Here is a 57,671-nt window from a genome sequence, read left to right as displayed (position 1 = left end):
AAAATCAGCCGGCCACGCACGCTGTTTATTTGTTGGGAAATACCGCCGGCGACGACGTTTCTGAAACCCATTTGCGGGCCCTGCGCCAGCAGCTGGAGCAACAGAAAGGTCCGTTTACCGTGGTTCACCTCGGAGATATTGCCAGCAACAAAGGCCTTAAAAAAGAGGCTGAAGCTCAAACCACCGCCCGGCTCGACCAGCTGATTGCCTTGGTGCAGGGTCTGCCCAACGGCCGCATCTACTTTGTGCCCGGCGACAAAGATTGGGACAACTCCGGCCCCGACGGCCTGAAGAAAGTGAAGCGCCTGGAAGCGTATATCGAGCAAAAGCTGCCCGGCCAAAATGCCTTTCTGCCCACCGGCGGCTGCCCCGGTCCCGAAATCATTGACGTGGCCCCCAACGTGCGGCTCGTGGCCATCAACTCCCCGTGGTGGACTCACCCCTACGACCGGCCCGAAGCGCCGGACACGGAGTGCAAGACCATGACCAAGGAGGAGTTCCGGGAGCAGCTGCAGGACGTGCTCGACGACACCAAGGGCAAAAACGTGCTGGTCGTGGGTCACCACCCGGTGGTAAGTAACGGCGTCTACGGCGGCCGGATTCCGCTGGGCCGCCATCTGTTTCCGTTCGACAACCCCGTCCCGTTGCCCGTATTTGGCTCAGTGTACGCCGCTTACCGCCAAAACGTGGGCACCCCGCGGGATATAGCCAACCCCGCCTACAGCGACCTGCGCAAGAACATGCTCAGTACGCTAAAGGAAAACCCCGGCGTAGTCTATGCCGCCGCCCACGACTACAGTCTGCAGCTTACTCGCTTTGAAGACAACTACCACGTGGTATCGGGCAGCTTTGCCGAAAAAGAGCACGTTGGCTCCAATTCCCGGGCCATGTACAACAAGGCGGAAGAAGGCTTCTCCCGCCTCGATTACTACGCCGACGGCACCGTCAAGTCCGCCTTCTTCACCTTCGCCAAGGACGGCGCTACTGCCCAGGAAAGCTACACTGCCACGCTGTTCCAATCGGCCTGCACCGAGCCCCGCCTGCCCAACGTGCCCGTCAATGCCTTTATTCCGGAGTGCCCCACGGCCCCCAAAGGCGTGGCCAACCAGAAGCCCGATGCTCCTTTTCAACCCACGGTGACATTGGCCCCCGGCCCGCAATACACGGCCGGGCCCGGCAAGCGGTTTTTCCTGGGGCCGCTGTACCGCTCTTCCTGGACGCAGCCGGTGGAAGTAAAAACCTTGGACCTGACCGCCGAGAAAGGCGGACTGCGCATCTTCGGCAAGGGCGGCGGCCGGCAGACGACTTCGGTTAAGCTCATTGCCGCCGACTCCTCGGAGTACGTGTTTCGCTCGGTAGATAAGGACGTGACCCGCATTCTGCCGCCCGAGCTGCGCAACTCCATTGCCGCCGATGTGCTGCGCGACATTACGCCCACGGCCCACCCCTACTCGGCCTTGGTTACGGGCTCCCTGCTCGACCAGACCGATATTCTGCACGCCCGGCCCCGGCTCTTTGTATTGCCCGACAACAACCAACTTGGCCCCTACCGGGCCGATTATGCTGGCCTGCTCGGTACGCTGGAAGACCGGCCCGTGGACCCCAAGCCCAACCTGCCCGGCTTTGGCGGGGCTGATGAAGTACGCCGCTCGTTTAGCTTTTTCCGCCAGCTCTATAAAGACCACGACAACCAGGTCGACGCTATGGCCCTGGGCAAAGCCCGCGCCTTCGACATGCTGGTGGCCGACTTTGGCAAGCACGAAGACAACTGGAAATGGGCCGGCTACAAGCAAGGCAAAAAAACCGTTTTCCGCCCCATTCCCCGCGACCGGGACCAAAGCTTTACCCTCTGGAACGGCTTGCTCACCTACATTGCCAACCGTGAATGGGCCGTGCCTAGCATTGAGGACTTCCAGGAAGAGTTCCACGACCTGGAAAGCCTGAACTGGCCCGCCCGCCACCTCGACCGGTTTTTGCTGCAGTCCATGACCCGAGAGCAGTGGCAGCAGGTGGCCAAGTATATGCAGGAAAAGATTACGCCCGCGGCCATCGACCAGGCCACGGCCCAGCTGCCCAAGGAAGTACAGCCGATTTCGGGCACCGACCTGAACCGCAAGCTCAAGGCCCGAATTCAGGAGTTGCCCAAGGCGTTGGACGAATACTACCTGATGCTGGCCAAGCGCGTCGACGTGGTAGGCTCCAACAAGGCCGAGGTATTCCAGGTAACCCGCCTCGACGACGGCAAGGTACGGGTGCAGATGTTCGACAAAGCCAAGGACTCCGACCAGGCCAACGGCGAGGCCCTGTTTGACCGCACCTTCGACCCCAAGGAAACCGACGAAGTAGCGCTCTACGGCCTCGACGGCAAGGACATTTTCACCGTGACGGGCTCGGCCCGCAAAAGCGTGCTGGTGCGCGTTATCGGCGGCGACGGCAAAGACCAGATTACGGACGAGTCCCGCGTGAGCGGGCTGCGCACCAAAACCAAGGTATACGACCTGGCCGATACCCAACTGAAGCTGGGCAAGGAAAGTGACAACCGCACTTCCGACAAGCTGACCGTGAACCGCTACGACCGCGAAGCCTTCGAATACGACGGCTACAACCCGCGTGCTACCCTGATTTATAACCAGAGCGACGGGTTCGGGGCCGGGGCTGGCTTCGACATCGTGCGCCAGGGTTTCCGCAAGCCCGATTATAAGAACCTCTACGGTTTCGACGTGCAGGGCTCGACCAACGGCAACTTCCAGGTAGCCGTGAATATGCGCCACCGCCACGCCATCAAGGACTGGGATATTGGAGCCCGCGCCGAATACGGCAACTACTTCCAGTTCTACAACTTCTTTGGCCTGGGCAACAACACGACCAAGGACGAAGGACTCTACGACGCCAACTTTTACAAGGCCCGCTACAAAGGCTACATCGGCAGCGTGTTTACTGAAAAGGTCTTCCTCAACCGCAGCATCTTCCGCTTTGGCCCGACCTACGAGCAGTACCAGTCCAACTTTACGGAAAACAGTTTGCTCGGCGAAAACAACACCCAGCAGCCCCTGCCCACCGACCGGCGCCCGAATACGGCTTTCCAGCGCCTGCTGGGTTTGAATGCCTTGCTCGACCTGGACCTGCGCGACCGGCAGACCTTCGCCCGACGGGGTTTCCGCCTGCGGGCCCAGCACGACAGCTACCACCAGCTCAACCGCACCGAGGGTAATTTTGGCCTCACCCAGCTGTTTGGCGAGTACTACGCCACGGCCCGCCTGGGCATTCCCGTCACGTTTGTGGTGAAAGGCGGCGGAGCCAAAAACTATGGCAACGACGACGAAATTCCGTTCTACAAGTTTACCAGCCTGGGGCAGCGCGAAAACCTGCGCGGCTACTACCGCAACCGTTTTACCGGTGACGCCAGCGCTTATATCAACACCGAAGTACGGCTGGCCCTGGGCCGGGTGCGCAACAACTTCCTTCCCTTCTCGTACGGCATTTTCGGTTTCTACGACCAGGGACGAGTCTACTTCAAAGGTAACTCACCCGGCGGCTGGCACGCCGGCTACGGCGGGGGCTTCTACATTGCCCCCGTCACCGACCAGCTGGCCCTGTCTATTTCCATTCAAAACTCCGAGGAGCAAACGGCCCTGTTACAGTTTGGCGTCGGCTTCCGGATCGATCAATAGTTAAGTTGTCCATACTAAGCCCGGTCTACTAAGGCCGGGCTTTTTTATGCCGTTTAGGTGCCTCTCCAATCAAAACCGCAGGATATGCCGTACTATTCGGCTAGCCTACTTTTGGCAAACCTGTATCTTTGGCCTCTCCTTTCACTCTCTTCTCTCCGCCGCATGAATTATCCGCTTCTGAAACTGGCTGCTATTGATATTGGGTCGAATGCTGTACGGTGTCAGATTTCAGCGGTGTTGCACTACGGCGACCGGTACCGGCTCAAGCGCGTCGAGTACGTACGCTACCCCCTGCGCCTGGGCGAAGACGTGTTTGCCACCGGCCGCATTTCCCCGGCCCGGGAAGACAAATTCGTCAAGTTTCTGCACGCCCTGAAGCTGCTGATGGAAGTGCACGACGTGGCTCATTACCTGGTGTGTGCTACCTCAGCCATGCGCACGGCCGCCAACGCGCCCGAAATCGTGGCCCGGGTGCAGAAAGAGCTCAACATGCCGATTCAGGTAATCGACGGGCAGGCGGAAGCGGCGTACATCAACCGCGTAATCGAGCACCTGCTCGAAGACAACAAGCACTACCTGCACATCGACGTGGGTGGGGGCAGCACCGAGTTTAATATCTACCACGACCGGCGCAAAGTGGCTTCGCAGTCGTTTGAGGTCGGCTCCATCCGGCGCATGCAGCAGGAAGAAAGCGGCGTATCGAGCGACGCGCTGAACGGCACCTGGCAGCGCATGGAAGACTGGGTCAAGGAAAACGGCCGCAAATACCACGTCACCCGCGCCATCGGCACCGGCGGCAACATCAACAAGCTCTACAGCCTGGCCCAGCCCTCGCTTGACAAGCCCGTCACGCGCCGTCGTATTGCCACCATTCTGAATAATCTGAGCAAGATGACGATGGATGAGCGCGTAAACGTGGCCATGCTCAACCCTGACCGCGCCGACGTCATCGTGCCCGCCGGCCAGATCTACCTCTCGGCTATGGAGTGGTCCAACATCACCCAGATGATTGTGCCCGATATCGGCCTCAAGGACGGCATGCTGCAAACCCTGTTCGAGCAGCACTTCGACGAAATCGACCCGCTCAACCAACACGCCGACCACTTGCCCCTGGCTACCGTGCCGAGCCGCACCAACGGCATGGAATAAACAAAAAGGCCCGTAGCGCTAGCGCTACGGGCCTTTTTGCTACATGTACTAGCGCACCAGTTCTCACGAATTGGCGAAGTCGGCTTTTTCGTCGGGCTCTCCTTCTACCAGAGCCTGCACAATGGAAACCTCCTGGGCTGCTTGCTCCGTCAGCTCGTCTTGCTCCTCTTCCTGGGCTTCGGCGCAGGCTTCCGCCAGTTCATTGGCTTCCTCTTCGGCCAGAGCCGCGGCATCGTCGGCCTCCTGCTGATTGCGGCGGGTTTGCTGAAAGAGCAGGTGCAGCAGGCCCTCGGGGTAGCGGCGGCCAGGCGCTCCTCGTCGCGGCGGTAGAAGTCGCGGTGCACGTTAACAATTAGCTCATTTTCAGCCGGCCGGTTGCGTACGTAGGCCCCGTCTTCGCGCATGAGGTAGGAATTCTGATTATCCAGCAGATTGAGCATCAGAATGCTGATGGCCTCACGCTTGAGCTGGGGGTTCATAATCAGGAACAGTGCCTCAATGCGCCGGTCGAAGGAGCGCACCATAATGTCGGCCGAGCCGGCGTACACCTTCGGATTACCGGCCTGGTGGAAGTAAAACAGGCGGGAGTGCTCCAGCAGGTCGCCCACAATGCTGCGCACCTCGATATTTTCGCTGAGCCCAGGGCGGCCCGGCCGCAGGCAGCAGATACCGCGCACTACGAAGCGAATCGGCACACCCGCTTTGGAAGCTTTGTAAAACTCGTCGATGAGTTCCTTGTCTTCCAGAGAGTTCATCTTCATTACGATGCCGCTGGGCAGGCCTTTCTTGGCATTGCGGACTTCCTCCCGAATCAGGTGAATAATCTGCTGGCGCATGTCTTTGGGCGCCGTAATCAGATATTCGTAGTCGTCGGGCTGGGAGTGCCCGGTAATTACGTTGAAGAATTCCGATACGTCGTGGCCGTACACGTCGTTGGTAGTGAGCAGGCTCACGTCGGTGTAAATCTTGCTGGTCTGCTCGTTGTAGTTGCCCGAGCCGATGTGCACGTAGCGCGTCACCTTCTCCCCTTCCTTGCGGATGATCATGAGCATCTTGGTGTGCGTCTTGTACTTGCTCACCCCGTAAATCACGAAGCAGCCGGCTTTTTCCAGGCGGGAGCCTTCCCGGATGTTGCGCTCCTCATCAAAGCGGGCCTTCACCTCAAACAGCACCGACACGTGTTTGCCGTTTTCAGCCGCCTTGAGCAGGGCCGCCGTCACGCGGGAGTCGTCAGCCAGGCGGTAGATGGTCTGCTTGATGCCCAGCACGTGCGGGTCCTCAGCGGCCTGCTCGAGCAGGCGCACCACCGGCTCAATGCTGTTATAGGGGTGATGCAGCAGTACGTCGTGGTGCTTGAGGAACTCAAACAGGTTTTCCTCGGCGCCGTCGGGCAAGCTCAGGGGCGTTACGGGGGCAGGCTGCCGCGTCGACTTACCGCGGAAGTTAGGGTGCTTCAGAATCTGCAACAGACCCTTCATGTCTATCAGGGAGTTGATGACGAACACGTTGCCGTTGTCAATCTTCCAGCGCTCCTTGAGCACGGCCATCATCACCGGGAAGCGTCGCTTTCAACTTCCAAACGAACCACCCGGCCCTTCTTGCGGGTTTTAAGGCCCACCTGAATTTCCTTGATGAAGTCTACATCAATATCATCCGACTCTTCCAGCGTAAAGTCGCCGTTTCGCGTAATCCGGAACAAGTCGGCCGACACGATTTCTACGTTGCGGAACAGCTTGGGCAAGTTGGCCCGCACGATTTCCTCAATCGGGACGAAGATGACTTTATCCTTGCGCGTAAGCTCAAAGAAGCGCGACAGGTTCTGCGGAATCTGCACGAAGGTGAGCCGCTCGTGGCCGTTGTCCATCACGCTGTCGGGGCCGGTGCGCGTCACCACGCCGAAGATGAGCATCTGGTTCATCATCAGCGGGAACCCGTGGTAGGAGTCGTACACCATCGGGGTGAGCAGCGGGAAGATGGTGTTCTTGAAGTAGCCATCGGCCTTCTTCAGTTCGAGCTCCGTCAGCTCACTCATGCGCAGAATATTGAAGCCCGCCTTCTCAAACTGGGGCTTCAGCTCATTCTGGTACGTCAGCGACTGGTCGTTGGTAAACCGGTGGGCAAAATCGAGCAGCTTGCGCCGAAACGGCAGCTCCCGCAGCCCGGAATAGTCAACGCGCTCCTTGCCGTAGTCGAGGTAGTTGTACAATGAGCCCACCCGAATCATGAAAAACTCGTCGAGGTTAGACGAGGTAATGGCCAGAAACCGAAGGCGGTCAAACAGGGTCCGGTTGGTATCCTTAGCCATATCCAGCACCCGATAGTTGAACCGCAGCCAGCTTAGGTCCCGGCTGATGTACTTGCTTTTGCGAATGAGGTCGGCGGATTTGAATAATTTCATGGCTAGGCGGTAATTCGGGCTAAGATACGCAGTTGAGTTGCGCAAAGGCGTATTTTGGGGTTAGGAAATAATGGCCGTGGCCTCGATTTCGACCAGCAGGCGGGCATCAATCAGGGCTTTCACCTCCACCATCGTCGCCGCGGGCCGGATAGTGGCGAAAAACTCCCCGTGGGCTTTTCCAATTTCCTCCCACTGGCTGATATCGGTGGTAAAGATGCGGGTCCGGACGACATCGTTTAGGGAAGCTCCAGCCGTCGTTAGGGTTTCGGCTATTTTCTCCAGGACCCGCCGGGTTTGCTCGTAGGCGGTGGTGCCCGTTACCGAGTCGCCATCCTGGGCCGTGGTGCCAGCCACTTCTACCACGTTTCCCACGCGCACGGCTCTGGAATAACCCACAATACTTTCCCAGGGTGCTCCGGAAGCAATGTTCTGCCGCATGCTGTGTTAATTTACACCTTGGTATTTTGTTAGGTATGCGCAATAAAAAAGCCCGCATAAAGCGGGCTTTTCTACTGTTGGCTGCCTACACGTCCAGTTTGGCGTATTTGGCGTTTTTCTCGATAAAGTCGCGGCGGGGCGCTACTTCGTCGCCCATCAGCATGGCGAACAGGTGGTCGGCTTCGGCGGCCGATTCCACGTCCACGCGCTTCAGGGAGCGGGTGTCGGGCTGCATGGTGGTCGTCCAGAGCTGCTCGGCGTTCATTTCGCCCAAGCCTTTGTAGCGCTGCACGTTCACCGTTTCGGGCTTGCCCCGGCCCATTTCCTCCTGGGCATCCATCCGCTCCTGCTCGGTCCAGCAGTAGCGCTCTTCCTTGCCGCGCTTCACCAGATACAGCGGCGGCAGGGCAATGTAGATGTAGCCTTTGTCGACCAGCTCGCGCATGTAGCGGAAGAAGAAGGTCAGAATTAGGGTCCGGATGTGGGAGCCGTCGATGTCGGCGTCGGTCATGATGATGACCTTGTGGTAGCGGAGCTTGTCCAGGTTCAACGACCGGGTGCTGCTGCCATCGTCCTCGTCGGTCTTCTTCTCGAAGCTCACGCCAAGGGCCGTAATCATGTTCCGGATTTCCTCGTTCTCGTAGATGCGGTGCTCCTGGGCTTTCTCCACGTTCAGGATTTTACCCCGCAGCGGCAGAATGGCCTGGAAAGCGCGGTTGCGGCCCTGCTTGGCAGTACCACCGGCCGAATCACCTTCCACCAGGTACAGCTCACAGATTTCGGGGTCCGATTCGGAGCAGTCAGCCAACTTGCCGGGCAGGGAGTTGGAGCCCAGCACGGTTTTGCGCTGCACCATCTCGCGGGCTTTGCGGGCCGCAATCCGGGCCCGGGCCGCCAGAATCACCTTTTCAATGATGATGCGGGCTTCCTTGGGGTTTTCCTCCAGGTACTGGTTCAGAATTTCACCTACAACCGTATTTACTGCGCCGCTCACGTCGGAGTTGCCCAGCTTGGTTTTGGTCTGGCCTTCAAATTGGGGCTCCTGCACCTTCACCGAAATAACGGCGGTGAGGCCTTCGCGGAAGTCGTCGCCCTGAATCTCCACCTTGGCTTTTTCCAGCATGCCCGACTTGTCGGCGTAGGCCTTCAGGGTACGGGTCAAGGCCGAGCGGAAACCGGCTACGTGCGTGCCACCCTCGATAGTGTTGATGTTGTTGACGTAGCTGAAGATGTGCTCCTGGTACGAATCGTTGTACTGCAAGGCCACTTCCACCGGCGTACCACCCTTCTCACTGATAACGTGAATCGGGTTGGGCATCAGCACCTGCCGGCCGCTGTCGAGATATTGCACGAACTCGCTCAGGCCCCCTTCGGAGAAGAAAACTTCGCCCAGGAAGGAGTCGTCATCGTTTTTCTCCCGACGGTCGGTCAGGGTAATGCGGATGCCCTTGTTCAGGTAAGCCAGTTCCCGCAGGCGGTTGGCTACGGTTTCGTATTTGTAGACCGACTCAGTGAAAATCGTGTTGTCGGGCAGAAACTCTACCTGGGTACCGTGCTCCTCAGTGTCGCCGATTTCTTTCACCGGATACTGTGGCACACCGATTTTGTACTCCTGCTGGTAGATGTGGCCATTGCGGCGCACGGTTACCTTCAGGTCCTGGCTTAGCGCGTTCACGCAGCTCACGCCCACGCCGTGCAAGCCGCCGGATACTTTGTAGGAGTCCTTGTCGAACTTACCGCCGGCGTGCAGTACGGTCAAAACAACCTCCAGGGCCGAACGGCCTTCCTTCTGGTGGAAGTCCACGGGGATGCCGCGGCCGTTGTCCTTGACGGTAATCGAGTTATTTTCGTTGATGGTTACTTCAATCTGGTCGCAGTGACCGGCCAGGGCTTCGTCGATGGAGTTATCGACCACTTCCCACACCAGATGGTGGAGTCCTTTGATGCCCGTATCGCCGATATACATGGAGGGGCGCTTGCGCACGGCCTCAAGGCCTTCGAGTACCTGGATACTATCCGCGGAGTACTGATCGTCGGCTCTTTTCTCTTTCGTTTCGCTCATGTAAGACGCTATTATTTCAGCTTTCTACTAACATACAAAGATACCGATTTTATCCGGTTTTTGCCAGTTTTCGCGCTATTTAGCCGGGTGTAAAGCCAACTGTAAGAAGATGCCGCAGGATCATTGTTCTGAATGGAAAGACATTAAAAAAGCCCTCCCCAAATAATTGGGAAGGGCTTTTTTTTGGCTTATAAGAAAGACTACTCAATCACCAGCTTCTGCTGCGCCACACCGCTATCGGTACGCAGCTCCAGGGTGTAGAGGCCAGCCTTTTCCTTGCTCATGTCGACGGTAGCAACCTGCGAGGCAACGCTGGTAGCGTTCAGCTGCTGGTTCAGCACCTGACGGCCCAGGGCATCAAACACGCGAACGGTAGTGCCGGCCTTGATGCCCGAGCTCAGCTTCAGCTCAAATACGCCTGAAGTGCTGGGGTTGGGATATACCGACAGGCCCTTTTGCAGCTCCGAGTTCTTATTGGCAACGCCTAGGATGGTGGCAGAGGCTTTATATACACCACCAGCGCCGCTTCCATCAGTTTGCGCGCCAGCATAACCTGCTGTGCGGCTCGCGAAGTCTACCGTGGTGCGGTAGGTGCCGCGGTCAATGTCAATCCAGGTAGCACCATTGTCTCGGGAGTAAAAAGACCCTTGCGTAGCAAGAGTAGGCGTACCGGCTACGGTTGGGCCAACACTCACCAGCAGGTTGGTGCCGGGCACGTTGGTTACATCGTAACGGCCGAAGGTACCTGTGAACGTACGGGGCTGCCAGGTAGCACCGCCATCGGTTGTATAAATAACGTTGTTGCCAGTATGAGCAATACCGTTATTGGCATCGGTCATGGCAATGTGGCTAATACCACCCAAAAGGGTCGTAACTGGCGAAGCAGTCCAGGTCAGGCCACGGTCAGTCGACTTCAGAATACGCGCTGGCGCATTCTGGTTGGTAGAAGTCAAATGCTGGGTACCGGCCCAGATAGTGTTGCCAATAGCGGTGTAGGAACCTACCAGACCATATTCACCGGCATCGAGGGGAGCAGGCAAGTTGGAAGCTGGAACGCGCGTCCAGGTAGTGCCACCATTGCTGGTAGTCAGCACCTCGAAAGAACCGTTGGTAGGGTCACCAAGAGCTACACCATTATTGGCATCGAAGAAGTATACCCAGTTGGCAAACCCAGCGGGGCCTACAAACTGCGTCGAACTTGAGACTTTGGTCCAGGTGTTGCCCCGTCCGTGGTTTTTAGAATCTCACCGCCACCAGCGGCAACCGTGTTGAACTGGGTTACAAACGCCGTATTGCCATCAATGGCATGAAGGCCGCCGGCCTGAAAGGGGGACGTACCGTTTATGGAGTGAAACGTCCAGGTAGCTCCTCCGTTCGCGGTCTTAGAGAGGGTATTGGTAGTAGCTTCATCAGCATTTTCCTGGAGCAGCTGCCAGGCAACCTGGTCACTGACCGTATGCATCAGTACCGAAAAATATACGGGGGGCGTTTCAGGGTTCGCCGCCGTGTTCTGCAGTACCCACTGGGCCTGGGCCGAGAGGCCTACACTGCAAAAGAAAGCCAGGGGAGTAAGATTTTTTTCATTGGAAAAGAAAAGGTTAATGAAAGGGTAAAGACCAATAATGCTGCCTAAGGTGATACAGCGACTACGAAGATTCCAACATCTTCGCTGCCCAAGATAGACGTTTAAACGAAAAAAATCCATGCAGCCGCTTGCTTTAACCAAATTGCCGGAATATTCGAGCGTTTTAAAGGCAGCTAGCCAAGCTCCTTTCAGCTATTCAGGTGGATGGGTTTTATTATCTGCAGCCACTACAATTTACTTTCTAACTAAGCTTTTAGCTTGTAAACGGTCAGCATTTACCTTCCCGAAAGGTTAAAGCAATAATGAGGTTTAACCAAATCAACGGTAAGCCCAATCAGCTACATTAGATTTCTCACGGAGGATTTGTCAAGCGCGAATTCAGCTTGCTAGCTGGTTGCCTTCTAGGGTAAAACCCAGGAAGTGGCGCATGAAGGTGGGCGTGAGGAGCAGCGGCACCGACCCCATACACTTACCAGCCCTGCCCCTATAACCACAAAGCCCCGACGTTTCCAACGCCGGGGCTTTTTCCAGAAGCACTTAGCTTGGTCGCTCCAAAATCAATATTTATTTCTGCAATCGAGAAAATATATTTTGGCAGAGCCACTCTCCCAAGCCAGGCGTGCCAGAAGTGACGGCTAGAAAAGAAGAACTTTTTAGCACCTAGTCCTTTGGTGAGACAAGCGGCCTAGTTGCACGAACGACCGTATGGACCAAAAGCAAATGAGCCACCCAACCCGAAGGCTAAGTGACTCACCATCAATGCACCCCGTAAGAGATTCGAACTCCTGACCTACTGCTTAGAAGGCAGCCGCTCTATCCAACTGAGCTAACGAGGCAATTAAAAGCTTGAAAGTCAGGCAAAGGTAACGGAAGACTTTCTGCTTACAAAAAAAGGCCTTCTGAGCGAATCAGAAGGCCTTTATGTTTCAAACACTGAAACGGTTAACGTCGGGGTGGCAGGATTCGAACCTGCGGCCTCCTGCTCCCAAAGCAGGCGCGATACCGGGCTACGCTACACCCCGAAACAAACGGAGGTGCCCTCGGTGAGGAGAACAACCCGATGAAGGGAAACTTTCAGGCTTTTGGTGTTCCAAGGCCCTGAAAAACCTGTGGCGGAGAGAGGGGGATTCGAACCCCCGGTAGCCTTTAGAGCTACGGCAGTTTAGCAAACTACTGGTTTCAGCCACTCACCCATCTCTCCTAGACAAGTCCCTTATTGCTGTAAGGGTGTGCAAATATACGAGGAGAACGCAAAAACAAACCCTTCTGAGAAAAAAATCTTCATTTTCGGGCGTCTTGCGGCAATTGCCAGCAACCTATCTTTACGCCCTACCCCGGCCACGGGCCAGCGTTTCTGTATGAATCCTAACCAGTTGAGTTTAGAAGTAGCACGATGAATTGGGCCTATCCCCTTTCCTGGGCGGAGCTACTGGGAGCAATATTTTTTTTTATTTTGTACGTGGGGTACGCCCTGCGCACCCGCCGGCTGGCCGCTCCGCTCGAACAAAGAGGCTGGCACCTGGGCTGGAAGCTAGCCTTGCGCCTGCTGTATTTCCCCTGCTGCTGCTGGCCCTGCTGGGTCCGGCGTATGGTGTAACCCAGCAGCCGGTGCGCACGGCGGGCAAAGACGTCTGGCTGCTGGTGGACTTGTCGCGCTCCATGGATGCGGCCGACGTGGCTCCTACCCGGTTACAGAAAGTGAAGGCTGAGCTCAGCACTCTTATCAACCGATTCCAGGCCGACCGGCTCGGGCTGATTGTCTTTGCCGGTGACGCCGTAGTGCAATGCCCGCTGACTTACGACCAAAGCGCCCTGCAGCTCTTTGTAAATACGCTCCAGACAAATCTGGTTTCGGCCACGGGTACCGATTTGTCGCCGGCATTGGAGCTGGCCCTGGCCCGAATGAGTGCTACGCCCCAGGCAGCCGGCAGTCCGGCCCGCGTGACGGCCCTGGTGCTGGTGAGCGACGGTGAGGATTTCGGTGAAAACCTGGAGCCCACCCTGCGGGTACTGGCCCGCTCGGGTGCCCGACTCTATAGTATGGGCGTGGGCACGCTGGAAGGAGCGCGCCTGCCCCGCCCCACGGGAGCCGGCTACCTGCGGGATGCCCGCGGCCGGGAAGTCGTCAGCCGCCTGAACCCGGTGGCGCTGCGGCGCCTGGCGGAGCAAACCAACGGGCAGTATTTTGAACTAACGGACCGCCGCAATGAATTTCCGTTGTTGGTAAATGCCCTCAACCGGCTGGAAGGTCAGGCCGAGCAGGTACGCACGGTAGCCGTTGCCGACAACCGCTACCGTTACCCCTTGGCCCTGGCCTTGTTTCTACTGGCTCTCGACATCCTTCTTACCGTTAAAGTAATCCGCCCGTGAGGATCCTGCTTATAGTAGTGTTGCTGGCGCTGCCCAGTTGGGCTAGTCTGACCCGCATCCGGGACCGAAACCAAGCCGTGCAGCAGGCGGAAGCAGCCTATAGCCGGAAAGAATTTGCTCAGGCAGCCCAACTCTACCGCTACGCTATAGAGAAGCTCGGGGCTCAGGAAGAAGCTGTGCTCCTGAATGCGGGACATGCCTACGCCCGGGCTGGACAACCGGTGGCGGCCCGCACCTACTACGGGCGGCTGCTGACGAGCCCGGCGCCGGCGGTGCGCAGCATAGCCCGGCAGCAACTGGCTGTGCTGGCGGCCCAAAAGGGCGAATATGCCCAGGCCGTTGGATTGCTGCGCCAAGCGTTATTGGCGGACCCAGCCAATAAAAGTGCCCGCTACAACTACGAATTGCTGCGCGACTACCTGGCCCGCCGCCATAATGAGCCCAAAATGCCCCCGCCCGCGGAGCAGCAGGGCAAACCAGAAGAATCTTCGAAGCAGAACCAGCAGGAGCAGACGCGCCCCGGGCAGGACAAGCAAGGCCAGCTCAACGACCCAACCCAGCCCGAGGACCCGCGCAACAATGCCCAGCTACGCCCTGACCAGGCGGGCCAGCGCAACCCCAACCAGTCCAGCCCGGGTGCCGGCAAGCAGGCGGGAGAGAATTTCCAGCCCGGCAGCGGCCCTCAGCAGCGGGTGGCGCAGGGCAGCCAGCCCGGCAGCACCCGCGGCCTGGATTCGGGTACGGCGGCCGAGCCCAACGGTGCCCGGAGTCAGCAGGCCGGCAGCGAGCAGGCCTCCCTCAATGACACCCAGCTCCAGACTCAGCGGGAACGGCTCCAGCAAATGAATCTTAGTCAAGGGCAGGCGCGGCAGCTGCTGGATGCCCTGCGCACGGCCGAGGAGCAGTATCTGCAACAGATGCCGCGCCGCTCAACCCGAAAGCCCGACCCGAAAAAGCCCACCTGGTAACTCTCCAGGGAGGCGGAAACCACCCGGGCCTTCCGGAGGTTTTGCACTCGACCAGCCGCTTCAGGTAGCTGCAAGTCGAGCCTGGAAGAACCAGGCTGGCTGCAAGCAGCGCAATTCGTACTTTTGTTCGTCATACACCCAAACTCCCACCCTTTCTCTTTATGCAAATCAAGGAAGTATATATCATTTCGGCCGTGCGTACGCCCATTGGCAGCTTTGGCGGCAGCCTGGCCTCGTTGTCGGCTACCGACCTGGGCGCTGTTGCCCTGAAAGGTGCGCTGGAAAAAGCCGGCGTCGACGGCAAGGAAGTTGATCAGGTCATCATGGGCAACGTTATTTCGGCCAACCTGGGCCAGGCTCCGGCCCGGCAGGCAGCCAAAAAAGCCGGCTTGCCCGACACGGTAGAGTGCACCACCGTTAATAAAGTGTGCGCCTCGGGTACTAAGGCCATCATGTTTGCCGCCCAGGCCATCATGCTGGGCCAGTCGGAAGTAATTCTGGCCGGTGGCATGGAAAGCATGTCCAACGTGCCTTACTACCTCGACAAGGCCCGTTTCGGGGCCAAGTACGGCCACAGCCAGATGATTGACGGCCTGATGAAGGACGGCCTCTGGGACCCGTACAACGACTACGCCATGGGCAACGCGGCCGAGCACACGGCCAAGGAAATGGGCTTTACCCGTGAGCAGCAGGACGAGTTTGCCATTGAGTCGTACACCCGCAGCGCCAAAGCCGCCAAGGAAGGCAAGAAAAAAGACGAAATCGTGCCCGTAACCATCGAAAGCCGTGGCAAAACCACGGTTATCGAAGACGACGAGGAGTACCTGAAAGTGGACTTCACCAAAGTGGCTGGCTTGCGCCCCGCCTTTACCAAGGATGGCACCGTGACGGCCGCCAACGCCTCAACCCTGAACGACGGTGCGGCCGCCATCCTGCTCATGAGCAAGGAAAAGGCAGAAGCTCTGGGCGTGACGCCCATTGGCAAAATTCGCGGCTTCGCCGATGCCGAGCAGGCGCCGGAGTGGTTTACGACCTCGCCTTCCCTGGCTATTCCGAAGGCCCTGAAAAACGCCGGCTTGGACGCCAGTGAAGTAGATTACTACGAAATCAACGAGGCTTTCTCGGTGGTATCGTTGGCCAACAACAAGCTACTGAACCTGGAAGGCACCAAGGTAAACGTGTACGGCGGCGCTGTGTCCTTGGGCCACCCACTGGGGGCTTCGGGCGCGCGCATCGTGACCACGCTGCTGAACGTGCTCAAGAACGAGGGCGGCAAAATCGGCGTTACCGGCATCTGCAACGGCGGTGGCGGCGCTTCCAGCCTGGTTATCGAAAGAATGTAGCACCATCAACTCAGCAGGTTCGCCAGAACTCCCTGGGCTACTGGTAGTAGACGTTGTAAAAAGCCGCTCTTCAGCTAAGAGCGGCTTTTTATTTGCTATTTCGGTTTGGCAAACTAAAGTCCCCTGGCCTGGCGTTTGCTGGTTGGGCGGCGCTGACGGAGTTGGTCAGGCCGCTTTTTTCTCCTTACTGATGATAGTGAACAAGTTGTTTTTCTCTCGATTGGGGCTGCTGGCCACCACCCTTTTGCTTTCCGGCCACGCTGCCCAGGCCCAGAAGCTGCGCCGTCTGGTTTCCTATTTCGACTCGACCAATACCCAGAAGCGGGAAGTGTACTCGGCCCTGGTAGCAGGTGATACCGTGCTGGAAGGTCCTTACAAGCGTTTTTACCGCTCCGGTAAGCTCGAAGCCCAAACCCGGTACGCCGGCGGCAAGCGCGACTCAGCCTACGTCGAGTTTCATCCCAGCGGACAGCGGCGCCTGGAAGTAACCTACAGCCAGGGCACCCGCCAGGGCCCGTTCAAGACGTATTACGAGTCGGGCAAGGTGGCCCAGGAAGGCACCTACGACAATGACCAGCCCACCGGTACGCTGCGCTATTACCACCCGAGCGGGGAAATCAAGCTCGAAACCACGCTCAGCAACGGGCAGCCGGCCGGGGTGGTGCGCGAGCTGTACCCGACGGGCAAGCCCAAGGCCGAAATCAGCTACCAGAACGGGCAAGCCAACGGACCGGTGAAAACCTATTTCCCCAACGGGCAGCTGCAAAGCGAAGCCACCTTCAGCCGCGGGCTGCTGGCGGGTCCGTACAAAACCTACTACGACAACGGGCAGGTGGAAACCGAAGTACTGGCCGACCGCACCGGCCGGGGCAGCTACCGCAGCTACTACCGCTCGGGCAAGCTGCGCACCGAGGGCACCTACGTGGCGTCGGCCCTAACGGGGCGGGCCGTGAAAAACCCGCTCGGGGATGATTTGACCAAGCAAGCTCATCAGCTCACGGGCGGCACCGCCAACCTGGAAGGTCCGGCCAAGGCCTACTACGAAAGCGGGGCCGTAAAAAGCAAGATGACCTACCGCAACGGGGTGCTGGCCGGCACCCAGCAGGACTTCTATGAGTCGGGAAAGCCGGAGCAAACCATTGAGTACGCCAACCAGGGTCGGGACCGAAAAATCACGCTCTACTACGAGGACGGCATGGCCAAGGGGGAGCAGCAGTACAAGAACGGGCAGCCCAACGGCACCTGGCGCAGCTTCTACCCCGGTGGCAAGCAGGTGCAAACCCAGGAAATCTACGTCAATGGCAAGCTCAGCGGCGAAAAGCTGACCTATTACGACAACGGCGCGGTGCAAAGCAAGCTGACGTACGAAAACGGCCGTCCCGCTGGCATAGGCCGCGAATTTTACAGCTCGGGCAAGCTTAAGTCCGAAACGACCTACGTCAAGGGGCTTAAGGCGGGCGCCTTCCGGCAGGTGCGGGAAGACGGCACTCCGGAAATAACCGGTGCTTTTCGCAACAACAAGGAAACCGGCCTCTGGACCTACTACGGCCCCGATGGCAAAGCCGTGAGCAAAAAAGTCACTTTCCGGAATGGTCAGGAAGTAAAGCCGGCTAAATAGTCCTTGACTTGGGCTGGCTTATCAGCGCCGGCCTCCTATTTCTTCCTCGTCCTTTCTCTTTTTGAGAAGCGGCGAGGATTTTTTATTTATTCTAAATACGAGATATTCAATCTGTTAATCACTATTCAGAAGCGTGAATATAAAAAAAGTTCCGGCCTTAGGCAGCCCTTTGCGCTTGGTCGCCATCTTATTACCGTGATGCAGGCAATAGTGCATGAGCCGTCCTTCAAACTCCAATTTGTCGTGACTTTTCCCCTCTAAGTGCAAGGATTTTCAAGCAAATGAAAATAAATTTTAAAACTACCTTGCATCACATAGTACCATATGTTACCTTTGTCATGTTCTTCCACTCTGCCTAGCGGGGAAACGGCCTGAAAGCCGCTTCCGGACCTACCGCCACCAGAATTGCCCTGCCTTGTCGGGGCCCTGACCCTCAGCAGGTTGCATTAGCAGCCACTGTCCGGGCTTGAACTCCCTGCTTTTTGCGTTGCACCGGCTACTCGTCCGGAACAGAACCGCGGCTGTTTGGACGCGCATTGGCTGGCCTTTGTCTTCACCCTTGTCTTTCTGCCTTAGCTATGAAAACCTCCTTTGCTTTCCGTGCCCTCGCCGTGTTTATGTTCGTTGCCCTGCTGATTTCCGGCGTGCAGGGCTCATCCACTCCCACTGCACAGTCCGGCACCCTGACCGGCGTACTGCGGGATGCCGACACCCACGAACCCATTCCGGGTACCAATGTAGTCCTGGTAAGCGGGGGTAAGCAGCTGACCTGCAGCGCCCAAACCCGCGCCGACGGCACTTTCCGCCTGGCTAACGTGCCCTTCGGCAGCTATACCCTGCACACGACGGTGCTGGGGTATCAAATTCAGCAGCCCAAGGTGACCTTCAGCCCTAAGCAAGCCCACGTAGCCCTGGGTACCCTGAGCCTGCAGCCGATGAACTCCCAGGTTCTGGCCTTATCGGTGGCCCGGAAGTAACCATCTCTGGTTGGCGAAGTTACCCCGTTGTTGATCAACGATAAGTACCTGGTAGCTTGCTGTTTCCCTGGTTTCTATTTCAGTAGTACGCTTGCCTTTTTGGTTGGTCGCGGGTGCGGCTGCCCTTCACTTTCCAACATCACCTTCCTGAGCTATGAAAACTTCCCTGATTTCCCGTCTGAGCATGCTGGCCGTTGTATTTGGTTTGTCTGTTTCGGCTGCCACTGCCCAATCTACTCTCTACACGGAAGATGCCAAGCAGCCCGGCATGGGCTACTGGACCATCGAAACCGATGCAGCCCACCGCAATTACAGCATCGTGCGCTTTTACACGGTCAGTCACGAGAAAATCTACGAGGAACGCTTAGACGAGCTGTGTCTGGACCCTAGTAAAGGCACCACCGCCTGCCGGCGCACGGCCCGTAAGCTGAGCAATGCCCTGGTTCAGGTGCAGCGCACCCATAATACGTCCGTGATATCCAACGGGCTAGGCTTGAATCGCCGCGCCCAGCAGATTTACGCGGCCCGCTAGCTTAAATCCTGACTTTTCGCCTCCTCTTATTGACCGGCCGCGGGCTTGTTCCCCACAGCTCCGCGGCCGGCGGGGCATCGCCAGCTAGCCTGGCGGCTTTTTCACCTTCCGCCGCTGTGTGCGGCGTCTCCTACTTAATTGTTTTACAATCGGTTAGTCAAACCAATATCGTAAAACAATTATTTTTTTGAGAAGGTACCTTGCGTTACATAGTACCTTCTACTATATTTGTATCAGTAATTCGCTTCTCCCCTTTCCCTCGGCCTGCCCAGTTGGGGCAGCCCCAGCCCCGCCGCCTTTCCAGCGCTTTGCAGCACCTTCCTCGTGGCCCGCTTCTGTAGCGCCGCTCGTGGAAGAAGCAGGAAATCGCCGGCTTTCGAAAGGATTCTTTAGCCTTCAATACCTCCCTGCGCCAGGGAAGCCCAGCGGAACCGCGGCCGCCTGGATTGGCTTCGCCTTGCCCGGATTTTTCACTCACACTTCTTCTTGTCATGAACTTCTCCTCTGCTTTTAGCCGGGCGCTGCGGTGCCTGGGGTTGCTTGTTACGCTCCTGCCGCTGGGTTTGCGGGCCCAAAATACCGGTACTGCCCCTGGCTCGGTGGCCGGCACCCTGCTCGACAACAGCAACGGTCAGCCCCTGGCCTTTGCCTCAGTAGTACTGCTGCGGGCCCAGGATTCTACCTTCGTTAGCGGCAGTCAAACCGGCGAAAATGGCGCCTTCAGCCTGGAAAAAGTGGGCCTGGGCCAGTACCTGGTACGGGCTACCGTGCTGGGCTACAAGCCGCTGCGTAAGGCCGTGACCCTGACGACCGACGCCCCTAAAGTGCAGCTGGGCCCCTTGAAGCTGTTAAGCACTACCACCCAACTGGCGGGCGTGACGGTGCAGGGCGAACGGGCCGCCGTGGTCGACAACCTGGACAAAAAGGTAATTAACGTGGAGAAGGATTTGAGCAGCGTGGGCGGCACGGCCGTCAACGTGCTGCAAAATGTGCCCTCGGTGTCGGTTGACCAGAGCGGGACGGTGAGCATGCGTGGCAGCAGCAACATTACGGTGCTTATCGACGGCAAGCCCAGCGGAGCAGCCAACGGGGGCACCGGCACCCGCTTGGAGCAGATTCCGGCCAGCGCCATTGAGAAGGTGGAAGTGGTAACCAACCCCTCGGCCCGCTACGACGCGGCCGGCTCGGGTGGGGTTATCAATATCATCCTGAAAAAGCAGCGCAAAGACGGCTGGAACGGGCAGGCCATGGCTACCCTGGGCACGGCCGATAAGTACAACACCTCGTTGAGCCTGAACCGCCGCCGGGGCAAAGTGAACATGTTTGGCAGCTACAACGCCCGCGACGACCGGTACCGCCAGCAAAACGACGTGGACCAGACCGTGGTACTCGACAACCAGACGATTCTGCTGCACCAGGAAGGCCGGGGCCAGCGCCACGGCAGCTCCCACACCGGCCGCCTGGGCCTGGACTACACCATCAGCCCTGAGCAAAGCCTGACTTTCACAGCCGAGCCCCAGATCAACAAAGGCCTGAATACGGGCCGGCAGTCAGCGCTGCTGAACGGCGTGGCCCAGGATAACAGCCAGCGCGTAGTGGAAGACGTGAAAACCCTGGATATGTCGTCGGACTACCGCCGCACCTGGGCCCAGCACAAAGGCCGGGAGCTGAACGCCAATCTGGGCTACACCAACCTGTGGGCCGACGTGGTAGTAGGTCAGCAACTAACCAGCAACTCGGTGCCCGAGCCCGAGTGGAAGCAGGATCTGGGCGTGCGCCTGCAGGCCGTGTACGGGCAAGTAGACTACACCCACCCGCTCGACTCGACCAGCCGCGTAGACCTGGGCCTCAAGGGCCAGTGGCAGACCAACGACGGCACTTACGACTACCTGCTGCAGAACACCGACCAACCCTGGAATTACTCGCGCATCGACAACCGCTCGGTGGCCTACACCTTCCAGGAATACCTGCAGGCCGGCTACGCTACCTACCAGCTGCAGCGCGGCAAATGGAGCTACCAGGGCGGCGTACGGGCCGAGTACACCCACACCCAGGGCAACGTGCGGGGTGGTAAAGGCGCTTTCGACCTGAAATACCTGAACCTGTTTCCCTCGGCCACGGTGGTGCGCACCCTGCCCGGCGACCAGCGCGTGCAGGTGAGCTACGCCCGCCGCCTCAACCGCCCCAACTTTATGCAGCTGCTGGCTTTCCCGCTCTACCAGGACCAGCGCAGCTACCGCCTCGGCGACCCTAGCCTGCGGCCCGAGTACATCAACGCCTTCGAGCTGGGCCACCAGGTGTCGATGGGTGGGGCCAGCCTGAGCACCACGGTGTTTTACCGCCAGACCAACAACGCCATTCAGCGCATTCGCCAGGTGGACGAGGAAGCAACCCGGCTCAACGGCGCCGCCGGCGTGGTAACGGCCGAGCTAAACCGCAACTTCGGCCAGACCCGCAGCTACGGCCTGGAAATGAACCTCAACCAGCCCCTGGCCAAGTGGTGGCGCCTGACGGCCAGCGGCTCGCTGTTTCGCAACACGGTAACGGCCCTGGCCAACACCGAAGCCAGCCGCAGCAACCTGACCGGCACGGCCCGCCTAATGAACAGCTTTACGCCCCTGCCCAAGCTCGACGTGCAGGTAACGGGCACCTACCGCGCCGCCGTGATTACGCCCCAGGGCCGCCTGCTGCCCCAGGGCAACGTGGAAGTGGCCCTGCGCCAGAAGCTGTTCAACGACCGGGCGGCCCTCACGCTGCGGGTTAGCGACATCCTGAACACCCAGCGCCAGCGCATCGAGGCCTTCGGCGACAATGGCTACCGCGCTACTTACCTCAACAAGTACGAAACGCGCGTCGGCTACCTGGGCTTCAGCTGGTATTTCGGCTCCAACAAGCCCCCGAAAAAGATTGAATCGGCGCCCCAGGGCGGCGGTGGCGGCTTCGGCGGCTAAGCCTTGTGCCCGGTCCTTCTGAGCCTGGCTTGGAAGGACCGTGGCTGAAAGCTGGTCCTGCTCGGCACTGAGCAAGCCCCTGCTTTCCAGCCCTTTTTCACCTATTTTTCTCCTTGTTTTCTTCTTTCTTTTCTTTGACCTCCTCCACCGTTACCGACTATTCTTTTATGAAAATCACTACCTACCTGGCGGCCTTGGGCATGGCCCTGACTCTTACCACCAGCGCCTGGGCCCAAGCAGCGCCGGCGGCCACGGCGGCCGACAGCGTGGACGCCCTGATAAAGAACCGGATGCAGCAGCAGCGGATTCCGGGCCTGCAGTTGGCCGTTGTTCACCACGGCAAAATCGTGAAGCTCTCCAACTACGGGCTGGCCAACGTGCAGGACTCGGTGCCGGTAACGAGCCGGACGGTTTTCCCCATCAACTCCATTACCAAAGCCTTTACCGGCGTGGCCGTGATGCAGCTCGTGGAAGCTGGCAAGCTAGATCTGGCCGCCCCCATCGGACAGTATGTAAAGGGGCTGCCGGCGGCCTGGCAACCGGTTACCATCGGGCAGCTGCTGGCCCACAGCTCGGGCATTCCCAACATCATGCCCGACGACGAGCAGATAAGTGAAAACGAGCAGCAGGCCGCCTGGGCGAAGGTGCAGACCCAGCCCATGGATTTTAAGCCCGGGGAGAAGTTCAGCTACAACCAAACCAACTATTTGCTCCTGGGCAAGCTGATCGACCAGCTCAGCGGACAGCCGTTTGCCCAGTTCATTGAGCAAAAACAATTGTGGGCCGTGGGCATGCCGCACAGCAAGTTTGGCGACGCCCACACCGTAACGCCCCACGCGGTACGGGGCTACAGCTTTCTGCACGCCGTGGATGGGGAACTGCGCAGGGCAAGGAGCTGCGCAACGTCTTCGAGGTATTTGCCCCTATCCTCTACACCGCCGCCGGCCTCAACTCTACGGCCGACGACCTGGCCCACTGGGTGATGTCTTTGCAGCAAGGCAAGCTTTTGAAAGCCAACAACCTGGCTAAACTCTGGACGCCGGTGCTGCTCAATAATGGCCAGACCGGCGGCTTCAGCCGGCAGCTGAATGGCTACGCCGCGGGCTGGCCCACGGTGGGCCGGCCCGAGCACCGCGCCGCCGCGGCCGTGGGCGGGGGCCGCTCGGCCGTATTCGTCTACCCCGAAGACGACCTGGCCGTGGTGGTGCTGACCAACCTGATTGGGTCTAACCCCGACCGGTTTGTGGATGAAATAGCCAGCTTTTACGTGCCTGATATGCGACTGGCTACCGGCTTTGGCTTGCCGCCCCAGCTGCGGGCGCTACACAACGAGCTGCGCAAACGCGGCTTTGAAAACGCGCTGGCCCTGGTGCGGCAGCAGCAAAAGCAGAACCCGGCCTACCAGCTGCCCGAAGACGACGTCAACGCCTGGGGCTACACCCTGCTACGCCAGCAGATGACGGCCCAGGCCCTGGAAATCTTCAAGCTGAACGTGAGCCTCTACCCAACCAGCCCCAACACCTACGACAGCCTGGCCGAAACCTACCAGGAAATGGGCAACAAAGCCCTGGCCGTGAAAAACTACCGCCAGGCGCTTAAGCTGGACCCCAGCAGCCGCAACGCCGCCGAGCAGCTCAAAAAGCTTCTGTAATCCTTTACCCCACCGCTTTTTTCAGCGTATGAGCCGCCTGCTACCCGCCACTCTGCTCCTGGCCCTGCTGCTGACCGGCTCCCTCGTGCGGGCCCAGAGCCTGACGTACAACCAGCTTCTGGAAGGCGCCGCCCGCCAGTTGGGCCAAAAAAACTACTGCGCGGCCACTGCTGCTTTCACCCAGGCATTTGCCGACAGCTCCCGCGTTGGGCCCTTCGACCTCTACGCCGGGGCCGGAGCGGCAGCTAATTGCCCCGGCCAGCAGGCCCAGGCCCTGCGGTGGCTGCTGCAGCTGAGTCGGCAGCCGAATCTGCCCATCACCGCCCGCGACATTGACCAAATGGCGCAGGACGCCAGCCTGAGCAGCCTGCACAGCTCAGCGGACTGGAACCGTTTTCTGGTCAGTATGCGCCAAACTGCTGCCCGCCGGGTAGCCGAAGCCCAACGGGCCGCGGCCGAATGGCAACAAGCTGCGCTGGGCCAAGCCCTGCCAGCGCCGACCAAACCGGGTGCTTTTGCGGTGGCCCAGCCCGGCTTTGCTTTGTATTATGCCCCCGTCGACACGGTGCGGGTGCCCTACTTAGTATACGTACCCAAAACGTACAACCTGACCCGCCCGGCGGCCTTGCTCGTGTATTTGCACGGGGCATTGCTGGCACGCCGCAGTTTCGGACCACTGACCCGGGGGTGGCGCAGGAGCCGATTTTTGCCGCGGCAGCCGAGCAGAATGCCCTGGTGCTCTACCCCTTCGGCCGGCAGTCGTTTGGGTGGCTAGAGCAGCGGGCGGCCTTGGACAATGTACGCCGCATGGTGGAGCAGGTGCAGCTGCGCTACCATATTGACAGCCGCCGGGTATACCTGGGCGGCATGTCGAACGGGGCACGGCGGCATTTTGGTACGCCTGCCAGTCGCCGGCCGGCTTCGCGGGGTTCTATGCCCTTTCGGCGCAGCCAACTAGTGCGCTGGGGCCCTTAAATTTTAAACAGCTGCGCCGGGGTGCCCCACTGTACTCGTTAAATGCCCAGGACGACGACGTATTTGCCTACCAGGATGTGCGCGCCGTGTACGAGCAGCAGCAAGCTCAGGCCCGGCAGTGGCACTTCCTCTCCCGGCCCACCGGCGGCCACGGCTTTTTGTACGGCCCCGACGGCCCCGCTGCCCTACGCAGCCTGCTGACCCAGCTGATGCAGACGCAGGCTGCAGCGCCAGTTAAATAAGAGAGCGGTACACCGAAAGGCTTGGCCCGGGAAGTTGAGACGAGCCTCCATTACGGAAGTTTTTCCCACCTTTCCCGGGCTAAGCTTTTTTCAGTGGGCTCTACCCGGCCTAGCTTTCTACGTTACGAGAGGCGCATGTACCCGGCCCTGGCTTTTCTTCTGCTGTTCTTCTCCGGCGCGCGCCTGCCCCTGAACCGTCAGTTCCGGCAAACCCCGGGCGGGGTGCCGATATTCGTGGTGTCCAACGGGTTTCACACCGACATTGTGGTGCCCCTGCGTGAGCCCCGCACCGGCACCGACTGGCTGCAGCAACTAGGCCAGCCCCAGCTCACGGCTCAATTTGCCCACTACCGGTACGCGGCTTTCGGCTGGGGCAGTGAGCGGTTTTACCTCAAATCCTACGGGGGGCGTATGCCGGGCGTGGGTACTGTGCTGCGCGCCGCCGGCCCGGGTCCCACGCTTATGCACGTGGGCTTTTATCCCCAGGCCCCGCAGCCGGGCAAGCGCGTGGTAGCCCTGCAGATTTCAACCGCCGAATACCAGCGTCTGGCTTCTCTGCTGCAAGAATCCTTCGCGCCCGACAGCACCGGTGCGGCCCAGCTGCGCAACGCGGCCGGCTATACGTCCCACGACTTTTTCTTCCGGGCCCAGGGCCGCTACCACGCCCTGCACACCTGCAACGACTGGACCGTGCGGACCCTGCGCCGCACTGGATTGCGGGTGCCCCTGAAGTCGCCGCTGGCTGGGCCGGTGCTGCGGCAGCTGCGCCGCAGCCGCCCGGGCGCCGGGCAAGCGCCACAGTAGGCGCTACTTTCTTTCCATCAGCCAGTATTTCCTTGCTAAATACCAAGTCGTGGGCAAAGTCCAACTCGTATTGGTAACCCGGTAGCCCCTTACCCTACCGTGCCTTGCCGCCCGCCTTGCCATGCTTGATGTTCATCGTGAAGAATTACCCCAGAGTTACTTGCTGGTTCTGGCCCCTTCCCGGCACGAAAAAGATGAACTGAAGCTAACGCGGGCCCTGCACCGGGCCAGCCGTAGCCCTAAAAAGGCCGTGTGGGTGGATTGCAGCCTGCTCGACCACCTCTCGGCCGAAGCCATAGACCTGCTGCTGGCCTACGCCTACATGCTGCACTGCCAGAACCGCCGCCTCGTGCTCTGCCACGTGCCCGATACGGTGCGCCACCACTTCCTGGACCTGGACGCCGAGTCGCAGCCGCTGGTAGTGCCCTCCCTGCTCGACGCGGAAAGCTACGACGAGGCCAAGCCCTCCGGTTTCTTCTCCGCCTAAGCAGTAGAGGTTGCCCACGCCGCAGCGGGGAAGTCAGGCCGGGCGTTGTACCTTCGCGCCATCATTCCGCATATTACCCGATGAGCGTTCAGAAACCCAGCATTCCAAAAGGCACCCGCGACTTTGGCCCGGCCGTGGTGGCCCGCCGCAACTATATTTTCGGCATTATCCGCCGTACTTTCGAGAAGTTCGGCTACGCCCCACTCGAAACTCCCACTCTGGAAAACCTGTCGGTACTGACCGGCAAATACGGCGACGAGGGCGACCAGCTCCTGTTTAAAGTTCTCAACTCGGGCGACTTCCTAAAGGACGTGACGGCCGAGGACCTGCTAAACGAAGACGGCAAAGCCACCCGCCGGGTGCTGCCCAAAGTGGCCGAGAAAGGCCTGCGCTACGACCTGACGGTGCCCTTCGCCCGCTACGTGGTTATGAACCGCGGCACGCTGACTTTCCCCTTCAAGCGCTACCAGATCCAGCCCGTGTGGCGCGCCGACCGGCCCAGCGCGGCCGTTACCGCGAGTTTTACCAGTGCGACGCCGACGTGGTAGGCACCGATTCGCTGCTGTGTGAGGCGGAAATCGTTCTGATGATGAGCGAAGTACTGAACGCGCTGGGCTTGACCGACTTTACCATTAAAATCAACCACCGCGGGGTGCTGCGCAACATCTATCAGGCGCTGAACAGCGACGCCCGCGAAACCGACCTGTTCGTAGCCATTGACAAGCTGGACAAAATCGGGCGGGACGGCGTGACCAAGGAGCTGCTGGAGCGGGGCTTCTCGGCCGCGGCAGCCGAGCAATTGTTTGGCCTGCTGGCGGTAGAAGGCAGCTTTGCCGATAAGCTCAGCGCGCTGCGTAGCGCCTTCGGCGCGGCGGGTGTGCCCACCGATGCCCCGGAAGCTTACAAGGGCTTGCAGGAGTTGGGCCAGGTCGTGGACTTTCTCACCAGCTTCGGCTTCGAGCAGTTCGAGCGCCTCGAATTTGACCCCACGCTGGCCCGGGCCTTTCCTACTACACGGGCTGCATCTTCGAAATCAAGATCAACAACGTGAACATGGGCAGCGTGAGCGGCGGGGGCCGCTACGACAACCTGACCGGAGCTTTCGGCCTGCCGGGCGTATCGGGCGTGGGCTTCAGCTTCGGCGTCGACCGGCTCTACGACTGCCTGGAGGAGTTGCAACTCTTCCCCGAAAACGCCGCTACTACCACGCGCTGCCTGCTCACTAACTTCGACGCTGAAGGCATGCTAAGCCTGCTGCCGGTGCTGCGCGAGCTGCGGGCCGCGGGCGTACCGAGCGAAATGTACCCAGAAAGCAAGAAGCTGGCCCAGCAGTTTAAGTACGCCGACGCCAAGGGCATTCCCTACGTGCTCATTCAGGGCCCCGAGGAGCGGGCCGCCGGGCAGTTTAAGCTCAAGGAGCTGCGCACCGGCGAGGAAAAAACCCTGACCCTGGAACAGGTGCTGACCACCCTGACAGCTTAGCCCGACCGCGGCGGGCAAGGTGTGGTGGGCAGCCCGAGAAACTCCGGAGTGTCCGCCATAGGTGTGGTAGGCGCCCGGAAGTTTTCCGGGACCCTCAGCACACCTGTGATGGGTATCCCGGCCTTTTCCGGAGTGCCCGCCACACATGTGGCAGCTATTACGAGGTTTTCCGGAGTGCTCATCACCGCTGTGATGGGCACTCCGTGCTTTTGCTGGTTGCCTACCACACGTGTAGTGAGCCCTGCCAAGTTTGTCGGGGTATGGAACACACCGGTGGCGGGCAGCCGAAAACCGCTGGGCGGCACGGGGAATTGGCAGCCGGACGTGGCCGGTTCCAAAAGATTTCAGGAACTTGCCGGTCACCCGTTTTTCTTTTTCCACCACCCGCATGTCCGCCGACGTTTTCTACCTCGACCCCAGCACCCACCTCGACTTACCAACCCTGCGCCAGCTGCTCGCCAGTGGGCAAACCGTAAAGCTTAGCCCAGTCGCCACCCAGCGAATTGAGGCTTGCTACCAGTATTTGCACAACCGTCTGGCCCAATCCGACGCGCCGGTGTACGGCATCAATACCGGCTTTGGGGCCCTCTGCAACACCGGCATTGCCCCGAGGAGCGGCAGCAGTTGCAAGTCAACCTGATGATGTCGCACGCCTGCGGCACGGGCGAGGAAGTGCCCGCCGAGCTGGTGCGCCTGATGCTGCTGCTCAAGGCCCAGAGCCTGAGCTACGGCCACAGCGGGGTGCAGCTGGCCACCGTGCAGCGCCTGCTCGACTTCTACAACCGCGGCATTCTGCCGGTCGTGTATCAGCAGGGCTCCTTGGGCGCCAGCGGGGATTTAGCTCCCCTGGCTCATTTGTGTTTGCCCCTGGTGGGTCTGGGCGAAGTAAACTACGAAGGCTACCGTCTGCAAGCGGCTGATGCCCACCACCTCTTCAGCTGGACGCCCATCACGCTCGAAGCCAAGGAAGGCCTGGCCCTGCTCAACGGCACCCAGTTTATGCTGGCCTACGGCGTGCATAGCCTGCTGCGGGCCGAGCGGCTGGCCCAGGCCGCCGACGTCATCGGGGCGCTTTCCCTGGAAGCTTTCGACGGCCGCTCGGAGCCGTTTGACCACCGCCTGCACCAAATTCGGCCCCACGCCGGGCAGCTCAAAGTAGCCGAGCGGATTCGCGGCTTTTTGCAGGGCAGCGAGTTGCAGCAGCAGGCCAAAACCGCCGTGCAGGACCCCTACTCCTTCCGCTGCCAGCCCCAGGTGCACGGCGCCTCCCGCGACGCGCTGGCCTATGTGGCCCAGGTGCTGGAAACCGAGTGCAACGCCGTAACGGACAACCCCAACATCTTCCCCGACGACGACCTGATTCTCTCGGGCGGCAACTTTCACGGGCAGCCCCTGGCCCTGGCACTCGACTTTATGGCCATTGCCGTGGCTGAACTGGGTAGCATTTCTGAGCGCCGCACCTACCAGCTTATTGGCGGGCAGCGCGGCCTGCCGCCCTTCCTGGTAGCCGAGCCGGGCTTGAACTCGGGCTTCATGATTCCGCAGTACACCGCCGCCGGCATCGTGAGCCAGAACAAGCAGCTCTGCACCCCGGCTTCGGTCGACAGCATCGTGAGCAGCAACGGGCAGGAAGACCACGTGAGCATGGGCGCCAACGCCGCTACCAAGGCCCGCCGGGTGCTCGACAACGTGGAGCAGATTCTGGGCATCGAGCTGATGAATGCGGCCCAGGCCCTGGCTTTCCGCCGCCCGGCCCGCACCTCGGCGGTGCTGGAGCAAGTGGTGGAAGCCTTCCGCGAAAAGGTGAAGTTTGTGAGCCGGGACCGTATTCTCTACCCCGACCTGCACGCCGCCGCCGCCTTCGTACGCGGCTATGAGTGGCCGTAAGCACTGCGCTAAGAAAAGAACGACATATCGAGCAACGCGAGGCATTTCGCCTGCTGATGTTGTTTAGACTGTCATCCTGAGCTTGCGAAAGACCTTATAGGATATGAACGACGGGCGTAACCACAACTCGGTCTGGCGGGATAAGGCCCTTCGCAAGCTCAGGATGACAGATAAAGCATAGTATTGCGCGGGTAGTTCCTATTTTTAGCGGAGTGCAAAACGCTAATGCGGATGTCGTACGTTATGAATTCTGTGAACCACTTCCGCTACCTCGCCTTTCTACTGCTGACCTTACTGGGTTTAACTGGCTCCGCCCAGGCCCAGTGCCGGGACCAGCTGCCCAGCAACTGTGACCAGCCCTTCGAGGCTTTTGACCAGCAAACCGGGCTGCCCGTGCAAAACTTCTGCGTGGGCCGGCCGGTACGGATTGTCATTACCTGCCCCGGTCGCAGCGGCGTGGACCGCAACGCGCTCTACTACCAGTTTGTGCCCGGCGCCCTGATCTCGGCGCCCTGCACCGGCTACAACAGCCGCAGCAATACCTTCACGCCCACCCAGGCCGGCACCATCACGGTGGCCGAAAACGCCCAGGCCGGTGCCGGCACGGGCACTATTTTTCTGCGGGTCTACGAGGTTTTTGCCACTACCAAGCCCACGTTCCAGGTAGAGGCCTGCGCCCCGGGCTTCGTGCGCGTCAACGTGACCGATCAGGCCTACGACGCCTACACCATCCGCATCGACGACGGGCCGGTGCAGCCTGTGAGCAAGGGTGCCGGTCCGCAGGTGTACGCCGTGGCCGGCACCACGGGTAAAATCAAGGTTACCGGCTTCTATGCCGTGGGCGGCCTGTGCGTAGGCGCCGACAGCACGACATACTCCACCCTGGGCACGGCTCCCACACCGGTAATTCGGCGTCTGGCGCTGACGGGAACCACGCTGCAGTTTCAACTGGATGCTTTGCCCACCGGCTACCGCTACGAGCTCCAACAGGCCGATGCCGGTAGTCCCGGCGGCTTCCGGACCCTGCCTCAGGCCGTGTTTGGGGGCAGCGGCGCCACGCTCAGCGGCGTGACGGGCCCCGAGTGTTACCGGGTGCGGCTGCAGGACGTGTGCGCCACGCCGGGCCTGCCGGTTTCGCCCACGGCGTGCTCCCTGCTGCTGACGGCTACTTCCACTAATGGGCAAAATACCCTGACTTTTCCCGGCACGGCCAGCACCTACCAGCTCCGCCGCAACGGCCAGAATCTGGTGACGCTGCCGGCTGGCACTACTACCTACACCGATGCGGCCGTGACCTGCGGCGTGCCGTATTGCTACCAGCTCGAAGCCGTGAGCGGCCCGCCGGTAGCCCGCACTACGGTGGTGTCGAATGAGGCCTGTGTAACGACCACGCCCAGCCCCGTGCTGCCCGTGCCCCAGCTGGTAGCCAGCTTTACGCCTGCTAACCAGGTGGTGCTGACGGCCACCGTGCCGGGCCTGCCCACCGGCGGGCGGGTGCGCTACCTGCGCGCGGCAGTGGTGGGTGGGCCCACCGAAATCGGGCTGACGGCCCGGCGCACCCTGCGCGACTCTACCCAGCGTTTCAACCCCGAGGCGGCCTCCTGCTACCAGGCCCAGTTTGTGGACGACTGCGGCAACAGTTCGGCGTTGAGCCCGGCCTTCTGCCCCGTACTACTCACGGCCAAAACCGCCGACCCCGACGGCAACTCGGTGCAGCTAAGCTGGTCGGAGCTGCGCGGGCCCGACCCGACGGGCGTGCAGTACACGGTGCAGCTGGTGGATGCCAACGGCGCAGTGCTGAGCCAGCCAGCAGCCAACAGTAGCAGCACCTCATTCTTGGACCAGGCCCCGCCCTCCGACCGGCAAGTGCTGCGCTACCGCATTGCGGCCACCAGCCCCGGCCTGACCCAGCCTAGCTATTCGAACATTGCTCTCATAACCCGGCAGATGAAAGCAGTGCTGCCCACGGCCTTTACACCCAATGGCGACGGGCTCAACGACGTGCTGGAAGTCAAAGGCCGGTTCCTGTCCACGTTCACCTTTACCGTAGTAGACCGCAACGGCCAGCAGGTGTTCCGCGGCACCGACCGGACCCAGGTCTGGAACGGGCGCATCGGCAATGAGGAACCCGTGCCCGGCGCCTACGTCTGGCGCTTCGAAGCCACCGACGAAACCGGCAAGCGCGTGGTGCAGCACGGCACCATCACGCTGCTGCGCTGAGGTAAGGTTGGTAGCCATTTAATTGTATATTAAAGCAAAAGGCCGCTCCCGAATCCGGGAGTGGCCTTTTTCATAGCAGCTTAGCCTGAGCTATTTCTCAATCATGAGCTTTTGGGTCTGGACCTGACCATGGAGTACTAGGCGGCAGGTATAAAGGCCGGCAGGCAATGTTTTGCGGTCCAGCGTGAGTTGGTACAGCTGCCCGGCGGCGGCCGGCGCGTCGAAGAGGGTAGCCACGGTTTGACCCAGGGCATTGAATACCTGCACGCGGGCCGCGGTGGTAAGCTGGCTGCGGAAGCTGATAGTAGTGCGCTCGGCAAACGGATTGGGGTAGGCATCAAAACTGGTAGCCAGGCCCGAACCTGCCGTTTTGCCTTCGCGCATCGGGGTGAAGCCGCAGGTAGCTAGTTGATCCTGGTGGTTGGTCAGGTGGGCGGCTACGGCGCTGGCATCCACGCAGAGGAGCTTGCCGTTGTGGCAGATAAGCACCTTGTCGTTCTTGTTCCCGCAGCGGGCATCCAGCACCCGCAGCGTAACCGCGGCCGTGGCCGTGCAGCCGTACTCGTTGGTTACCGTTACGGTGTAGGCGTAGGTGCCGGGCGTGGCAGCGGTGAATACGGGCGCAGCGGCCGAAGCGTCACTCAGGCCCGCGGCCGGGCTCCACTGGTAGCGCTGCCCGCCCGTGGCCGTAAGCGTGATACTCTGTGGCCCGTACCCCAGATACAGCGTTGTGGGCACGCCGCCGGTGTAGATGGGCGTGGCGGGCGTCACGGTAATAGCGGCCGTGGGCAGGCTGCCCAGTACGGTTACGGTAGCCGTGGCTGTGGCCGAGTTGCCGTTCTTGTCGGTCACGGTCAGCGTCACGGGGTTGGGGCCCGGGTTGGCACAGGTAAAAACGGCCGGGCTTACTTCCACCGAGGCAATACCGTAGGCGTCGGAAGAGCCGTTGTCCACGTCGGAGGCGCTGATGCGGGCCTGGCCTGAAGCGTCCAGCGTTACAGTAACATCCTTAGCCAGAGCCACCGGCGGCACATTGTCGACCGTGGTAAAGGACCATATTTCCCCGGTCACGGTTTCCCCGTCCCGAATTTCGTCGCCGTCGTAGAGGGCGTCTACGCGCCAGTAGTAGGTTTTCAGCTCGGCCTGGGCGGCCAGCAGCAGGCTGATTTCGGGAGTGGTGGCTACCATTTCCAGCTCCTGCGGGGAAGTTCCCACGAAGACGTTGTAGCGGCTGGCGCTACCGTTCCAGCGCAGGGTCAGGTTTTCGGGCTGGGTGGCGGCGTACCCATCGGCCGGGGCCACGTTGGTAGCGCTGCTGCCTTGGCGGGTAGCGGCGGCTCCTACCAAGGTAATGTTGGGCGTGGGCGGCGGGGCCATGTCGCCCCCAGGTAGTAGCTGGGGTGAGGCGGCTGGTTATAGGCCGAGTTCTGCAAGGCCACCTGGGCGCGGTACTGCGCGTCGTGCATCAGCGTAGGCAGGCGGTGCGTGGTTGGGATGGTCGTGGTCAGAATTACCAGGCTCTGGTTGTCGATGCTGCGGCTGATGACTTCCTCGCGCCAGTCGCCGAGGATGTCGGCCGAAACGCCGGGGTTGCGCTTGGTCGTGTTATTATAAGCCATGTTAAAGGGCTCGGCATAAATGGTAGCCAAGCGCGTCACGGAGTTGGTAGCCGGGTTCCACTTGTCGATTTTGTCGCCGTCGAGCAGCTCCCGCTGCAAGTCGCCGTCCCACCACAGGCCGAAGTTGATGCTGGGCCGGGAGGTGCTGATCTGCTGGCCGGTGCAGGTGTACACGCCCCCGCTGGAGCCCCACAGTTCATAGCCTTTGTAGCGCGGGTCAATATCGGCGGCCATGGCCCGGCCCACGTCGCCGGTGGTAGGTACCCCGAATATAAGCTGGCCAGTGCGGGCGTCGCGCAATTGCAGGCCCTTGCCGGCATACTTGGCCGGTTCTTCTTGGCACTGCCACACTTCCTGGCCGGGCCGGTCAGGGTCCATGTCGCTCATGTGCAGGGCGTCGCCGTGGCCATAGCCGCTGCTGAACAGCCCCCGGCCGTTGTCGTCGATGGTGCTGGCTCCGTTGCAGATTTCATCCTTGCCGTCGCCGTCCACGTCGCCCACGGTAAGCTGGTGGTTGCCCTGCCCGGCGTAGGCCGAGTTGCCGCTTGTGTTGGAGTCGAAGGTCCAGCGCTGGGTGAGCTGACCACCGCGCCAGTCCCAGGCCACGCGCACCAAGCGGGTGTAGTAGCCCCGGCCCATAACCAGGCTAGGCCGCTGCCCGTCGAGGTAGGCAATGGCCGACACGAACCGGTCGACGCGGTTGCCGTAGTTGTCGCCCCAGCTGCTCACGGTGCCGCGGGCGGGCAGGTAGTTGGTCGTGGCCATGGCCGCTCCGGTTTGTCCGTTGAACACGGTCAGAAACTCGGGACCCGAGAGAATATAGCCCGCCAAGTTGCGGTAGTCGGCCGTGGCGCTGCCAATGACCACCCCGCGCCCGTCGGTGGTGCCGTCGGCGGTTTTCACGGCTACCTCAGCTTTGCCGTCATTGTCCAGATCATACACCATGAGCTGAGTGTAGTGGGCCCCGGCCCGGATGTTGCGGCCCAAATCGATGCGCCAGAGGCGTGTGCCGCTGAGCTTGTAGGCGTCCAGGTAGACGTTGCCAGTGTAGCCGCTCTGGGAATTGTCCTTGGCGTTGGAGGGGTCCCATTTCACCACGACTTCGTACTGCCCGTCGCCGTCGAGGTCGGCTACCGAGCAGTCGTTGGCTGAGTAGGTGTAGGCCTCGCCCGTGGGCGTGGTGCCGCCAGCCGGAATCTGGAGCGGAATCTTGAGAAACTGCTGAGCCAGGGTGGGCGCGGTGGCCGAACCGGCCTGCTCCACCCCGTTGATTACGGCCCGCACGCTGTACGCTGCATCGGTGGAGTTGTCGTCGACGAAGTTGGTGGAGTTGGTAATGGGCGTGGCGTTGGCCTTGGTAGCGCCCCGGTACACGTTGAAGCTGATGCCGGCCGGGTCGTTGCCAAACAGGCGCCAGCCTACGTACACCTGGCCGGGGCTGGTACGCACGGCCACCACGCCGCGGTTGAGCTTTTCGAGAAACTTCTGGGCCTGAGCCGGCAGCGTGAGCAGCAGCCAGGCGAGACACAGCAGCACAAGCTGCCGGCCACGGGGTAGGATTGGTTTCATAGTAGGAATTTTGGGTAGTGGAAAAGGTCGGGGCGAGGCCGCGGCCAGTGGGCGGGCAGCGGGTTGAAAGTCCGGAATCCACTGAGACTAAGTGTCCTGCACTATCCTGCTCTGTCATAATTATTTCTAGAGGAGGCAGTACTCCAAGCAGTAGCGCGAACTTTGTAGTTCGCGGGCCGGAACGGCGGGTAGTGCGCAGGGCTTCACAGACCCTAACCGCCGGTCAGCGGAGCTATAGTGCCCGCAACGGCCCGCCCCCGGGTCAGGCATGACAGTACAGGGAAGCTACGGCGGGGGCGGCAGTTACTTTTAGCCACCTTCGCTACCAATCCCGCCCGCCTGATGCCCACCCCCTTCCCCACCACTTTGCTGGCCGCCACGCTCCTCACCAGCGGGGCCTTAGCCCAGGGCAACGCCGCCAGGCCTAAGCTGGTATACAAATTCGACTTTGGCAGCGGCAAAACGGCGCCCGGCTACACGGCCGTGGGGGCCGACGCGGTGTACTCTCCCGCCACAGGCTACGGCTTCGACTTTGGCACCAGCGTCACGGCCGTGAACCGCGGCAGCAAGGGCGCGCTACGCGGGGATTTCGTGACCAGTAAGCAGCCGTTTTACTTCTCGGTAAACCTGCCCGAGGGCAACTACACCGTGACCGTAACGCTGGGCGACGCCAAGGGGGCGTCCAGCACGATGCTCAAGGCCGAGTCGCGCCGGCTGCTGCTCGAAACCACCACGACCAAGCCAGGGCAGCTCACGACCCAGACCTTCACGCTCAATGTAAAAAGTCCCCGTATCAACGCCACCGAGAGCGTCAGCCTCAAGCCCGGGAGCTTAGCAAGCTGGATTGGGACAACAGGCTGACTTTGGAATTCAACGGCCCAAACCCCTGTTTGGCGGCCCTGGAAATCGTGCCGGCCCCGCAGGCTACTACCGTGTTTCTGGCCGGCAACTCCACGGTGGTTAACCAGGATGATGAGCCCTGGGCGGCCTGGGGGCAGATGCTGCCGCGCTTTCTGGGGCCCGGGGTGGCCGTGGCCAACCACGCCGAGTCGGGCCTGACGCTGGGCTCGTTTCTGAGTTCAAAGCGGCTGGAGAAGGTGCTCAGCGTAATGCGGCCCGGCGACTTTCTCTTCATCGAGTTTGGCCACAACGACCAGAAAGACAAGGGTGAGAATGACGGGGCCTGGAAAGCCTACACCGAGCGGCTGCGGCTGTTTGTGCGCGAAACCCGGCAGAAAGGCGGCATTCCGGTGATTCTGACCTCGACCAGTCGCCGCAGCTTTGGAGCCGACAGCAAAATCGAAAACAGCCTGGGCGACTTCCCCGCCGCCGCCCGCCGGGTAGCCCAAGAGGAAAAGGTGGCCCTGATTGACCTTAATACCCTGACCACCACGCTCTATGAGGCCATGGGCTCGGAAGAGTCGAAGAAGGCCTTTGTGCACTATCCGGCCAACACCTACCCCGGGCAGGCTCAACCCCTGGCCGACAATACCCACTTCAACCCCTACGGCGCCTACGAAATTGCCCGGTGTGTGGTGGAAGGCATTAAAGCCAACAACCTGGGCCTGGCTAAACTGCTGCGCCCCACACCCACCTTTGACCCCGCCCACCCCGACGCGCTTACCGCCTGGCAGTGGTTTGACAGCCCCCGCAGCGCCGTGACCAAGCCCGATGGAAATTAGGGCCGGAGCCGGTTGAGTAGAGTTCCGTTTATTTCTTACCAATCCTCACGACTTCCACTCGGTTGATGCCTACCCCAATAAAACAGCTTGGTTTATTGCTTCTGCTCCTGCTGCCCCTGGGTGCATTAGCCCAGGCTAATCCGGCCGGTAAGCTGGCCGCCAAGCCCTTGTTTCGGGACCCGGTGTATGATGGGGCCGCCGACCCGGTCGTAATTTGGAATAAGAAGGAGCAGAAATGGTGGATGTTCTACACCAACCGCCGGGCCACCGATACCACGGCCCAGGGCGTCACCTGGGTGCACGGCACCCGCATCGGCATTGCCGAATCCGGGGACGGCGGGGCTACCTGGCGCTACCGCGACACGGCCAACATTGGCTACCGACCCACCCCGCAGTACACCCACTGGGCCCCGGATGTGGTGGAGGACAAGGGCCTGTACCACATGTTTCTGACCTACGTGCCGGGCGTGTTTACCGACTGGAACCACCCGCGCCACATCCTGCACCTGACCAGTTCGGACTTGCTCAATTGGCAGTACCAGTCGACCCTGGCGCTGGCCACGGACAAGGTCATCGACGCCAGTGTGCTGCGCCTGCCTGACGGCACCTGGCGAATGTGGTACAACAACGAGCGGGCCGGCAAGAGCATCTACTACACCGACAGCCCCGACCTCTACCACTGGCAGGACCACGGCCAGGCCCTCAAGGAGCGCGGTGAAGGCCCGAAGGTATTCCGCTGGCAAGGCCAGTACTGGATGATTATCGACAAGTGGCAGGGCCTGGCCGTGTACAGCTCCCCCGACCTGAAAACCTGGACCGCCCAGGCTGAGCGGCTGCTGGAGCTGCCCGGTAAAGGCCCGAGGACCAGGCCATCGGCGGGCACTGCGACGTGGTAGTGCACAACGACCGGGCTTACCTGTTCTACTTCACCCACCCTGGCCGCCGGCAGGGGACGCCCTCGGCCGCCAGCACCATTGCCGCCAAGCGCAGCCTGATTCAGGTCGTGGAGCTGCACTACGCGGCGGGCAAGCTTTCCACCAACCGCGACGAGCCGACCTACGTGGATTTGGGCAAAGCAGGAAAGCGGGGCCGCAAGAGGTAGTTGGTAGATGAGCTTCAGGAAGTTGTCTGTCTGTCATCCTGAGCTTAGCGAAGGACCTTATCACGCTGGCACGAGGCGTTGTTTAACTTGTCGTTCGTATCCCATAAGGTCCTTCGCAAGCTCAGGATGACAGTCCACTTTTAGCTTTCTCAAGAATTCTATGATGTCGTTTCTTTCGAAGAACCTGCTTCTAAAAATACTCCTGCCCGTCGCCAATCTGCTTCCCCTGGCCACCGCAGCCCAGCAGCCGCTGTCGCAGCCCCTGGTGTTTGCCTACTTCAAAGGCAACAGTAAGGATGGTCTGCACCTGGCCTACAGCCGCGACGGCTTCCAGTGGACGGCCCTGAAAAACGACAGCTCGTTTCTGAAGCCCGCCGTGGCCCAGGACCGCCTCATGCGCGACCCTTGCATTCTGCGTGGCCCCGATAGGCGGTTCCATATGGTCTGGACGGTGAGCTGGAACGACAAGGGCATCGGTTACGCTTCCTCTCCGGACCTGGTGCACTGGTCGGAGCAGCAGTTTATTCCGGTGATGCAGCACGAGCCCGGAGCCCGCAACTGCTGGGCCCCGGAAATCAACTACGACGAGAAAGCCAAGCAGTACGTCATCTACTGGGCCACTACCATTACCGGCCGCTTTCCCCAAACCCAGGCCAAGGGTGAAAGCAGCTACAACCACCGCATCTACTACACCGCCACCAAGGACTTTCAAACCTACACGCCCGCCCAGCTGCTCTACGAGCCCGGCTTCAACGTCATCGACGCCAGCATTCAGCAGGATGGCAAGCGCTACGTGATGTTTCTCAAGGACGAGACGCTGGAGCCCACGCCCCGCAAAAACCTGCGCCTAGCCTACAGCAAGTACCTCACCGGCCCCTACACCCAGCTCTCGGCCCCATCACCGGCGACTACTGGGCCGAAGGACCTTCGGCTGTGCGCCTGGGCCAGGACTGGTTGGTGTACTTCGACAAATACCGCCTGCACCGCTATGGAGCCGTACGCTCCCGGGACCTGAAAACCTGGACCGACGTCTCAGACCAGATTCAACTGCCCGCGGGTCTGCGCCACGGCACCATCCTGCCGATTACCGAGCAGGAGTTGCAAGTGTTGCTCAAGCAATAGCCAAGGCGCAGAAAAGAACGTCATGTCTTGCTTTGCTCGACATGACTTGTACTAAAAACGCCAAGCAGGAAACTACAGGACAGGCGGCAACGGAGTGGGCAGTACGTTAGCGTCTGGTAGCCCGGCTGCCCTTCCCCGAACCCTTCCCACCTTCTTCTACCCCATGGGCCTTTCCACTACTTTCCGCCAGCTGGCGCGCTACGTGCTGGCCGGCGCGGCGCTGCTGAGCACCTTGCCCTCAGCTGCCCAAACTGCCCCGCAGAAGCAGGTGCAGTACCTCTCGGGCCGCGACAACAAGCCCACCGTGCAGTGGGACTTCTACTGCACCGGGGCCGGAAAAGCGGGTTCTGGACCAAGATTGCGGTGCCCTCTTGCTGGGAGCAGCAGGGCTTCGGCAGCTACAACTACGGCCGCGACTACAAAACCTACGGCAAGAATTTCCGCTTCGCCGACGAGCAGGGCCAGTACAAGCATCAGTTTACAGTACCCACTGGCTGGCAGGATAAGCAGGTCTTTATCGTCTTTGAAGGCTCGATGACGGACACTGAGGTGAAAATCAACGGGCAGAGCGCGGGCCCGATTCACCAGGGCGCCTTCTACGAGTTCAAGTACGACATTACCGACAAGCTCAAGCCCGCGGGTCAGAGCAATCTGCTGGAAGTCACGGTGAGCAAGATGTCGGCGGAACAGTCGGTCAATAACGCCGAGCGGCTGGCCGACTACTGGGTGTTCGGGGCATTTTCCGGCCGGTCTACGTGGAGGCCTACCCCGGCAGTTCATCACCCACACGTCCATCGACGCCAAGGCCAACGGCTCGTTTGGCATGCAGGCCTTCGTGCGCAACGCCCCGGCCGGCGCCCAGGTGCAGGCCGACATTCTGGACGCGGCGGGCCAAGTCATCGGCACGGCCAGCGCAGCCGTGAACCCCAAAGATACCGTCGTGACCCTGCGCACTTCAGTGAGCAAGCCCCGGCTCTGGACCTCGGAAACGCCGAATCTGTACCGGGTGCGCACCAGTTTGAGGCAGGGCGCCACCACGCTCTACCAGACCACCGACAAGTTTGGGTTTCGCACCATCGAGGTGCGGCGCGGGCAGGGCATTTACGTCAATGGCACCCAGGTGAAGATGAAGGGCATCAACCGCCACAGCTGGTGGCCCGAAACCGGCCGCACCCTCAACGACTCCATTCAGCTGGCCGACGTGCGGCTGCTCAAGGAAATGAACATGAACGCCGTGCGCATGTCGCACTACCCGCCCGACGGGAAGTTCCTGGACCTCTGCGACTCGCTGGGCCTCTACGTATTGGATGAATTGGCCGGCTGGCAGAAGGCTTACAGCACCAAGGCCGGCGAGAAGCTGGTCAAGGAAATGGTGATTCGCGACGCCAACCACCCCAGCATCATCTTCTGGAGCAACGGCAACGAGGGCGGCACCAACAAGGAGCTGGACGACGACTACGGCAAGTTTGACTTCTCCCGCCGCCCCGTTATTCACGCCCACCACCGCCCCGGCAACCAGCACAGCGGCATCGACTGCAACCACTACGAGAATTACTACAGCACCCAGAAACTCCTCAGCGATTCGCTGATTTACATGCCCACCGAGTTCCTGCACTGCCAGGACGACGGCGGCGGGCCGTGGGCCTCAACGACTTCTGGGAGCTGCACTGGAAGTCCCAGCGCTCGGGCGGCGGCTTCCTCTGGGCCCTCGTGGACGAAGGCATCGTGCGCACCGACCAGCGCAATATCATCGACGTAAACGGGGTGAATGCGCCCGACGGCGTGGTGGGCCCGCACCGCGAAAAGGAAGGCAGCTTCTACGCCATACGGGAAATTTTCTCGCCCATCAAGATTGACCTCAAGGAACTGCCCGCCAGGTTCAACGGCACGGTGGAAGTCGAGAACCGCTACCATTTCAATAACCTCAATCAGTGCTTTTTCCAGTGGGAGCTGGTAAACTACCGCAAGCCCACCGACCCGTTTGCCGGCTCGATTTCGGGCAAGAAAAGCCGCCTCAAAAGCCCCGACGTCAGGCCCCTGGCCAAGGGGAAGCTTAAGCTGGAGTTGCCCAAAGACTGGAAAAACTACGACGCGCTGGTGCTCTCGGCCTTCGACCCGCAGAAAAACCTGGTGTATAAATGGACCTGGAAAACCGGCGGCAACCAGAAGGTGCTCGACGGCGTGGTAGCCCTGGCTTCGGCCGAGAAAAGCCCGGTGGAAGTCACCGACGCAGACTCCTTGCTGACTCTGAAAGCCAACAACATTGTGGTGGCCTTCAACAAAACCACCGGCAAAATCACCGGCGTGAAAGGCAACAACGGCGACAAGCTTTCCTTTGCGGGCGGCCCGGTGCTGGTCAGCGGCGCGGCCTCCTTTACCAGCCTGCAGCACCACGCCGAGGCCGACGGCGAAATAGTCGACGTGACGTACAGCGGCGACCTGAAGGCGGTGCGCTACAAGATGCACGGCTCGGGCTGGCTGCGCATGGACTACGAGTACAGCCTGCCTGCCGGCGACTACGCCTTCAGCGGGCTGAGCTTTACCTACCCTGAAAACTACGTACTGGGTGCCAAGTGGCTGGGCAAGGGACCTTACCGGGTCTGGAAAAACCGCCTGCAGGGCGTGGGCGACAACGTCTGGGAAAACGCCTACAACAACACCCAAACCGGCGCTGCCCCTGGATCTACCCTGAATTTAAGGGCTACTTCGCCGACATTGCCTGGCTAGAAATGAACACCGTGGAAGGCAAATTCCTCATTGCCTCGCCCGACAAAGGTCTCTATGTGCGCCTGTTCGATTTCTACGGCCTCTCGGGCGTGAAGCCCTCCCGGCTTTGCCCTCGGGCAACCTCTCCTTCCTCGATGCCATTCCGCCCCTGGGCACCAAGCTGGCGCTGAATATCGACGCCAACACCAAGAACCTGGGCCCCAGAGCGAATTGAACCACCTCAGCGGCAGCACCAAGCGCACCCTGTACTTCTATTTCGGCCTGCCCAAAACGGACTCCAAGCCCCAGCCCTACACAGCTCCGGTCAAGGACGACTTGTTTTAAAACGGAAGGCGGTATAGAAAGTATGCATACCAGTATGCACTTGGAAACTAGCGTAAGTTTAGATTAAAAGTTCGTGCAGCATTGCCTACCTTTAGCTAGTACGGCTCATTTTCTTAATTTCTATTGCATGCCAGATACAAACAGAAATAACAAACTTTTTTCGCTTAAAATACTAGGTGCACTAATTTTTTCAAGCATTATCGTTATTAGTCAAATAAGTAAAAGCAAAGGGAAATTTATTAAGTCAAAAGATGTCCATTCATTTATTTCAGGAAACGAATATGAGCAAATGAGAATACGGGGTGTAATAGACACAATTTATGGGTATAATCGAGGTGAACCTATGGTTAGGATAGGTACCTATAAGGTAATTCTGGCTGTTCCCGGACCTTGTAGCGACTATCTCACGGCAGGAGACTCACTTGTAAAAAAATCCCACGAGAGCAGCGTTAAAATAGTACGAGCATACAAATCTTATACAGAAGTAACAATTTGGTCCTTTGACAATAGTGTCCTAGCAGGATTCACCTTGAAGAAAATTAAGTTACCTAGATAACATTTCGTAAAGTTCTTACCCCAATAGCTCAAATACTTTCCCCTTATTTTGGATTATAATGTATTCTATACCGTCGGCAAGCTGTGCAGCACGACCCGGCCCGAGGCTTCGAGCAATGCAAACCGTTGGCGGTCGGTAGTGGTCAGCGCGGCCACAAATTCGCTCTGGGTTTCGATGGTGCGCACCAGACGGGGGCCGTCCGCCGAAAGGTGGTAAAGCTCTACGGCCTGAATGTCGACTACGGCCACGTGCTCCGGGCCACGAAGCGCAGGTCCATGTTGGCAGCGCAGTTGGTTGCTATTTCCGGGGTTGGTTTGCGCTTGGCCGAGTTTTCGGGCTCCCACACCTGCAGGCCCGTTTGCGTGGCCACTGCCAGCTGCAGCTCGGCCGTGTAGGGCGAGCGGGCCAGCTGCACCACTGTTCCGCTTAACTCATGCGCCGCAATAGGTCCCATGATTTCGTCCATGACAACCAGCCACTGATTCCAGTAGGTGTAACTCCGGGCAGCATCAACAAACAACTCACAGGGCCAAGCCCGCTCAACGGACGTAAAAGTCGGCGCTGTTTTCGTCAGGTCGTAAGTCCAGGTATCCAACAGTTGGCCGGTGCCGCTAAACCCTTGCTCCTGCACCGTATTGCCGTCCTGCAAACTCATCGAGACGATGTTGCCATGGGGCAGCAGCGCCACCCGGCGGGCCACTCCGGCAACCAGGGCGGGCACTCCACAGTGAGGCTTTCGGTGAAGTACTTGTTTTTGGGCAGCACCTTGGTGTCCAGCAGTACCCCGCGGGACGGGCGCACCAGAATGCGGGAACTCTGCCGGTCATCGGCTACCAGCACCACCCGTAGCCCGGGTCGATGGAGTTTGACCAGGAATAGTATTCCACATTGCCGTACCCGTTGCAGCGGGCCAGGTGCAGCTGGTCGTCGCGCTGGCCCAGTAGCAGCCACTGTGCCCCGTGGCTGGCGGCCGTGAGCCAGGTGATGGTTGCATCCAGCTGAAAGCCGGCCGGAGCGGTTGGCAGCGCGTCCCGCAGGCGCTTTTGCCGGCTGGTGGCGTAGCGGCTCACGTCGGCGCCTAGCAGCCGGTCGTCGGGCAAAAAATGGCGCAACAGGGCCAGGGGCGTGGTATTGCCGGCGGCAGCTTCGGCACTAACCACTTCGTAGGCTACGTCGCGGGAAGTGGTCAGGAGCTCGGCATCGGGGTGTTGTTCGTTTACGGCCGCCAGCACTTGCAGCAGGGTCACGCGCCGTTCGGTGGGCGTGTGCTGCCGATATACCTGGCGTACCTGCGCGCCGAGGTCAGGCTCGGGCGCCGCCGCGGCCAGGGCAAAGTACTGCTTGAGGCAATTTTCCGCCTGCCGGGAGCCAGCCCAGCCCTGCAGCAGCACCTGTTGGGCCCGGTCAGCAGCAGCGAGCTTGTCGCTCAGAATCCGGGCCGCGTCGAGGTGGTCCTGATTGCCGAGCAGCTTGTCCACGCTGCGCTCGTAGTGGCGGGCGGCCAGTTCGGGCTGCTCCAGCTGCCCGTATAGGTCACCGGCTTTTTCGTGCTGCTGCAGCTCCTCATACAGCTCCACGGCTTCCAGCAGCAGGCCGCCGTTTTCCAGGCACTGGGCGGCGAGGGGCAGGTTTTTGAGGTGGTCTTTGTAGAGGGCGGCGGCTTCGCGGTAAAAGCCGCCCTGCTCCAGCACCTGGGCAGCCGCCAGATAGTTGCCCAGCAAGTGAGCCTGAATGTAGGCGGCCTTTTTGTAGCGCCCCGCCTCGGCTTCCTGGCGGGCGGCCTGCTCGTAGCGCTGCTGCAAATCGAAGCGGTAGGCGTCGATATTCCAGGAATCCACGGCCCGGCCTCCACCCAACCCCCGAGGCTAAAATCGGTAGCGCGCGGGCCCAGGTGGGCCGAGGGAGCCGCCGTGCCGCGGTCCTGGTAGGACCCGCCCAGAGGAATGGCGTATTTCAGGGCTTCCTCCATATTTTCCCCGAACAGACGCAGCAGCCGCTCTATCTCGTTCTGCCGCTTCTGCTCCAGGTCCTTGATGCTGCCGCCTAGCCACCGCTCCAAACGGCTTAATCCACCCGGGCCACCCGAGCTGCCCGTTGGGCGCCGCACCGGCTGCCGACTGGTGCCTCCGGAAGAAACCCGGCCACTCATAAAGCTGCCTATGCCCCGGGCCAGCAGCATGAGCACTACGGCCACTACGATGCCCATCCCGGAAAAACTACCATTGCCCACACTCACGAACAGGCCCAGGAATAACAGCACGAGCATTAATATGCCCACCGCCGCGCCCAGCACCTTGAGCAGCTCACTGCCAAAAAATCCGCGCACTGCCTGCACCACTCCCAAAGCGGCCACCAGAAGCGCATGGCGCAGGTTTAGCCAGAGCCGGGAGCCAGGCCCAGGCTGGCTTTCCTTGGAGCCCAGGAGCTGGGTAAGCGGCTCGGTGCCCACATCTTCCCGGATAGACTCTACCACTTCCTCGGCCGAGGGACGCAGGATTTCCACCCGCAGCAGGCGCGGCTTGGGCGGCAGGCCGGGCCGGGCCAGTCCCCAGTCGGTGGCCCGGGGCGGACCCGTGCGCAGCAGGGTGCTTAGGTCCAGCTCGTCGGCAGCCTCAAAGCCGATAAATCCGAGGCTGGGGTGCAGCAGCTGCCGGGGCCAGAGTAGCAGGCGGCCTAGTTCCTCGGGCGTAGTAGAAGGCCACAGCCCAGCCTGGACGGGCACAAACAGCCGCCCGGCCACTACGCCGTAGGGTTCCAGCAGGTCGGCAGGCAAGGGGGCGCTGGCTACCACAAACAGCCCGGCCACCTGCACCGACCGGATGGATTCGGGCACCAAGTAGCACTGCAGCTGGGCAGCATCCAAGTCCCAGCGGCCCATTTCGCGCAGCCAGGCGGCCGGGTCGGAGCCGCGCAGAAAAGCCGCGCACACCGGGCGCTGAGCCGTTTCGTGGTACCGGAGCGTGAGTTGCATAGGGGTTTGGTTAGTCAATCAGGCCACTGATGAAGCGACGCAGGTATTGCTCGTAAAATTCTTCAACCGGTATACCTGAGGCGGGCTCCGGCCCGGTAAAGTAGGAAGAGCCGCACACGGTTCCGTCGGCGGCCCAGGCGGCCAGCGGCCGGCCCAGGATCAGCGTCAGGGTCATTTCGGGCACGCTCAAGTCAGAGCTGCGCAAATGGAGCAGGCCCCGCGAATCAACAATGGCCTCGCTGCCGCCGGGCCAGCGGAAGCGCTGCAGCCGCACCCAGGCGTTGGTCGACAAAGGCTCCTCCTCCACGAATTGCGCCGATTTTAAATCCTCGGCCGCGTAATAGGAGCCCGGCTCAGTGCTCGTTAAATAGAGGTCGGCGTTACTTCGCAACGTGATTTTGTGGTTTCCTATGACCAGGTCCCGGGCTGTTGACTCCCATCCGCTTGATGCGCAGCAGCGGGGTGTAACCGTTGTTGATATGACGCTTAACCTGGCCAAAATCTGGCTTAAAACCACTGGTTTCGGCTTCCGGCAACCACGGCAACGCCCGGTCAATAACAGTCCGGCTCTGGCAGTCGAATACCAGGTTGCTGGCGCCGCGGCGCACGTAGAAGCAGCCCTCCTTGAACCGGACCTCAACTTCTGCCGACGTACTCAACTCGTTGTCCAGATCAATAAATTCCACGTCTCCACTTGGCTCGTTGACAGCAAACCGGTAGATGCGCAGCAGCTCGTCGGCCGTGACCAGCACGAACAGGTCCGTGTGCTGGTGGGAGCCGAAATAAAAGGTACCTGGCTCAATGCTAGGCAGCAGCTCCCGGGCTCCGGTACGCCGGTCGGGCCAGAACAGCACCCGGTTTGCGTCGGTGATGGCCAACACGCCGATGCGGTGATAAAAGGTATTGCGCTCCGAAACGCGCAGGCCGGTGGCCGGAAAAAACAGTGGGGCCGGCTGTTCCTGCACAAAGGCCGGCCCCACCGCTCGGGCGGTGGGATTCGGCGCGGCTGGCGCGGCACCGGCGCAAACAGCAGCTCTTCCAAATTGAAAGAAGTAGTACTGAGCAAGCTGCGGTAGCCGTTGTAAAACTCATAGAGCTGCAATTCCCCACTCCTATTTACCGTGAGCAGAAAGCGCAGCGTAGCGGTGGCCTCGGCCAGGGCCGCGGCAAAAGCGGGTTCCGTCAGCTGCTCAGCGGCGGTAATAAGTAGGGCGTCGGCTCCGGCATAGTCCGTCTGGTTGCGGGAAAAAACCTGCAGGGCCGCTCCCGGGTGCAGGGCGGCGTCGAGGCGGCCCAAGGCTTCTACCACGCCCTCGAAGGAATCCAGATCAGCCCACTCCACCAGCCGCCCGCCCAGGGCGTAGGCCAGCACCGGGGTCGGCTGGCGGCCGTGCTGGGAGTTGCGGGTCCAGGCCAGGGCGGCAGCCAGGGCAAATACCCGCGGCACACCCCACATCCGCAGGGTAGTATCGAGCAGCACGGCGCGGGGCCGAACTTCCGGCGCGGGCGGCGCTTCCCGCCGCAGATACAGCGCCTCATTGTTTACCAGGCGGGCCATCAGTGTCAGGTCGTCGTGGGCCAGCTCACTGAGCAGCAGCCGGTCGAAGTTGCCCCGATTTGCGACGTCGGCAATGCCCCCGAGCGGCTGCTCACTAGCGTGGTGCGTGTGCATCGGTATGCGCAGGGCGGCTACCAGGCGCTGGGTTAGCCGGGCCAGCCCAGCCGTGCGCGGGTCCTGGGCCAGCTGGTCGAGCAGGTCGGTGGGCTGCGCGGCGGGCTCTTCCGGCAACGCGGGTTCGGGCAGCGGCTTGGGAACCTGGTCGAGGCCGGTACGCAGGCGCAAGGCCAATAAGTCGGCACTGGGAAAGCGCTGGAAGGCCTGGTCGAGGCACTGCAAATCAGCCAGAAAGCACTCCACCGCAACGGCCGGCCCGCTGTGGCGCAGCGCCTCGTCCAGTCGGCCGCTCGCCCATTGGGCCAGGGCGCCCTGACTGTCGCCAAAGTCAAGGGTACGCTCGGCTACCAGCTGCTGGCCTTTGGCGGTCCGGCGGGTGCTTGCGGGTTGCAACACTTCCTGAAACAGCTGCAGCTTCCGGGGACCGGTGCGCAATTCCGGGGGCAGCTCGTGGACCAGGTCCATAAACCGGCAGGCCTGGTTGAGGTAGAACTGCAGCTCGTCGGTGCCCTTGTGGCCCCGGAACATGGTTGCCAGGCCTGCCAACACGCCCTGTCCACCCGAGGCGGGCCAGCCCTGGGAGCAGGCCGCCAGCAGCAACAGCACCGCACCCAGCGGCGGCAGGTTCTGCGCGGCCAGCGTGGCTATTACCACCTGCAGCTCGTCGCGGTAACTGATGGTGACGCCGTTTTGCCACTCCACGATTTGGCCCGAGTCGGCCCAGCGCCAGAAGTAGTTGGCTGGCGCCTGGAAGTACAGCAAAGCCGTATTGGTGGGCGGCGAAGTTGGCGTCTCACTCATGCGTTGAAGCTCTCGGCCGTTAACCGCACGGCGCTGCGGGTGACGGGCACCAGGTCCTCGGCCAAGATTTGCTCCCAGCGTCCATCGGCCCCAAACAACACCACGCCGTCGGCCGTCGGATTGAGCTTGCGGGCCAGCAGCGGAGCCAACAGCGGCGCTTCCAGGTCGAAGCCGGCGGGCAGCAGCAGGCCGTGCTGCTGCCAGTATTCCTGCCCCATTACCGGCGGCAGTGGCGTACCCAGCACCAGCACCTGCCCTTCCCCGGACACGGCAAAGCGGAGCCCGCGCAGTCGGATTTCGGGCGCAGTTTCGGCATAGGCCAGCCACTCAGGCAGCGTGGTGAGCAAGGCCGCGCCAGCTTCGGCCCGACCCGAAGGCAGCAGCCGCACCCGGTACGAGGGTGCAGCCCGGGCTGGTAAGGCAGCCGTGGGCAGCTCCAGGGGCATAAATTCGGCAATGGGCTGCCACGTACCCTGCGGAAGCAAGCCGGTGGGCGTACGGGTTCCCGGCGGAAAAAGCCGCTCCTGGGCATCGACCGAGTACGCTGCCGTGGCCGGCAAGGCCCGCAAAGGCAGGGGCAGCTCGTCGGTAGCCGGCAGGCCGCGCACCCACAGTTGCCCGGCCGTTTCGGTTACGCGCAAGCCGGGCACGGTGCGCACATGCCCCAGCGTGGCCCGGTCGGCACTGGCCAGCACGATTACCCGCTCCGTCATGCCTGCAGCACTTTCTGCCAGAGGGCATCCAGGGGCTCCTGCACGTAGCTGCGCTGCACCTCGTTGGGCAGCCACTGGGCCCGCCCGTGCAGGTAGCGCAGCTGATCCTTGATGACGGTGCGCTCGGCCAAAGACGTTTCGGCCTGGTCCCACTGGGCCGTCAGGGCTTGTACTTCGCTCAAGATGGCGTCGGCGTTGGGCGCTTCGGCTCCCAATGCTCGTGGGTGCTGGCCGGGCTGCTCATCAGCTTCGACAACGGCATTTACAATGCCGGCAATGACTTCGCGCTGCTCATCCGTGTCCCAGATATAGCGCAGCACCCACATATCCGACGGAATGACGGTGGTGCGCTGGCACAATAAGGCACTAGCCGCCAGCAGGCGCTGTAGCTTCACCGCCCGCCGGTCGGACACGGCCACACCGGCCAGGCGCAGCTTACTGATCAGCTCCACGTACTGGGCCCGCACCGGCTGCAGATCAATGCCGGGTATGGCGGCCTGCAGCTGCAACACGTCGGCGGCCGTAATCGTGGGGCTTCGGCCCCACCCCGCCGCTCCAGGTTCCAGCCCGCTTCGAGCACGTCGGCCAAGGACTCCGGGGCCACGTAGTCGCAGTGCACGCGCACCAGAAACCGGTCGAACAAGGCTTGCAGGGCCTCGTCTTCGGGCAGGTGGTTGCTGGCCGCTACCATGAGCAGGGCGGGCAGGGCGCGGGTTTCGCGGCCCCGCCGAAACACCCGCTCGTTGAGCACCATCAGCAGGCTATTGAGAATGGCGCTATTGGCATTCAGCAGCTCATCGAGGAAGATAAGGTTGGCCTCGGGCAGCATGCCTTCGGTGTTGGTCACCAAGTCGCCCTCGCGCAGCTTACGGATATCGAAGGGCCCGAACAGCTCGTTGGGCTCGGTGAAGCGGGTGAGCAGGTACTCGAAGGTTTTGCCTTCCAGGCGCTGGGCCAACGCCCGCACCAGGGCACTTTTGGCCGTGCCGGGCGGGCCTAGCAGAAACAGGTTTTCGCGGCCCACCAGGCACAAACTCATTAAGTCGATGATGTCGTCCTTGCCCACGAAAGTGGCTTTGAGGTGGCGCGTGACGAGGTTGAGCTTTTCGACCAGCAGCCCAGACTCAGCTAGCTTGTTTTCCATCAGTAGTTAAAAGAGTAAAGGCCTGAAAATCGGGCCAGAGCGTAGCCGCGTGGCCGCCCAGGGCCGCCTGCACCAGCGGCCGAAGCTGGTCTTGCCCGGCCCGGCGCCGGTCCTGGATCCGGATGATGCGGTCCACGTATTCCTGCCGCAGGGACGGATGAGCCAGCACCTGGGCTTCGGACTCGGGCAGCGGTAACTCTTGCCCCACCAGCGACAACGGCCACTGCCGGCCCAAGGTCTGCAGGCGGGCTACCAGCGCGTCGCCGGGCGCGAGGCCTTTGGCCAGGCGCAGCAAATCGGGCAGGTAGCGCAGGGTAAGGTCGGCAGAGTACACCACCTCGGGGGTGCTGTCGCCGGCAAAGTCGGTGAGATACTCTTGAATCACGATTTCGTCGAGTTCCCGCACCAGGGTCAGCAGAATGGTGTAGTACAAAATACGAGCGGCCCACAACGCGGCCGAAGCGTGAAAACCCGGAGCCGTGTGCGGCATTTCCCGGGCGTCCTCGGCGTGGTAAGTCTCTAACAACCTTCCGGCCGCCAGCAGATCCTCGGGGCAAACGGCGCGGGCCGGCCCACCAGCGTAACGGTGCCGGTGGTCAACAGGTCGTGTAAAAAACTGGTGAGCAGCATGATAAGCAAACGAGGATAGCGCAGCTGCCCTTCCGGAATAAGTCCTAGGATAAACGACTCCTAAAGTATTCTATTTCCGGCGTAGTCGGGCAAGCAAAGGCCGCAGACTGCGAAATTTAAGCTTATTGCCCACCGCCCGCAGCGGAGCCTGCCGAAACAAAAAAACGCTGCTGACCCGAAAGCCAGCAGCGTTGTAAATCAGTAGGCAAGCAGCTCAGCGAAACTGTTACTGCGCGATTTTCACCTTCATATCCGTGAAAGTACCGTTGATTGTGATGTCGCACTTGTTGCCGACGGAAACCACCAGCGGGTCGGTTTGCGCGGGGCCGTTACCTCGTAATTGCCGCTGATAAGCTGACGCTTGGCGTCATAGGCCGTGATGGTCACGTGCCCGGTCAGGACTTGCGTGAAGTTGCTGAACCGGAAAATTCGGTAGCCGTCGGTGTGGTAGGAATACGACACAAATACGGGGTTTGCGGGCTGGGCGCGGGACTTGAGCGAATACTGACCCTTCCAGTCGGGCTTGAGCTGGGCCCGCTCGATTTCGAAATGGGGCATGTCGGGCTTGGCCACAAAATCCAGGGCGAGCACCGTCGGAAACAGCCGGGCTTCACCGGTAATGTCCTGCTTCGGATGAATGATGGCCGCCCCGCCATTGGTAGCGGGGTAGTAGAAATAATGACTCAGTTCATACGTAGGCGTAGGGTCGGGCGTGGGGCCGGCTCCTCGTTTTTGTCGGAGCAGGCCGAGAGCAGGCTGCCGGCCGCCAGCAGGACCGTTGCGAAAAGGATACGAGTAGCGTTTTGCATAATGGGTGGAGTAAAAAGGATGTAAGCTTGATTTGCTGAGTTCGGCCTTTCCAAGGACTATACCAGTAACCAGCGCCGTGCCCGGCCTCCTACCCTGCTGCGACAATAGGTTGCGGCATTGTTTCACCAGTAATTTTGCCTTAACCGCCTGACCCTTTATATCTTATTTCCCTAATTGACCAGTCGAAATTTTCATGCCTTCCCCAGATAAAAACCTGGGTGGGGAGGCTGGTTGTAGCCCACGTTTTCGCGGGCCACGCCCAGGCGGTAGGCCCGGTCCTGCATCAGCGTCACGAAGCGGTGCTCGGTGGGAATGGTCGTGGTGCAAATCAGCAGGGCGTCGTTGGCGGCCGTACGCCACATCACTTCCTCGCGCCAGTCGCCCAGCAGGTCGGCCGAGAGGCAGGGCGTGGCCTTGCTGCCGTTGCAGGAAGCGGCATTCAGCGCCCGACCGTCGAGCAGCGTGGTCATTTGCCCGGCCAGGTAATCCCACTTGTATACCAGCGGGCCGTCGAGCAATTCGCGCTGCAGGTCGCCGTCCCACCACAGGCCGAAGTTGACGGCGCGCGGGGCCGGGCCGATTTTCTCGCCCCGGCAGGAACGCAGCCCCAGCTCTGGGCTGCTGGCCCACAGCTCGGCGCCGGGGTAGCGCGGGTCAATATCGGCGGCCATACCGCGGCCCACATCCTGGCCCGGCAGCTCGGCTAGGAGAATTTGGCCCGTGCCAGCCGCGTAGAGCGCCGCGCCAGGGCCGTTTTCGTGGCCGGGCACCTTGTCCTCATTTTCGTGCACGCCCCAGGCTTCCAGGCCCGGGGTGCCGGGGTCCAGGTCCGACACGTGCAGCGCGTCGCCGTGGCGCAGGCCGGTGCTGAAGAGGCCGCGGCCGTTGTCGTCGACTACCATCGAGCCGTACACGACTTCGTCGCGGCCGTCGCCGTCCACATCGTTGATGCTCAGGCCGTGGTTGCCCATGCCCGAAAACGGACTTTTAGCGTCTTTTGAATCGAACACCCAGCGCTGGATAAGCTGCCCGCCGCGCCAGTCCCAGGCGGCCAGCACGGTGCGGCCGTAGTAGCCCCGGCACATCACCACGCTGGGGCGGCGGCCGTCGAGGTAGGCCACGGCGGCCAGAAAACGGTCGGCGCGGTTGCCGTAGCGGTCATTGCCCCCGTTGCCGCCAATGCCGCCCCAGCCGTCGAGCGGGGCACGGCCGGGCACGTAGGCGGTGGTGGCCAGCGCCGCCCCGGTTTGCCCGTTGAAGACGGTAAAAAACTCCGGCCCGGCCAGGATGCGGCCAAACTTATTGTCGCGGACCGTGGCTACAGTTTCTCCAGCGGTGGGCACGGTGAGGCTGCGGTAATCCTTGGTGGCGTCGCCGATGGTTTGCCCCCGGCCATCGGTGGTACCGTCGGCGGTTTTGCAGGCCACTTCTGCTTTACCGTCGCCGTCGAGGTCGTACACCATAAACTGGGTATAGTGCGCCCCGGCGCGAATATTCCGGCCCAGGTTAATGCGCCAGAGCTGGGTGCCATCCAGCTTATAGGCATCCAGCAGCACCGGGCCGGTGAGGCCAGCCGAGCCATTGTCTCGGGCATTGCTAGGCTCCCACTTCAGCACAATTTCGTACTGCCCGTCGCCGTCGAGGTCGGCCACGGAGGCGTCGTTGGCCGAGTACGTATAGGGGCTGGTTTCGGCGCCGCTGCTTACGGTGCCCCGGCCGGAATGCGGAGCGGTACGCGCAGGAAGCTTTGGGGCCAGATGGCAGCCTGCTCAACCAAGCCGGATTTGGTGCCCGCCAGCTCTACGGAGTATGCCACAGCCGGGGCGTTACTCGATACGTCCACTTTATCCAGCCAGTTGGTGCGGGTAGTGGGTTGGCTGGTAAGTTTAACCTTTTGGCCGTTGCCCAGATGCCGGTAGAGCGTAAAGCTTGCCGTGGCCGGGTCAGAGGCTAGCAGGCGCCAGCTCAGGAAAATGCGGCCATCGGGTTGGGCTACGGCCACCAGACCCCGTCCCAGCCGCTCGGCCTGCACCGGAGCCGCGGCGGGTGGGTAGGCGTTGAACCCGCGCGGCGCAGCCCCGACGAAGCTCAGGCCGGCCGCCATCAGCATAATCCAGGCCGCACGGCAGCGCCTGCTGGGCAAAAATCGAATGTTTCCGGACGGATACGCGGCGCTCATATGGGTGGCAAGTAGAGGAGAAAACGGGAAACCCGGCAAAAAAGAAGCTGCCCCAAACCTGAGGCAGCCTCTCACCTGCATGAAATGTTGGCTTAGCCAAGCCAAGCTTAGTTGTAGCCGGGATTTTGCTCCCAGAAACCGGGATTGATGCGCAGCTCCTGCTGCGGGATGGGAAAAAGCAGGTCGTGCTCGTCCAGCACGCGGCCCGTACCCACGGCGTTGTCTTTCAAGAACTTGTTCATTACCGGCAAGGCCCGCTCGGTGCGCACCAGGTCGAACCAGCGCTGACCTTCCCCGGCAAACTCCCAGCGCCGCTCCCGCTCCAGGGCCAGGCGGAAGTTTTCCTTGCTCATGCTGGCCAGGGCGGGCACGCCGGAGCGGGTCCGGATGCGGTTTATCAGGGCCAGGGCTGCCGGGGGCACCGTAGCACCGGCGCCGGCTTCCTCATTGAGCACTTCGGCCTGCAGCAGCATCACGTCTTCGAAGCGTACGATGGGGAAGTTGTTGGGGTAGTCGCGGTTATTGACCGGGTCCTTAGTTCCTTTTTCCAGGAACTTGATAAACTGAGGCCGCAGCAGCACCGTGCCGACGCGGACGGCCGAGTCGACGGTAGCGGCCTTGCGCTTGTCGGCCTTGGGCCAGCCGTTGCCGAACAGCTCGGGGCCGGGCAGGGCGTCAATCTGGCTGGGCTGAAAGGGGGCGTAGGTGATAGGAAAGTTGTTGCCCTGGTCCCAGGGCACGGTGCTGCCCAGGCCGGTACCACCCGAAATGTACTGGACCTCAAACACGCTGAACTTGTTGTCGTTGGCCACCTTGAACAGGTCGGCGAAGTTAGTGGCCATGGCCCCGGCGGAGCCTTCCTTGGCCAGCACCTCCCCCAGCTGCTGCTTGGCCAGCGGCAGGGCGCTGCTTTGCTTGAGCGGGTAGCCGTACATGGTCAGATACACCTTACCCAGCAGAGCTTTGGCGGCCCACTTGGTGGCCCTACCCTTGTCGGCGGCGGCGTAGGTTTCGGGCAGAGCGTTAGCCGCGTACTCCAGGTCGGCCACGATAAACTTATAGACGTCGGCAAGGGCGGCACGCGGCACCTGCTTCGACTCCTCAATGGTCAGCACCTTGTCGGCAATGGGCACGGGGCCCAGTAGCGCACCAAATCGAAGTAGGCCAGGGCGCGCAGAAACCGGGCCTCGCCCTGAAACTGATTAACGCGGGCAAAAGTGAAGGGCTGCACCTTGGTCAGCAGCATGTTGGCGCGAAACACCAGCTCGTAGAGGTCGGTCCAGGTGGCCTGCAGCTGCCCGGTCTGCGACACGGCCGTGAAGTTACTGATGTCGCTGTAGTCGCGCTGCACGTTCAGGTTGCCGATGAGTACGTTGTCGGAGCGCACCTCGGCAATGTTCCAGTGGGAGCTCTGCGGAAACGACAGGGCCGCATTGTAGATGGACAGCACGGCCTGGTTGAGCTGGCCTTCGTCTTTGTAGAAGTCGTCGGAGCTGTTATTGGCCGAAGGCGTGATGTCGAGCACGTCTTCGCTGCAGGACGTAAAGGAGGCGCTACCCAGGCCGAGGGCGGCGGTGAAGGCGAGAATTTTAAGGGCTTTCATAGGAATGGCGGGTCGTCTGGAAGAGAGAAAATCGGCTTACAGCGTCACGTTGAAGCCCAGCGTGAAGGTGCGGGCCTGGGGGTAGCCGCCGTAGTCGCCGCCCTCATTGTTGGCCGCCTCCGGGGTGAAGCCGCCGGTGTACTTGTGCCAGATGTAGGCGTTTTCTACCGACACGTACAGGCGGGCCCGGTCGTAGTATTTCACCTTGGGCAGGTTGTAGCCCAGCGTAATGTTCTTGAGGCGGATGTAGTCGGAGCTGTAGAGCCAGCGCGTGTCGTAGTAGGCGCCGGTGGTGGCGTTGATGCTGGGCGTCATGCCGTCACCCTGTTCCTGCTCCGACTTCCAGCGGTTTTCCCACTTGGCCAGCTTGTTATAGAGGTAGCCCATGCCGGGCCGGTCGATGCTGCGGCCAATCATGGAGTAGATCTGCCCGCCCTGCTGGGCATTGAGCAGGAAACTCAGGTCGAAGCCCCGGAAGGTAAAGGTGTTGGTCACACCGAAGATGAACTTGGGCTGGGGGTTGCCCACGATGGTGCGGTCGGCCTCGGTGACGATACCGTCGCCATTCACGTCGCGGTACTTGGAGTCGCCGACTTTGGTGCCGCTCATTTTGGGGCCGGCATTCACTTCCTCCTGGGTTTTGTACACGCCCACCACATCGTAGAGCATGAAGGCATTCAGGGGCTGGCCCACCTGGATAATCTGAGTCAGCCGGTCGTAGCCGGCCACGATGGGCGTGTTGTTGAAGTCCAGGGCCAGCACCTCGTTGCGGTTGTAGGAGGTGTTGAACGAGGTGGCCCAGGTAAAGGTGCCCACCATGTTCTGGCTGTTGATGCCCAGCTCCACGCCCTGGTTGAGGATGTCGCCCACGTTCTGCCAGCTGGTGGTGTAGCCCGTAATCGAAGAAACCGGGGCCCGCAGTAGCAAATCCTTGGTGCGGCGGTTGTAGGCGTCGGCCGAAATCTGGATGCGGTTGCTGAGCAGGCCAAAGTCGAAGCCCGCGTTGAAGCTGCCGGTCCGCTCCCAGCCCAGGTTTTCATTTTTGTAGGAGCCCGGGGCAAAGCCGGTCTGGGCCACGCCGTTGAGCGAGTAGTTGGTCGAGGAAAGGATAGAAAACTGGGCGTTGCTGGGAATGCGGTTGTTGCCCGTCACGCCGTAGGAGGCGCGCAGCTTCAGGTCGCTGATAAAGGTGATGCCGCGCATAAATTCCTCACTCGACACGCGCCAGCCCACCGACACGGCCGGAAAGTAGCCCCAGGGCTGGCCAAACTTGGCCGAGCCGTCGCGGCGCAGCGAAGCCGACACCAGGTATTTTTCCTTGTAGTCGTACTGCACCCGGCCGAAGTAGGACAAGAGCCAGTTGATGTCGGGCGCGTAGAATTCGGAGGCGCTGGGCGTGGCGTTGTTGCGGCTCACGAAGGGCGACCAATCGTTGGGCAGGGGCGAGAATTCCTGCAGGCTGCCGTCGCTGCGAAACCGCTCCACCGAGTAGCCGGCAATGGCGTCGAGGTTGTGGCTGCCCAGCTGCCGCTTGTAGTTGAGCACACCCTGAAACAGGTAGCGCGTGCCGGCTGTTTGGGCCAGGCGGGCCCGGCTGAGCTGCCCCACGTAGGTAGCCGTGGCCCAGTCGCGGCTGGTGTTGGTCGGAAAAAACTGCTGGTCGTTGAGGTAGTTATTGTCCATGGCGCCCAGCAGCTGCAGCTGCAGCCCTTTGTAGACGTCCACGTTCAGGCCCATGTTGGCATTGAGGCGGGTCCGGGTGGTGTTGATGTCGCTGCGCTCCATCACGGCCACCGGGCTGATGTAGCGGCCCGACCAGGCGTAGGGGAAATACGGCTGAGCACCCACCAGCACGCCGGCCCCTTGCTGGGCGACGGGCGGCATCTGGATGGCGTTCATGGCCTGGTTGTCCTTGCCGTCTACCCGGCCTAGGCTCGACCATTCCGTGGAGGGCGCCAGGGTCATGGTCAGCTTGATGCCCTTGCGAATCCGGGCATCGAAATTGGCCCGCAGCGTAGCGCGCTTCAGGTCGGTACCCACAAAGATGCCTTCCTGGTCGAGGTAGGAGCCGTTGACGTTGTAGCTAAAGTCGTCGGTGCCGCCCGAAACGCCAATCTGGTACTGCTGCATGCGGGCCTTGCGGAACACAGCATCCTGCCAGTCTATGTAATCCAGCGAGTCGGAGCCGTAGGCCCACTTTGGGTCGTACATATAGGTTGGGTTGGGCGTATTGAGCGGGATGTTGAGTTCCCGGGCCCGGTAGTCCATGGGGTCGGAGGCTTTGTAGGGCTTGTTGACGGCGGCGGTTTTGCCGCGGTTTACCCAGGCCTCGTCTACCCCTTCCTGGCGCTGCTTGATCCACTGCTCGGGTGTCATCATATCGATGCGGCGCTCCAGGGCCTGCACGCCGGTGTAGCCCGAAAACTGCAGCTTGGCCGGACCCTTCTTGCCGCGCTTGGTGGTCACGAGCACCACGCCGTTGGAGCCGCGCGAGCCGTAAATGGCGGCCGAGGCAGCATCTTTGAGCACCTCAATGTTGGCCACGTCGGTGGGGTTGATGCCCCGCAGGTTGTCTACCGGCACCCCATCCACCACGTACAGGGGCTCGTTGCTGGCGTTGATGGAGCCCGTGCC

The 57,671-nt window shown here is 61.0% G+C and carries 47 protein-coding genes, 3 tRNA genes and 6 pseudogenes (2 of these 56 running past the window's edge); 29 read left to right on the top strand and 27 right to left on the bottom strand.

What is annotated here, in order from left to right; all coding sequences use genetic code 11:
• Together MUN79_RS17330 and MUN79_RS17325 are read left to right on the top strand one after the other, a co-directional pair.
• Nucleotides 1-3,671 carry the 3' portion of a metallophosphoesterase family protein gene (locus tag MUN79_RS17330; RefSeq protein ID WP_244673904.1) on the top strand. The gene continues 67 nt to the left of window position 1, outside the view, so 3,671 of the gene's 3,738 nt are visible here — the last part of the coding sequence; its start codon lies off the left edge, out of view; it ends in the stop codon at nt 3,669-3,671.
• 162 nt (nt 3,672-3,833) lie between these two features.
• Nucleotides 3,834-4,820: a Ppx/GppA phosphatase family protein gene (locus MUN79_RS17325; protein ID WP_244673903.1), complete on the top strand. Its 987-nt coding sequence runs from the start codon at nt 3,834-3,836 to the stop codon at nt 4,818-4,820.
• 149 nt (nt 4,821-4,969) lie between these two features.
• Here MUN79_RS17325 and ppk1 read toward each other — a convergent pair.
• The 8 genes and pseudogenes from ppk1 to MUN79_RS17285 all read right to left on the bottom strand — a co-directional run bounded on the left by ppk1 (nt 4,970) and on the right by MUN79_RS17285 (nt 12,504).
• Nucleotides 4,970-7,218 (bottom strand): annotated as a pseudogene (gene ppk1 / locus MUN79_RS17320) (polyphosphate kinase 1).
• A gap of 60 nt (nt 7,219-7,278) precedes the next feature.
• The gene (locus MUN79_RS17315) at nt 7,279-7,656 is read right to left on the bottom strand and encodes a RidA family protein (RefSeq protein ID WP_244673902.1); all 378 of its coding nucleotides are present in this window, start codon (nt 7,654-7,656) and stop codon (nt 7,279-7,281) included.
• Between the two features lie 85 nt (nt 7,657-7,741).
• The gene (gene gyrB, locus MUN79_RS17310; RefSeq protein WP_244673901.1) at nt 7,742-9,718 is read right to left on the bottom strand and encodes a DNA topoisomerase (ATP-hydrolyzing) subunit B; all 1,977 of its coding nucleotides are present in this window, start codon (nt 9,716-9,718) and stop codon (nt 7,742-7,744) included.
• A gap of 200 nt (nt 9,719-9,918) precedes the next feature.
• Nucleotides 9,919-10,812, bottom strand: coding sequence for a T9SS type A sorting domain-containing protein (locus MUN79_RS17305; protein ID WP_244673900.1), 894 nt, complete (start codon nt 10,810-10,812; stop codon nt 9,919-9,921).
• Between the two features lie 86 nt (nt 10,813-10,898).
• A complete protein-coding gene (locus MUN79_RS17300; protein WP_244673899.1) occupies nt 10,899-11,423 on the bottom strand; it encodes a beta propeller repeat protein in 525 nt (174 codons plus the stop codon).
• 642 nt (nt 11,424-12,065) lie between these two features.
• Nucleotides 12,066-12,139, bottom strand: a tRNA-Arg gene (locus tag MUN79_RS17295).
• 112 nt (nt 12,140-12,251) lie between these two features.
• Nucleotides 12,252-12,325: transfer RNA gene (locus MUN79_RS17290), tRNA-Pro, on the bottom strand.
• An 88-nt stretch (nt 12,326-12,413) separates the two neighbouring features.
• Nucleotides 12,414-12,504 (bottom strand) — tRNA-Ser (locus tag MUN79_RS17285).
• A 407-nt stretch (nt 12,505-12,911) separates the two neighbouring features.
• Between MUN79_RS17285 and MUN79_RS17280 the strand changes: the two genes are divergently transcribed.
• The 18 genes and pseudogenes from MUN79_RS17280 (at nt 12,912) to MUN79_RS17200 (ending at nt 31,810) form a co-directional block, all read left to right on the top strand.
• The gene (locus tag MUN79_RS17280; RefSeq protein WP_244673898.1) at nt 12,912-13,673 is read left to right on the top strand and encodes a VWA domain-containing protein; all 762 of its coding nucleotides are present in this window, start codon (nt 12,912-12,914) and stop codon (nt 13,671-13,673) included.
• On the top strand, nt 13,670-14,641 hold the full coding sequence (locus MUN79_RS17275) for a tetratricopeptide repeat protein (protein ID WP_244673897.1): 972 nt from the start codon (nt 13,670-13,672) through the stop codon (nt 14,639-14,641). Before MUN79_RS17280 ends, MUN79_RS17275 begins: the two co-directional genes overlap by 4 nt.
• 161 nt (nt 14,642-14,802) lie before the next feature.
• Nucleotides 14,803-15,984, top strand: a complete 1,182-nt coding sequence (locus MUN79_RS17270) for an acetyl-CoA C-acyltransferase (RefSeq protein ID WP_311136499.1) — start codon at nt 14,803-14,805, stop codon at nt 15,982-15,984.
• 190 nt (nt 15,985-16,174) lie between these two features.
• The gene (locus MUN79_RS17265) at nt 16,175-17,602 is read left to right on the top strand and encodes a toxin-antitoxin system YwqK family antitoxin (protein WP_244673896.1); all 1,428 of its coding nucleotides are present in this window, start codon (nt 16,175-16,177) and stop codon (nt 17,600-17,602) included.
• Between the two features lie 578 nt (nt 17,603-18,180).
• Nucleotides 18,181-18,579 carry a beta-sandwich domain-containing protein gene (locus MUN79_RS17260; protein WP_244673895.1) on the top strand — a complete coding sequence of 133 codons (399 nt, stop codon included), beginning with the start codon at nt 18,181-18,183 and terminating at the stop codon, nt 18,577-18,579.
• Nucleotides 18,580-18,733: 154 nt separating this feature from the next.
• On the top strand, nt 18,734-19,111 hold the full coding sequence (locus tag MUN79_RS17255) for a hypothetical protein (RefSeq protein ID WP_244673894.1): 378 nt from the start codon (nt 18,734-18,736) through the stop codon (nt 19,109-19,111).
• A 491-nt stretch (nt 19,112-19,602) separates the two neighbouring features.
• Entirely contained in the window at nt 19,603-22,062 is a 2,460-nt protein-coding gene (locus MUN79_RS17250; protein ID WP_244673893.1) for a TonB-dependent receptor, read from the top strand.
• A gap of 167 nt (nt 22,063-22,229) precedes the next feature.
• Nucleotides 22,230-23,045, top strand: coding sequence for a serine hydrolase domain-containing protein (locus MUN79_RS17245; RefSeq protein WP_244673892.1), 816 nt, complete (start codon nt 22,230-22,232; stop codon nt 23,043-23,045).
• Nucleotides 22,958-23,713 (top strand): serine hydrolase domain-containing protein, encoded by a 756-nt coding sequence (locus tag MUN79_RS17240; protein ID WP_244678351.1) that lies wholly within the window; start codon nt 22,958-22,960, stop codon nt 23,711-23,713. Before MUN79_RS17245 ends, MUN79_RS17240 begins: the two co-directional genes overlap by 88 nt.
• A gap of 28 nt (nt 23,714-23,741) precedes the next feature.
• Nucleotides 23,742-24,488, top strand: a complete 747-nt coding sequence (locus MUN79_RS17235; protein WP_244673891.1) for a hypothetical protein — start codon at nt 23,742-23,744, stop codon at nt 24,486-24,488.
• Nucleotides 24,449-24,688: a hypothetical protein gene (locus MUN79_RS17230; RefSeq protein ID WP_244673890.1), complete on the top strand. Its 240-nt coding sequence runs from the start codon at nt 24,449-24,451 to the stop codon at nt 24,686-24,688. Before MUN79_RS17235 ends, MUN79_RS17230 begins: the two co-directional genes overlap by 40 nt.
• A gap of 77 nt (nt 24,689-24,765) precedes the next feature.
• Nucleotides 24,766-24,930 (top strand): hypothetical protein, encoded by a 165-nt coding sequence (locus tag MUN79_RS17225; RefSeq protein WP_244673889.1) that lies wholly within the window; start codon nt 24,766-24,768, stop codon nt 24,928-24,930.
• Nucleotides 24,931-25,065: 135 nt separating this feature from the next.
• Nucleotides 25,066-25,734 carry a TIGR02117 family protein gene (locus MUN79_RS17220; protein WP_244673888.1) on the top strand — a complete coding sequence of 223 codons (669 nt, stop codon included), beginning with the start codon at nt 25,066-25,068 and terminating at the stop codon, nt 25,732-25,734.
• A gap of 160 nt (nt 25,735-25,894) precedes the next feature.
• Complete coding sequence (locus MUN79_RS17215; RefSeq protein ID WP_244673887.1) at nt 25,895-26,221, top strand: STAS domain-containing protein; 327 nt, start codon at nt 25,895-25,897, stop codon at nt 26,219-26,221.
• 80 nt (nt 26,222-26,301) lie between these two features.
• Nucleotides 26,302-27,703, top strand: a pseudogene (gene hisS / locus MUN79_RS17210) (histidine--tRNA ligase).
• A gap of 388 nt (nt 27,704-28,091) precedes the next feature.
• Nucleotides 28,092-28,343, top strand: coding sequence for an aromatic amino acid lyase (locus tag MUN79_RS31135; RefSeq protein ID WP_311136498.1), 252 nt, complete (start codon nt 28,092-28,094; stop codon nt 28,341-28,343).
• Nucleotides 28,343-29,590 carry a histidine ammonia-lyase gene (gene hutH / locus MUN79_RS17205; RefSeq protein ID WP_311136497.1) on the top strand — a complete coding sequence of 416 codons (1,248 nt, stop codon included), beginning with the start codon at nt 28,343-28,345 and terminating at the stop codon, nt 29,588-29,590. Before MUN79_RS31135 ends, hutH begins: the two co-directional genes overlap by 1 nt.
• A 243-nt stretch (nt 29,591-29,833) precedes the next feature.
• A complete protein-coding gene (locus tag MUN79_RS17200; RefSeq protein ID WP_244673886.1) occupies nt 29,834-31,810 on the top strand; it encodes a T9SS type B sorting domain-containing protein in 1,977 nt (658 codons plus the stop codon).
• A gap of 90 nt (nt 31,811-31,900) precedes the next feature.
• Here MUN79_RS17200 and MUN79_RS17195 read toward each other — a convergent pair whose 3' ends face one another.
• Both MUN79_RS17195 and MUN79_RS17190 read right to left on the bottom strand, forming a co-directional pair.
• On the bottom strand, nt 31,901-33,187 hold the full coding sequence (locus MUN79_RS17195) for a T9SS type A sorting domain-containing protein (protein WP_244673885.1): 1,287 nt from the start codon (nt 33,185-33,187) through the stop codon (nt 31,901-31,903).
• Nucleotides 33,151-34,998: a rhamnogalacturonan lyase gene (locus MUN79_RS17190; protein WP_244673884.1), complete on the bottom strand. Its 1,848-nt coding sequence runs from the start codon at nt 34,996-34,998 to the stop codon at nt 33,151-33,153. Before MUN79_RS17190 ends, MUN79_RS17195 begins: the two co-directional genes overlap by 37 nt.
• 342 nt (nt 34,999-35,340) lie before the next feature.
• Here MUN79_RS17190 and MUN79_RS17185 point away from each other — a divergent pair, with 342 nt between their 5' ends.
• The 9 genes and pseudogenes from MUN79_RS17185 (at nt 35,341) to MUN79_RS17145 (ending at nt 41,801) form a co-directional block, all read left to right on the top strand.
• Nucleotides 35,341-35,859 carry a hypothetical protein gene (locus MUN79_RS17185; protein ID WP_244673883.1) on the top strand — a complete coding sequence of 173 codons (519 nt, stop codon included), beginning with the start codon at nt 35,341-35,343 and terminating at the stop codon, nt 35,857-35,859.
• A 2-nt stretch (nt 35,860-35,861) separates the two neighbouring features.
• Nucleotides 35,862-36,680, top strand: coding sequence for a rhamnogalacturonan acetylesterase (locus MUN79_RS17180; protein ID WP_244673882.1), 819 nt, complete (start codon nt 35,862-35,864; stop codon nt 36,678-36,680).
• A 95-nt stretch (nt 36,681-36,775) separates the two neighbouring features.
• Nucleotides 36,776-37,576, top strand: a complete 801-nt coding sequence (locus tag MUN79_RS17175) for a glycoside hydrolase family protein (protein WP_244673881.1) — start codon at nt 36,776-36,778, stop codon at nt 37,574-37,576.
• The gene (locus tag MUN79_RS17170; RefSeq protein WP_244673880.1) at nt 37,570-37,782 is read left to right on the top strand and encodes a hypothetical protein; all 213 of its coding nucleotides are present in this window, start codon (nt 37,570-37,572) and stop codon (nt 37,780-37,782) included. Before MUN79_RS17175 ends, MUN79_RS17170 begins: the two co-directional genes overlap by 7 nt.
• Nucleotides 37,783-37,942: 160 nt before the next feature.
• Nucleotides 37,943-38,797, top strand: coding sequence for a glycoside hydrolase family 43 protein (locus MUN79_RS17165; RefSeq protein ID WP_244673879.1), 855 nt, complete (start codon nt 37,943-37,945; stop codon nt 38,795-38,797).
• Nucleotides 38,740-38,904, top strand: a complete 165-nt coding sequence (locus tag MUN79_RS17160; protein WP_244673878.1) for a glycoside hydrolase family protein — start codon at nt 38,740-38,742, stop codon at nt 38,902-38,904. Before MUN79_RS17165 ends, MUN79_RS17160 begins: the two co-directional genes overlap by 58 nt.
• Before the next feature lie 309 nt (nt 38,905-39,213).
• Nucleotides 39,214-39,570 (top strand): annotated as a pseudogene (locus MUN79_RS17155) (sugar-binding domain-containing protein); the annotation flags it as partial.
• A 157-nt stretch (nt 39,571-39,727) separates the two neighbouring features.
• Complete coding sequence (locus tag MUN79_RS17150; RefSeq protein ID WP_244673877.1) at nt 39,728-40,663, top strand: glycoside hydrolase family 2 protein; 936 nt, start codon at nt 39,728-39,730, stop codon at nt 40,661-40,663.
• Nucleotides 40,664-41,633: 970 nt separating this feature from the next.
• On the top strand, nt 41,634-41,801 hold the full coding sequence (locus MUN79_RS17145; RefSeq protein ID WP_244673876.1) for a hypothetical protein: 168 nt from the start codon (nt 41,634-41,636) through the stop codon (nt 41,799-41,801).
• A 775-nt stretch (nt 41,802-42,576) separates the two neighbouring features.
• Here the strand turns inward: MUN79_RS17145 and MUN79_RS17140 are convergent.
• The 17 genes and pseudogenes from MUN79_RS17140 to MUN79_RS17060 form a co-directional block, all read right to left on the bottom strand.
• Complete coding sequence (locus MUN79_RS17140) at nt 42,577-42,759, bottom strand: hypothetical protein (protein ID WP_244673875.1); 183 nt, start codon at nt 42,757-42,759, stop codon at nt 42,577-42,579.
• On the bottom strand, nt 42,750-43,232 hold the full coding sequence (locus tag MUN79_RS17135) for a hypothetical protein (protein WP_244673874.1): 483 nt from the start codon (nt 43,230-43,232) through the stop codon (nt 42,750-42,752). The genes MUN79_RS17140 and MUN79_RS17135 overlap by 10 nt, the downstream gene beginning before the upstream one ends.
• Nucleotides 43,233-43,341: 109 nt before the next feature.
• On the bottom strand, nt 43,342-43,989 hold the full coding sequence (locus MUN79_RS17130) for a hypothetical protein (protein WP_244673873.1): 648 nt from the start codon (nt 43,987-43,989) through the stop codon (nt 43,342-43,344).
• Entirely contained in the window at nt 43,938-45,482 is a 1,545-nt protein-coding gene (locus tag MUN79_RS17125; protein WP_244673872.1) for a bpX3 domain-containing protein, read from the bottom strand. The genes MUN79_RS17130 and MUN79_RS17125 overlap by 52 nt, the downstream gene beginning before the upstream one ends.
• 10 nt (nt 45,483-45,492) lie before the next feature.
• Nucleotides 45,493-45,873, bottom strand: coding sequence for a hypothetical protein (locus MUN79_RS17120; RefSeq protein ID WP_244673871.1), 381 nt, complete (start codon nt 45,871-45,873; stop codon nt 45,493-45,495).
• Nucleotides 45,863-46,168: a hypothetical protein gene (locus MUN79_RS17115; protein WP_244673870.1), complete on the bottom strand. Its 306-nt coding sequence runs from the start codon at nt 46,166-46,168 to the stop codon at nt 45,863-45,865. Before MUN79_RS17115 ends, MUN79_RS17120 begins: the two co-directional genes overlap by 11 nt.
• Nucleotides 46,138-47,958, bottom strand: coding sequence for a hypothetical protein (locus MUN79_RS17110; protein ID WP_244673869.1), 1,821 nt, complete (start codon nt 47,956-47,958; stop codon nt 46,138-46,140). The genes MUN79_RS17115 and MUN79_RS17110 overlap by 31 nt, the downstream gene beginning before the upstream one ends.
• Complete coding sequence (locus tag MUN79_RS17105; RefSeq protein ID WP_244673868.1) at nt 47,955-48,671, bottom strand: hypothetical protein; 717 nt, start codon at nt 48,669-48,671, stop codon at nt 47,955-47,957. The genes MUN79_RS17110 and MUN79_RS17105 overlap by 4 nt, the downstream gene beginning before the upstream one ends.
• Nucleotides 48,668-49,183, bottom strand: a complete 516-nt coding sequence (locus MUN79_RS17100) for a hypothetical protein (RefSeq protein WP_244673867.1) — start codon at nt 49,181-49,183, stop codon at nt 48,668-48,670. The genes MUN79_RS17105 and MUN79_RS17100 overlap by 4 nt, the downstream gene beginning before the upstream one ends.
• The gene (locus tag MUN79_RS17095; protein ID WP_244673866.1) at nt 49,114-49,815 is read right to left on the bottom strand and encodes an AAA family ATPase; all 702 of its coding nucleotides are present in this window, start codon (nt 49,813-49,815) and stop codon (nt 49,114-49,116) included. Before MUN79_RS17095 ends, MUN79_RS17100 begins: the two co-directional genes overlap by 70 nt.
• Nucleotides 49,796-50,445, bottom strand: a pseudogene (locus MUN79_RS17090) (conflict system bpX4 domain-containing protein). Before MUN79_RS17090 ends, MUN79_RS17095 begins: the two are co-directional and overlap by 20 nt.
• A 246-nt stretch (nt 50,446-50,691) precedes the next feature.
• The gene (locus tag MUN79_RS17085) at nt 50,692-51,381 is read right to left on the bottom strand and encodes a hypothetical protein (RefSeq protein WP_244673864.1); all 690 of its coding nucleotides are present in this window, start codon (nt 51,379-51,381) and stop codon (nt 50,692-50,694) included.
• 65 nt (nt 51,382-51,446) lie between these two features.
• Nucleotides 51,447-52,907 carry a rhamnogalacturonan lyase gene (locus tag MUN79_RS17080; protein ID WP_244673863.1) on the bottom strand — a complete coding sequence of 487 codons (1,461 nt, stop codon included), beginning with the start codon at nt 52,905-52,907 and terminating at the stop codon, nt 51,447-51,449.
• A 50-nt stretch (nt 52,908-52,957) separates the two neighbouring features.
• On the bottom strand, nt 52,958-53,365 hold the full coding sequence (locus MUN79_RS17075) for a rhamnogalacturonan endolyase family protein (RefSeq protein WP_244673862.1): 408 nt from the start codon (nt 53,363-53,365) through the stop codon (nt 52,958-52,960).
• Nucleotides 53,366-53,541: 176 nt separating this feature from the next.
• Nucleotides 53,542-54,276: a RagB/SusD family nutrient uptake outer membrane protein gene (locus tag MUN79_RS17070; protein WP_244678350.1), complete on the bottom strand. Its 735-nt coding sequence runs from the start codon at nt 54,274-54,276 to the stop codon at nt 53,542-53,544.
• Between the two features lie 156 nt (nt 54,277-54,432).
• Nucleotides 54,433-55,037: pseudogene (locus tag MUN79_RS17065) on the bottom strand (RagB/SusD family nutrient uptake outer membrane protein); the annotation flags it as partial.
• A 36-nt stretch (nt 55,038-55,073) separates the two neighbouring features.
• Nucleotides 55,074-57,671: pseudogene (locus MUN79_RS17060) on the bottom strand (SusC/RagA family TonB-linked outer membrane protein) (it continues 371 nt past the right edge of the window).

Origin of the sequence: Hymenobacter cellulosilyticus (genome assembly GCF_022919215.1) — a bacterium.
Classification (GTDB): domain Bacteria; phylum Bacteroidota; class Bacteroidia; order Cytophagales; family Hymenobacteraceae; genus Hymenobacter; species Hymenobacter cellulosilyticus.
The sequence above is the reverse complement of the archived record's forward strand: the minus strand, read 5'-3'. Positions and strand labels throughout refer to the sequence as shown.

Excerpts from the sequence above, each read along its gene's own strand:
- MUN79_RS17325 (WP_244673903.1), top strand. The coding sequence starts at position 3,834 with ATGAATTATCCGCTTCTGAAACTGGCTGCTATTGATATTGGGTCGAAT.
- MUN79_RS17315 (WP_244673902.1), bottom strand. The coding sequence starts at position 7,656 with ATGCGGCAGAACATTGCTTCCGGAGCACCCTGGGAAAGTATTGTGGGT.
- gyrB (WP_244673901.1), bottom strand. The coding sequence starts at position 9,718 with ATGAGCGAAACGAAAGAGAAAAGAGCCGACGATCAGTACTCCGCGGAT.
- MUN79_RS17300 (WP_244673899.1), bottom strand. The coding sequence starts at position 11,423 with ATGGATTTTTTTCGTTTAAACGTCTATCTTGGGCAGCGAAGATGTTGG.
- MUN79_RS17270 (WP_311136499.1), top strand. The coding sequence starts at position 14,803 with ATGCAAATCAAGGAAGTATATATCATTTCGGCCGTGCGTACGCCCATT.
- MUN79_RS17265 (WP_244673896.1), top strand. The coding sequence starts at position 16,175 with ATGATAGTGAACAAGTTGTTTTTCTCTCGATTGGGGCTGCTGGCCACC.
- MUN79_RS17260 (WP_244673895.1), top strand. The coding sequence starts at position 18,181 with ATGAAAACCTCCTTTGCTTTCCGTGCCCTCGCCGTGTTTATGTTCGTT.
- MUN79_RS17255 (WP_244673894.1), top strand. The coding sequence starts at position 18,734 with ATGAAAACTTCCCTGATTTCCCGTCTGAGCATGCTGGCCGTTGTATTT.
- MUN79_RS17250 (WP_244673893.1), top strand. The coding sequence starts at position 19,603 with ATGAACTTCTCCTCTGCTTTTAGCCGGGCGCTGCGGTGCCTGGGGTTG.
- MUN79_RS17245 (WP_244673892.1), top strand. The coding sequence starts at position 22,230 with ATGAAAATCACTACCTACCTGGCGGCCTTGGGCATGGCCCTGACTCTT.
- MUN79_RS17235 (WP_244673891.1), top strand. The coding sequence starts at position 23,742 with ATGAGCCGCCTGCTACCCGCCACTCTGCTCCTGGCCCTGCTGCTGACC.
- MUN79_RS17220 (WP_244673888.1), top strand. The coding sequence starts at position 25,066 with ATGTACCCGGCCCTGGCTTTTCTTCTGCTGTTCTTCTCCGGCGCGCGC.
- MUN79_RS31135 (WP_311136498.1), top strand. The coding sequence starts at position 28,092 with ATGTCCGCCGACGTTTTCTACCTCGACCCCAGCACCCACCTCGACTTA.
- hutH (WP_311136497.1), top strand. The coding sequence starts at position 28,343 with ATGATGTCGCACGCCTGCGGCACGGGCGAGGAAGTGCCCGCCGAGCTG.
- MUN79_RS17200 (WP_244673886.1), top strand. The coding sequence starts at position 29,834 with ATGAATTCTGTGAACCACTTCCGCTACCTCGCCTTTCTACTGCTGACC.
- MUN79_RS17195 (WP_244673885.1), bottom strand. The coding sequence starts at position 33,187 with ATGGCCCCGCCGCCCACGCCCAACATTACCTTGGTAGGAGCCGCCGCT.
- MUN79_RS17190 (WP_244673884.1), bottom strand. The coding sequence starts at position 34,998 with ATGAAACCAATCCTACCCCGTGGCCGGCAGCTTGTGCTGCTGTGTCTC.
- MUN79_RS17185 (WP_244673883.1), top strand. The coding sequence starts at position 35,341 with ATGCCCACCCCCTTCCCCACCACTTTGCTGGCCGCCACGCTCCTCACC.
- MUN79_RS17165 (WP_244673879.1), top strand. The coding sequence starts at position 37,943 with ATGATGTCGTTTCTTTCGAAGAACCTGCTTCTAAAAATACTCCTGCCC.
- MUN79_RS17150 (WP_244673877.1), top strand. The coding sequence starts at position 39,728 with ATGCAGGCCTTCGTGCGCAACGCCCCGGCCGGCGCCCAGGTGCAGGCC.
- MUN79_RS17145 (WP_244673876.1), top strand. The coding sequence starts at position 41,634 with ATGAACACCGTGGAAGGCAAATTCCTCATTGCCTCGCCCGACAAAGGT.
- MUN79_RS17125 (WP_244673872.1), bottom strand. The coding sequence starts at position 45,482 with ATGCAACTCACGCTCCGGTACCACGAAACGGCTCAGCGCCCGGTGTGC.
- MUN79_RS17110 (WP_244673869.1), bottom strand. The coding sequence starts at position 47,958 with ATGAGTGAGACGCCAACTTCGCCGCCCACCAATACGGCTTTGCTGTAC.
- MUN79_RS17105 (WP_244673868.1), bottom strand. The coding sequence starts at position 48,671 with ATGACGGAGCGGGTAATCGTGCTGGCCAGTGCCGACCGGGCCACGCTG.
- MUN79_RS17095 (WP_244673866.1), bottom strand. The coding sequence starts at position 49,815 with ATGGAAAACAAGCTAGCTGAGTCTGGGCTGCTGGTCGAAAAGCTCAAC.
- MUN79_RS17075 (WP_244673862.1), bottom strand. The coding sequence starts at position 53,365 with ATGCTGATGGCGGCCGGCCTGAGCTTCGTCGGGGCTGCGCCGCGCGGG.
- MUN79_RS17070 (WP_244678350.1), bottom strand. The coding sequence starts at position 54,276 with ATGGCCACTAACTTCGCCGACCTGTTCAAGGTGGCCAACGACAACAAG.